This is a genomic window from Vibrio ponticus, from assembly GCF_009938225.1.
Lineage (GTDB): Bacteria > Pseudomonadota > Gammaproteobacteria > Enterobacterales > Vibrionaceae > Vibrio > Vibrio ponticus.
The window spans coordinates 518,873-576,543 of sequence record NZ_AP019658.1; the positions used below are offsets into that span (position 1 = coordinate 518,873).

49 protein-coding genes and 1 pseudogene (2 of these 50 running past the window's edge) are annotated in these 57,671 nt (G+C 43.8%); 23 read left to right on the forward strand and 27 right to left on the reverse strand.

Translation table 11 applies throughout. The annotated features are described in order from the left end of the window. The 14 genes from GZN30_RS16790 to GZN30_RS16855 form a co-directional block, all read right to left on the reverse strand. On the reverse strand, nt 1–129 hold the start of the coding sequence (locus tag GZN30_RS16790) for a LuxR C-terminal-related transcriptional regulator (RefSeq protein WP_075652397.1). It extends 504 nt beyond the left edge of the window; the window shows 129 of its 633 coding nt (coding positions 1–129); its start codon is at nt 127–129; its stop codon lies beyond the left edge, outside the window. 94 nt (nt 130–223) lie between these two features. Continuing rightward, nucleotides 224–1,591: a phosphohexomutase domain-containing protein gene (locus tag GZN30_RS16795; RefSeq protein WP_075652396.1), complete on the reverse strand. Its 1,368-nt coding sequence runs from the start codon at nt 1,589–1,591 to the stop codon at nt 224–226. Between the two features lie 14 nt (nt 1,592–1,605). Next, a complete protein-coding gene (locus tag GZN30_RS16800; protein ID WP_269472810.1) occupies nt 1,606–3,087 on the reverse strand; it encodes a mannose-1-phosphate guanylyltransferase/mannose-6-phosphate isomerase in 1,482 nt (493 codons plus the stop codon). Then, nucleotides 3,087–4,190: an alginate lyase family protein gene (locus GZN30_RS16805; protein WP_075652394.1), complete on the reverse strand. Its 1,104-nt coding sequence runs from the start codon at nt 4,188–4,190 to the stop codon at nt 3,087–3,089. Before GZN30_RS16805 ends, GZN30_RS16800 begins: the two co-directional genes overlap by 1 nt. 2 nt (nt 4,191–4,192) lie before the next feature. Next, nucleotides 4,193–5,551 (reverse strand): alginate O-acetyltransferase AlgX-related protein, encoded by a 1,359-nt coding sequence (locus GZN30_RS16810; protein ID WP_075652393.1) that lies wholly within the window; start codon nt 5,549–5,551, stop codon nt 4,193–4,195. Between the two features lie 2 nt (nt 5,552–5,553). Next, nucleotides 5,554–6,168 (reverse strand): alginate O-acetyltransferase AlgF, encoded by a 615-nt coding sequence (locus GZN30_RS16815; RefSeq protein ID WP_075652392.1) that lies wholly within the window; start codon nt 6,166–6,168, stop codon nt 5,554–5,556. Continuing rightward, entirely contained in the window at nt 6,165–7,217 is a 1,053-nt protein-coding gene (locus tag GZN30_RS16820) for an alginate O-acetyltransferase AlgX-related protein (protein ID WP_075652391.1), read from the reverse strand. The genes GZN30_RS16815 and GZN30_RS16820 overlap by 4 nt, the downstream gene beginning before the upstream one ends. 8 nt (nt 7,218–7,225) lie before the next feature. Beyond that, nucleotides 7,226–8,629 (reverse strand): MBOAT family O-acyltransferase, encoded by a 1,404-nt coding sequence (locus tag GZN30_RS16825; protein ID WP_075652390.1) that lies wholly within the window; start codon nt 8,627–8,629, stop codon nt 7,226–7,228. A 3-nt stretch (nt 8,630–8,632) separates the two neighbouring features. Next, a complete protein-coding gene (locus tag GZN30_RS16830; protein ID WP_075652389.1) occupies nt 8,633–10,135 on the reverse strand; it encodes a right-handed parallel beta-helix repeat-containing protein in 1,503 nt (500 codons plus the stop codon). An 8-nt stretch (nt 10,136–10,143) separates the two neighbouring features. Further along, on the reverse strand, nt 10,144–11,478 hold the full coding sequence (locus GZN30_RS16835; RefSeq protein WP_075652388.1) for an alginate export family protein: 1,335 nt from the start codon (nt 11,476–11,478) through the stop codon (nt 10,144–10,146). After that, nucleotides 11,475–12,806: a tetratricopeptide repeat protein gene (locus tag GZN30_RS16840; protein WP_075652387.1), complete on the reverse strand. Its 1,332-nt coding sequence runs from the start codon at nt 12,804–12,806 to the stop codon at nt 11,475–11,477. Before GZN30_RS16840 ends, GZN30_RS16835 begins: the two co-directional genes overlap by 4 nt. 2 nt (nt 12,807–12,808) lie before the next feature. Continuing rightward, nucleotides 12,809–13,960, reverse strand: a complete 1,152-nt coding sequence (locus GZN30_RS16845; protein ID WP_075652386.1) for an HlyD family efflux transporter periplasmic adaptor subunit — start codon at nt 13,958–13,960, stop codon at nt 12,809–12,811. A gap of 47 nt (nt 13,961–14,007) precedes the next feature. Further along, nucleotides 14,008–15,480: a glycosyltransferase family 2 protein gene (locus GZN30_RS16850; protein WP_075652385.1), complete on the reverse strand. Its 1,473-nt coding sequence runs from the start codon at nt 15,478–15,480 to the stop codon at nt 14,008–14,010. 7 nt (nt 15,481–15,487) lie between these two features. Next, nucleotides 15,488–16,798, reverse strand: coding sequence for a nucleotide sugar dehydrogenase (locus GZN30_RS16855; protein ID WP_075652384.1), 1,311 nt, complete (start codon nt 16,796–16,798; stop codon nt 15,488–15,490). A 634-nt stretch (nt 16,799–17,432) separates the two neighbouring features. Here GZN30_RS16855 and GZN30_RS16860 point away from each other — a divergent pair. Together GZN30_RS16860 and GZN30_RS16865 are read left to right on the forward strand one after the other, a co-directional pair. Continuing rightward, a complete protein-coding gene (locus tag GZN30_RS16860) occupies nt 17,433–18,107 on the forward strand; it encodes a hypothetical protein (protein WP_075652383.1) in 675 nt (224 codons plus the stop codon). 306 nt (nt 18,108–18,413) lie between these two features. Then, nucleotides 18,414–18,812, forward strand: a complete 399-nt coding sequence (locus GZN30_RS16865) for an NUDIX hydrolase (protein WP_075652382.1) — start codon at nt 18,414–18,416, stop codon at nt 18,810–18,812. 399 nt (nt 18,813–19,211) lie between these two features. Here GZN30_RS16865 and GZN30_RS16870 read toward each other — a convergent pair whose 3' ends face one another. After that, nucleotides 19,212–19,646, reverse strand: a complete 435-nt coding sequence (locus GZN30_RS16870) for a DUF4174 domain-containing protein (RefSeq protein ID WP_075652381.1) — start codon at nt 19,644–19,646, stop codon at nt 19,212–19,214. Between the two features lie 161 nt (nt 19,647–19,807). Between GZN30_RS16870 and GZN30_RS16875 the strand changes: the two genes are divergently transcribed. After that, nucleotides 19,808–20,209: a nitrous oxide-stimulated promoter family protein gene (locus GZN30_RS16875; RefSeq protein ID WP_075652419.1), complete on the forward strand. Its 402-nt coding sequence runs from the start codon at nt 19,808–19,810 to the stop codon at nt 20,207–20,209. Between the two features lie 39 nt (nt 20,210–20,248). On the opposite strand, the gene GZN30_RS16880 is transcribed toward GZN30_RS16875, so the two are convergent. From GZN30_RS16880 to GZN30_RS16890, 3 genes are all read right to left on the reverse strand, one after another. Then, nucleotides 20,249–21,409, reverse strand: a complete 1,161-nt coding sequence (locus GZN30_RS16880; RefSeq protein WP_075652380.1) for an MFS transporter — start codon at nt 21,407–21,409, stop codon at nt 20,249–20,251. A gap of 188 nt (nt 21,410–21,597) precedes the next feature. After that, nucleotides 21,598–22,032, reverse strand: a complete 435-nt coding sequence (trxC, locus tag GZN30_RS16885; RefSeq protein ID WP_075652379.1) for a thioredoxin TrxC — start codon at nt 22,030–22,032, stop codon at nt 21,598–21,600. Between the two features lie 269 nt (nt 22,033–22,301). Beyond that, complete coding sequence (locus GZN30_RS16890) at nt 22,302–22,808, reverse strand: general stress protein (protein WP_075652378.1); 507 nt, start codon at nt 22,806–22,808, stop codon at nt 22,302–22,304. 544 nt (nt 22,809–23,352) lie between these two features. Here GZN30_RS16890 and GZN30_RS16895 point away from each other — a divergent pair. From GZN30_RS16895 to GZN30_RS16910, 4 genes are all read left to right on the forward strand, one after another. Beyond that, complete coding sequence (locus GZN30_RS16895; protein ID WP_075652377.1) at nt 23,353–24,438, forward strand: ketoacyl-ACP synthase III; 1,086 nt, start codon at nt 23,353–23,355, stop codon at nt 24,436–24,438. Between the two features lie 97 nt (nt 24,439–24,535). After that, nucleotides 24,536–25,675 (forward strand): exonuclease SbcCD subunit D, encoded by a 1,140-nt coding sequence (locus GZN30_RS16900; RefSeq protein ID WP_075652376.1) that lies wholly within the window; start codon nt 24,536–24,538, stop codon nt 25,673–25,675. A gap of 3 nt (nt 25,676–25,678) precedes the next feature. Then, nucleotides 25,679–28,729: an AAA family ATPase gene (locus tag GZN30_RS16905; RefSeq protein ID WP_075652375.1), complete on the forward strand. Its 3,051-nt coding sequence runs from the start codon at nt 25,679–25,681 to the stop codon at nt 28,727–28,729. 127 nt (nt 28,730–28,856) lie between these two features. Beyond that, nucleotides 28,857–30,914, forward strand: coding sequence for a hybrid sensor histidine kinase/response regulator (locus GZN30_RS16910; protein ID WP_075652374.1), 2,058 nt, complete (start codon nt 28,857–28,859; stop codon nt 30,912–30,914). An 18-nt stretch (nt 30,915–30,932) separates the two neighbouring features. Here GZN30_RS16910 and GZN30_RS16915 read toward each other — a convergent pair whose 3' ends face one another. Together GZN30_RS16915 and clcA are read right to left on the reverse strand one after the other, a co-directional pair. Next, complete coding sequence (locus GZN30_RS16915) at nt 30,933–31,904, reverse strand: TDT family transporter (RefSeq protein ID WP_075652373.1); 972 nt, start codon at nt 31,902–31,904, stop codon at nt 30,933–30,935. 155 nt (nt 31,905–32,059) lie between these two features. After that, complete coding sequence (gene clcA / locus GZN30_RS16920; protein WP_075652372.1) at nt 32,060–33,472, reverse strand: H(+)/Cl(-) exchange transporter ClcA; 1,413 nt, start codon at nt 33,470–33,472, stop codon at nt 32,060–32,062. Nucleotides 33,473–33,973: 501 nt separating this feature from the next. Between clcA and GZN30_RS16925 the strand changes: the two genes are divergently transcribed. Continuing rightward, on the forward strand, nt 33,974–34,957 hold the full coding sequence (locus GZN30_RS16925) for a CobW family GTP-binding protein (RefSeq protein WP_075652371.1): 984 nt from the start codon (nt 33,974–33,976) through the stop codon (nt 34,955–34,957). 73 nt (nt 34,958–35,030) lie between these two features. On the opposite strand, the gene ylqF is transcribed toward GZN30_RS16925, so the two are convergent. After that, nucleotides 35,031–35,975, reverse strand: coding sequence for a ribosome biogenesis GTPase YlqF (gene ylqF / locus GZN30_RS16930; protein WP_075652370.1), 945 nt, complete (start codon nt 35,973–35,975; stop codon nt 35,031–35,033). Between the two features lie 50 nt (nt 35,976–36,025). Continuing rightward, nucleotides 36,026–36,151 carry a hypothetical protein gene (locus GZN30_RS21470; protein WP_269472808.1) on the reverse strand — a complete coding sequence of 42 codons (126 nt, stop codon included), beginning with the start codon at nt 36,149–36,151 and terminating at the stop codon, nt 36,026–36,028. Between the two features lie 15 nt (nt 36,152–36,166). Between GZN30_RS21470 and GZN30_RS16935 the strand changes: the two genes are divergently transcribed. The 4 genes from GZN30_RS16935 (at nt 36,167) to GZN30_RS16950 (ending at nt 37,853) form a co-directional block, all read left to right on the forward strand. Then, a complete protein-coding gene (locus GZN30_RS16935; protein WP_161987087.1) occupies nt 36,167–36,316 on the forward strand; it encodes a hypothetical protein in 150 nt (49 codons plus the stop codon). 313 nt (nt 36,317–36,629) lie between these two features. Then, the gene (locus GZN30_RS16940; RefSeq protein WP_139312283.1) at nt 36,630–36,842 is read left to right on the forward strand and encodes a hypothetical protein; all 213 of its coding nucleotides are present in this window, start codon (nt 36,630–36,632) and stop codon (nt 36,840–36,842) included. 60 nt (nt 36,843–36,902) lie between these two features. Further along, on the forward strand, nt 36,903–37,328 hold the full coding sequence (locus GZN30_RS16945) for a hypothetical protein (RefSeq protein WP_075652369.1): 426 nt from the start codon (nt 36,903–36,905) through the stop codon (nt 37,326–37,328). Nucleotides 37,329–37,379: 51 nt separating this feature from the next. Next, entirely contained in the window at nt 37,380–37,853 is a 474-nt protein-coding gene (locus tag GZN30_RS16950; RefSeq protein ID WP_075652368.1) for a GNAT family N-acetyltransferase, read from the forward strand. A gap of 81 nt (nt 37,854–37,934) precedes the next feature. Here GZN30_RS16950 and GZN30_RS16955 read toward each other — a convergent pair whose 3' ends face one another. Further along, a complete protein-coding gene (locus GZN30_RS16955) occupies nt 37,935–38,558 on the reverse strand; it encodes an esterase/lipase family protein (protein ID WP_075652418.1) in 624 nt (207 codons plus the stop codon). Between the two features lie 257 nt (nt 38,559–38,815). After that, nucleotides 38,816–40,507 (reverse strand): L-lactate permease, encoded by a 1,692-nt coding sequence (locus GZN30_RS16960; protein WP_075652367.1) that lies wholly within the window; start codon nt 40,505–40,507, stop codon nt 38,816–38,818. Between the two features lie 160 nt (nt 40,508–40,667). Here GZN30_RS16960 and GZN30_RS16965 point away from each other — a divergent pair, with 160 nt between their 5' ends. Further along, on the forward strand, nt 40,668–41,567 hold the full coding sequence (locus tag GZN30_RS16965; RefSeq protein WP_075652366.1) for a LysR family transcriptional regulator: 900 nt from the start codon (nt 40,668–40,670) through the stop codon (nt 41,565–41,567). A gap of 35 nt (nt 41,568–41,602) precedes the next feature. Here the strand turns inward: GZN30_RS16965 and GZN30_RS16970 are convergent, their stop codons facing one another. Next, nucleotides 41,603–42,097: a hypothetical protein gene (locus tag GZN30_RS16970; protein WP_075652365.1), complete on the reverse strand. Its 495-nt coding sequence runs from the start codon at nt 42,095–42,097 to the stop codon at nt 41,603–41,605. Nucleotides 42,098–42,380: 283 nt separating this feature from the next. Here GZN30_RS16970 and GZN30_RS16975 point away from each other — a divergent pair, with 283 nt between their 5' ends. Next, entirely contained in the window at nt 42,381–44,741 is a 2,361-nt protein-coding gene (locus GZN30_RS16975) for a Lon protease family protein (RefSeq protein ID WP_075652364.1), read from the forward strand. 49 nt (nt 44,742–44,790) lie between these two features. On the opposite strand, the gene GZN30_RS16980 is transcribed toward GZN30_RS16975, so the two are convergent. After that, entirely contained in the window at nt 44,791–45,795 is a 1,005-nt protein-coding gene (locus tag GZN30_RS16980; protein WP_075652363.1) for a 2-hydroxyacid dehydrogenase, read from the reverse strand. A 325-nt stretch (nt 45,796–46,120) separates the two neighbouring features. Between GZN30_RS16980 and GZN30_RS16985 the strand changes: the two genes are divergently transcribed. The 5 genes and pseudogenes from GZN30_RS16985 to GZN30_RS17005 all read left to right on the forward strand — a co-directional run bounded on the left by GZN30_RS16985 (nt 46,121) and on the right by GZN30_RS17005 (nt 52,376). Next, a complete protein-coding gene (locus GZN30_RS16985; protein WP_075652362.1) occupies nt 46,121–46,639 on the forward strand; it encodes an NUDIX hydrolase in 519 nt (172 codons plus the stop codon). Between the two features lie 254 nt (nt 46,640–46,893). Further along, nucleotides 46,894–48,648 (forward strand): annotated as a pseudogene (locus GZN30_RS16990) (extracellular solute-binding protein); the annotation flags it as partial. 10 nt (nt 48,649–48,658) lie between these two features. Continuing rightward, on the forward strand, nt 48,659–49,747 hold the full coding sequence (locus tag GZN30_RS16995; RefSeq protein WP_075652360.1) for a microcin C ABC transporter permease YejB: 1,089 nt from the start codon (nt 48,659–48,661) through the stop codon (nt 49,745–49,747). Continuing rightward, nucleotides 49,747–50,787, forward strand: coding sequence for an ABC transporter permease (locus GZN30_RS17000; protein WP_075652359.1), 1,041 nt, complete (start codon nt 49,747–49,749; stop codon nt 50,785–50,787). The genes GZN30_RS16995 and GZN30_RS17000 overlap by 1 nt, the downstream gene beginning before the upstream one ends. Nucleotides 50,788–50,789: 2 nt before the next feature. Continuing rightward, nucleotides 50,790–52,376, forward strand: a complete 1,587-nt coding sequence (locus tag GZN30_RS17005) for an ABC transporter ATP-binding protein (protein ID WP_075652358.1) — start codon at nt 50,790–50,792, stop codon at nt 52,374–52,376. On the opposite strand, the gene GZN30_RS17010 is transcribed toward GZN30_RS17005, so the two are convergent. After that, on the reverse strand, nt 52,377–54,155 hold the full coding sequence (locus GZN30_RS17010) for a bifunctional diguanylate cyclase/phosphodiesterase (protein WP_075652357.1): 1,779 nt from the start codon (nt 54,153–54,155) through the stop codon (nt 52,377–52,379). It lies immediately after the preceding gene. Between the two features lie 237 nt (nt 54,156–54,392). On the opposite strand from GZN30_RS17010, the gene GZN30_RS17015 reads away from it, so the two are divergent. From GZN30_RS17015 to GZN30_RS17030, 4 genes are all read left to right on the forward strand, one after another. Beyond that, entirely contained in the window at nt 54,393–54,896 is a 504-nt protein-coding gene (locus tag GZN30_RS17015) for an RNA-binding S4 domain-containing protein (protein ID WP_075652356.1), read from the forward strand. A gap of 437 nt (nt 54,897–55,333) precedes the next feature. Continuing rightward, the gene (locus tag GZN30_RS17020; protein WP_075652355.1) at nt 55,334–56,215 is read left to right on the forward strand and encodes an ABC transporter six-transmembrane domain-containing protein; all 882 of its coding nucleotides are present in this window, start codon (nt 55,334–55,336) and stop codon (nt 56,213–56,215) included. Nucleotides 56,216–56,358: 143 nt separating this feature from the next. Then, nucleotides 56,359–57,261, forward strand: coding sequence for a helix-turn-helix domain-containing protein (locus GZN30_RS17025; protein ID WP_075652417.1), 903 nt, complete (start codon nt 56,359–56,361; stop codon nt 57,259–57,261). 198 nt (nt 57,262–57,459) lie between these two features. Continuing rightward, a protein-coding gene (locus tag GZN30_RS17030) for an AAA family ATPase (protein WP_075652354.1) crosses the window boundary here: on the forward strand, nt 57,460–57,671 show its beginning. It continues 262 nt past the right edge of the window; 212 of the gene's 474 nt are visible here — the first part of the coding sequence; its start codon is at nt 57,460–57,462; its stop codon lies off the right edge, out of view.

The following is a 57,671-nucleotide window of genomic DNA, read 5'->3' on the forward strand; positions in this document are numbered from 1 at the left end:
ATTAGTGATAAATTCAACATTATCAATTTTCTCTAAATTTAGTTCATCACAAATGACTCTTGTTAAAGCCGCACTTTGCAGAGATTCATTTCCGAAATAAAGTATTTTTTGTTTTGGTTCAAGATTCATTGAGGCTAATTTTTTATTTGCTAGTGGAAGTTAGTGGGTGTTGTTGGCTCACCCACTAACCATACTGCCAAAATTAGTTTCTCAGCATTGAGATTTAATTAGCCAAAATCATTTCTTTAAGCATTTCAGTTTTTTCTCTCATTAGTTGAACATCATTTCGACTTTCGACATTGAGTCTAACGAGTGGCTCGGTATTTGACATTCTTAAGTTAAACCTCCAAATACCTAAATCGACACTGATACCGTCGGTGTAGTCAATTTCAAAGCCGTCACGAGCAAAATGTTCAGCGATGAATTGGAGCACTTGTTTGGGTTGCTCTAACGTTAGATTGATTTCCCCTGATGCAGGATAAAGTTCCATACGTTCAGTGACTAAGCTAGACAGGCTGCATTTTTTTCGATTTAACAGGTTGAGAACGAGGATCCAAGGGATCATACCGCTATCACAGTAGTTGAAATCACGGAAGTAGTGATGCGCACTCATTTCACCACCATAAATAGCGTCCTCTGCGCGCATCCGCTCCTTGATGAACGCATGACCAGTCTTTGATTGTATGGCATCACCACCATTTTTATCGACAACATCTACGGTATTCCAAGTTAACCTAGGGTCGTGGATGATCTTACTATTTGGATGTGAATTTAAGAAAGCCTCTGCCAATAGTCCAACAATATAATAGCCTTCAATAAACTCACCATTTTCATCAAATAGGAAGCAGCGATCGAAATCACCATCCCAAGCAATACCCAAATCGGCGCTATGAGCAAGCACCGCTTCTGCGGTTGATGAACGATTTTCTTCAAGCAGTGGATTGGGAATGCCATTAGGGAATGTGCCATCCGGTGTGTAGTTTACTTTGATAAACTCGATTGGTGCCCCAAGTTGTGTCAGTGCATCTTCTATAGCATCCAATAGCGGCGCCGCAGCACCATTACCAGGGTTAATTACAACTTTCTTCGCTGACATACAACTATGGTCAAAATAGTTGACTAAGTATTTGGCGAAATCGGGTTTAATCTCCTTGAATTCAATATTCCCTTTGCGCTTCGGGTCTTTGAATATGCCAGCATAGACCAGTTGCTTGATACGATTTAACCCAGTATCACCACTAATTGGCTTACTATTGCGACCAACCAGTTTCATTCCATTGTAATCAATAGGATTGTGTGACGCGGTTACTTCGATTCCCCCACATGCATCATAATAGGGTGTCGCAAAATAAACTTCCTCAGTCCCCGCAAGACCAAGGTCGATGACATCGGCACCACTATCGGTGAGCCCTGCCATTAACGCTGCCTTAAGCGCTTCAGTTGACTCACGTATATCGCCTCCCACCACCACTTTTTTGGCACTCAGGTGCTCGGCAAATGCGCGACCAATGCGGTAAGCGATCTCTTCGTTGAGGGTTTCCCCTAACTTGCCTCGAATATCGTAGGCTTTAAAACAGGTTACTTGTTCCATGTTATTTGCCTACCTTATGAGTTTCTGACCATGTGTAAAAACGGAGCTGGTTGCATCAGTCCTGCATCATGCTTCTCGGTGGTCGAGCGACCATAGTTATCTTCGACACGCTCGATATCATCATCACCTAGATATGAACCGGTTTGAATCTCGATAAGTTCGAGTGGTATTTGACCATTGTTGGTCAGTCGATGGTACGTGGCTGGTGGAATGTAAGTTGATTGGTTTTCTGTTATGACAAAAGAGTTGTCATCCACAGTGACAATGGCGCTGCCTTTGACCACAATCCAGTGTTCTGCGCGATGATAATGGCGATGTAAAGAAAGAGAGTCTCCTGGATTAATGGTCAACTTAACCACTTTATAGCGACTGCCGTTATCGATACTGTCATTAAAGCCCCAAGGTCGATAGCTCTTAGTATGGTGAGAGCCTTCATTACGGCTTTGATGTTTGAGAGACTCAACAACTTGTTTAATGTCTTGCACGTGGTCTTTATGTGACACCATCACCGCATCTTTGGTTTCTATGACAATTGTGTCTTTAAGCCCGTTAACATTGACTAAACGGTGGTTGGCTTTGACTAGGCAGTCTTGATTGCTTTCACCAATAACGTCCCCTTGATAGACATTACCTTTATCATCTCGGATGTCATCTCGCTCTTCCCATAGGGCAGACCAACTGCCAACATCATTCCAGCCAGCGCTGAGCGGCACGATTACCGCATCTTGGGTATTCTCCATGACGGCATAATCAATTGAGATATCAGGGCAGCGACTAAAGACAGTTTTGTCAATACGGAAGAAGTCGAGATCTTTGTACTTAGAGTTGATAGCGGTACGACAGTAATCCAATACATCAGGTGTGTGTTTTTTCAGTTCATCGAGTACGACGCTTGCTTTGAATAAAAACATGCCGCTGTTCCAGTAGTATTGACCCGATTTCAAGTATTCGATGGCGGTATTAAGATCTGGTTTTTCCACGAAACGATCGACGGCGTAGGTATTATCAACCACACTTTCCCCTGACTTAACGTAACCATAACCTGTTTCAGGACCGGTCGGCTCGATACCGAATAGCACCAACTTACCCGCTTGGGCTGCATCACATGCTTGGCTTAAGGCTTGGTGGAATTTTTGCTTATCTTTGATGACGTGATCAGCAGGAAGCACGAGCATCAGTTCATCACTGAGTCCTTGATGTTCAAGTTCGAGGGCTGCCAGGGCAACAGCTGGAGCGGTATTTCTGCCCATTGGCTCAAGTAGTACTGAACGAGGATGGCATTTGATTTCAGCCAGTTGATCTTTAACAATAAATCTGTGGTCTTCACTACAAATAAAAATTGGATTCTCATCGCTACCACTCGGGAGCCTTAAAACCGTGTCTTGAAGCAGCGAGAAATCGCTAACTAAACTAATAAATTGCTTTGGGAAATCCTTACGTGAAAGAGGCCACATCCTAGAGCCACTGCCGCCTGACAGAATTACGGGAACCATAATTATTCCTTATTTTGGTAATATGTTGAATGATAAAAAAGAAAACCTAAATCTCCGCCTAAGCGTGTTGAGCGTAGATTGTCTGATAGGTTTATAACGTCATGAATTTGTCTCTCTTGCGCTGAAGAGTATGTAAGGTAGGGTGCGAGCCAAGCGCTACGACCATTTATTGTTATATTTGCATCAATCTGTTCGACACCAGTTTGATGTTCGAAAACGGGGTTACTCATTGCATGGTTGAAGAGATTCGTGGTTAATCGCTCAATCTGATGCCTATGAGCATCATAGACAGCGGGGCTGTTTTGTTTAATGAACAGTCCGAGCATCGCCAGTGGTTGCATTGCAAAATTATGATAGTTGGCAGCCCGTTGTTTCCTTTTGATTTCGTTAGGCAAAAAGCCATTGGCATCTATCTGTTTAGCTGCGTAAACAAAACCCGCTAGTGCCCAATGATAGAGTTCAGAGTCATTTAAAACGGCTGCGGAAGCCATTACAGCCCAAGCCGCCCAATAATCGTGATTATTGATCTGTGTGGGTTTGCGATTTGAATAGTCCTCGACAACTTGCCACGCCAGTTTTGATAACCAACTTTTTATCTGTTCATCTTGCGGTGACGGAATTTGGGCTGCGTAATTGGTTCGTACTTTCAGGTAGTTACTTGCGACGGTCGCTAGCGTCCATTTTTTGATGGCTTTGCCAACATAATTGACTTGTTCGCTTGAAGCAATCGAACTGGATTTCGCCCAATTTTCTAAGTTAGCTAAATAACAACTTAGATCGTTTTCTGCGGGTGATGCAATTAGCCTATCGGCTAGTTTAGTTGTATAAGAACTGAACTTATTTATACCGAGAGTTTCTTGTCTATATTTTTTGTCTAAGCTGGCGACAACTTGGCTCTTGTTTGGATCATTTTTGCGATATTTACTATTAAATATCAATGTTCCTTGATAGGGCGGAATCATGATGCACGGCACTGGTTTCGGGCTCATCGGTGCCATTTGGATAATGTAGCCTGGCGGAACATCAACATGCACCACGCTCGCATCAGTGCTGCAAGCAGTAACGAAAAAAGTCACAAGAGCCAATGTGCTGTGTCGCCAGGTCATTATTAGGCTCCCCTTGAGGTATCTAAGCAGACAGAACCCGAGATTTGGGTTATTGCAGACGATGTCGAATTGATATCAATTAAATCGACAGCAAGAATTTTTCCCAATTTGTCAGTTTGCTTCTCTGCCAGATCGAAGACGAAGCGCCCATTTTTGTGTCGATTGCGCGTTGAGCTTAAGTAGACTTTTGTTTTGCGACCGGATGCGTGCCATATCAGCAATCTCAGCGACTTAGTGTCTGCTACTCCAGTATCTAGATCAATGACGAGTTGAGATGGATAGTAATTGAGCAGGCTTGGTGCAAAAATCAGTTCTTTCTTTTGCTTCCCTTCCAACGTTGAGTTGAATGTCGTTAGCTTAGGTTTGTTTTGGCAACCATTATCCGCCATTGGGAGCATGTGTTGTAAACGTTCAGGGCTAGTAGGGTCGTAGTGAGATAGTAACTCCCAAATGATGATTCTGTGGGTATCACTACCGTCATCATCTGTTTGTAGAAATTGCAACCAAGCGCCATACTCAGCCCCCCCACTGACTGCAAAGTTCGCAACATCTCTTTCAAGTGCTTCTTTTAGGAAACCTTCAAAATTGTAAGCTAAGCCATTCGAATAACTTGTACCAATAAGGTAAATCTGGGGCTCTGCGGTTGCGAATAGATCAACTTCTTCGTCTGGTACTGTTTCATAACGTGTCGTTGTCTCATTAACAAACGAGTAACCACAAATGCTCTTGAGTACAGTATTGAACGTTGAGCTTGAAAGTTGGTAGTCCCCGGTCTCACGTGTTTCATATTTGCTTTGAGACTTAGGAATGTGCTGTATTAGATTATGTTCCTCGAGATAATTGGCAATGACATTAGCGGCATGCATCGCGCCTTCAGGTCGCCAGTGGATATCACGATGGAAATAATAGTTAGGCTCTACAGAGTCCATATCCTGAGAAAGGTCAGGAGCATGAATGCCTTCCTGTTTATACAGGTTTAATATCGCATGATATTGATCTCGAAGATCTTGTTTTGATGAATACTCACCATTGAACCAGCGATTTTTTTCCAAGGTCCTCGGTGGTGTATGAGCAATGACAATGGTTGCATTTAAACGTTGCTCTACGGTATCAATAAAGCGTTTAAGTTGTTTGATACTTTGGCGGTCAATTCGTTTTGATAACTCTCGTTGACCACCAGCGATCCAGTTTCCTGAGTCGAGTACTAAGGGAAACATGTTTCTAGTGTACTCAGTATTGTAGTTGTCTTTATCCGCAGCGGCGTCGCAGAGTCCTCTCGCTACTTCAACATCGTAGGTTGGATTGGCGGCGGCTTTAAAGCTGACCACTAGTAAAAAAATGAACATGTAAAACGTTTTCATGATTACCACTCAGAATCAGCACTGATAGCTTTGGTACCCCAAGCTGTTTGAAATGCGACAATGTCACTGGCATAGCCGCGTTTTAGTGATACGCGGTTAATCTCTGCAACCGGCGTTTGGGCACTGTCTTTGATTAGGAAATTTAGCTTCATCGGATTGACTTCCCGTTCGATGGCTTGGTGTTTTCCAAGGTTCTCAAACACAGGTTTATTGCTTTGGGTTGTGAGGGATAGAGATTGATCGGAAATATTAATAAAGGCGATTCGCGCCGCTTTTTTACTGGCATTTTTAGCTTGTTCTACAAAACGAAGCTCATTGTTGAGAATGAAGAAGGTGAACTTTCGATTACTAGGGATAGTGAGTGTTTTTTCAATGCCACCAACGGTGAGTAAGTAACTACCTGCATCAAGCGCGATATAAGGAGAAGCCGAATAGGCTGGGGTTGGTTTGGTTTTTTTGCCGTTAACTTTCAGGGTCTGACTATCGTTATCAGTATTGACAAGACGAACAAAACTCGAGTCCTTACTTGGTTTAGGATCATAAAGGGCAGCATCATCCGCTGATACTTGGAAGGCGAAGAATAAGCTCAACGTAAAAAGAGCGTTGATGAATTTCATGAGTGGTCTCCTTGCATACTCATATAGAATTGTTGGGATTCGAAATAACGGATGGGTATTTCCCAAATAATGGTCTTAACGCCCCCTTCGAGTAGTGAAGTATCGTTAAGAACATGAAGCATTGGTTTAAAAGGACCTTCTCCTGCAACGGACATGTTAATTAAGTCCTGACTGGCGGCTTCACGTAAAAAGCCAGGGAAATTCCAATTAGGATTCGCACTGTAGCTAGTGCCAACTAAAACAAGTTCAGGAGGAGGTTGGTCACCAAATAGCGCATCTTCATTATTTGCCTCTGGTGCGGTGCGATAGATAGACAAACTATCAGGAGAAGGTCCCAAAGATTTGAAATAGGGATAGACCGGAATAAAGTTGAGTAAGTCACCTCGGAACTCTTGAGTTTCAATTAACTGCGAAAGATAGGGTGTCTCCCCTTTACTTAATTGCTGGTTCGCTAAAGCAGTCGCGGCGACTTTTGCTCCGACCGGGCTCCAGTGCGTGTCGGTTTTCAAATAGAGTTCTGAATGGTCACTATGGTTGCTAAATATAGAAAATAGGTCGAGGTACTCAACTTGAATGGCATCCAATGAGTGAGTGACTCGCAATCTTAATTGCTCGCCTCTTAGCTGTTGCTTTGGGGATAGGTGAGAGTAAATTTCGGCTTTCTCGGGGATAAGCATTATCTTTAATGTGACATTAAGCCGTTGAAGCGTTTCTGCTGTATCCTGGATAAAAGCGATGTTTCCCGCCAATCGTGACTCAACAGGTAGCTCATACTCCTCTTGGCTGAATAACCAACCATCAGTTCCTATGACTACTCCTGTCATTCCCTCATCTAGCAACACGTAGTCAAGCATTGCCCAAAGATTTTTTGACCATTCGGATAGAATGGAATGATCATCGTAGAGAGTCTCTATGGCTCTTGTACGCTCTCCATTAAGGATATTGCCTTGAATAGGTTGCTTAGGTATCTGATATAAGTTGCCAATGCAAACCAAGCTGATAAACAGCATAAAGATGAGCGAGGAAGTTTTGAGATAGATATCTTTCATCATTAGCCTCAGAACTGGAAATAGAGGAATGGCGAGTAAGCTGAAGCGATAAGCTTGCTCACGGATAATGCAAACAAACCTAATACTAATGCGGGCTTCATAAGATTCGGCATACTCATTGAAATGTGATTAAAACGGGTCGCTAAGTTTTCAATCAATATGTAACCGATACCGACGGCTAAAAAGCAGGTTGCACGATAAGAGGGGTTAAGTTGCACGGCTAGATCATCGATGGCTGAAAAATCGAACATAACCACGTAGTATTCGAATGCCTGCTGCACATCATTAGCACGAAAGGCTACCCAGCCTATAATGACGATTAACATGGTTAGACTAAAACGAACCAACTTAAGCTTTTCCCCTTTTGACCAACCCGTTACTCTTTCTAGTGCGAGGATCGAGCCATGTAGCGTCCCCCAAAGAATGAATGTCCAGTTAGCGCCATGCCAAAGTCCTCCTAGTAACATAGTGAGAAGAAGGTTGCGATAAGTCAGCAGGTTACTGCCTCGGCTTCCGCCAAGTGGAATGTAGAGATAATCTCTTAACCATGTCGAAAGGCTGATGTGCCAGCGGCGCCAAAATTCGGTGATACTTAAACTGACATAGGGGCGGTTAAAGTTCTGAATAAAGCGAAACCCCATCATTAGCCCTAAGCCACATGCCATATCGCTGTAACCGGAAAAATCAAAGTAGAGCTGAATAGAGTAGGCTATCGCTCCTAGCCAGGCATCGGCAAATGAAGGTTCGGAGAGCAAGAAGCTTTCATCGGCAATCGCTGCCACAGAGTCAGCTATCAATACTTTCTTGATGAAGCCAATCATAAATAGCAGCACGCCCTCACCGAAAAGCGCAAAGCTATGTGTGCGCGAGGCAAATTGTTCTGCGACGTCTTTATAACGTAGCACCGGTCCAGCGATAAGCTGTGGGAATAGGGCGATGAATGCCGCAAAGTCGATTAGCCGAGTGGTGACTGGAACATCTTTTCTATATACGTCTACAACATAGCTTATTGCTTGGAAAATATAGAACGAAATTCCGATGGGTAGAATGATATTCGCCAGTGGAAGAGGAGATGCGCCTAGCGATGTGAGTACGCTGTTGAGGCTTTCAACGCCGAAGTTGGCATACTTAAAATAAGCCAATGTTGATAAGTTACCCGCAATAGCCAGTGTTAACCACTGCTTCGCTTTTTTCCTATTCGTCCCAATATGTTGTGACACTTTGAGCGCTAAGCAGTAGTTCCATAGTGTCACGGCAATGAATAAGGCTAGAAAATCAACTCGCCACCAAGCATAAAAACTGTAGCTACCTACCAAGATCACCCAGGACTTGAGTCGAAAAGGAACAACATAGTAGATCGCCAAGAATATAGGTAAAAACAGAAATAGAAATACAGACGAAGAAAAGACCATAAATCAATCCTTATTTTTTTGAATTTGCAATGCGGTGGCGTCATTGACGTTTTGTGCAAAGACTTCAAAAAATGGTTTTAGGTCACCGAGAAAGTTCGCATTGTAACTATTGCCATTTTCGCCGAAGGAGATGTTGCCAAGCGTGGTAAACTCGAAGTCACTAACGTTTATTGCCGCGCTTTTGTTGGCAACTATGCTTCCACCAGATGCGGTGAATGACACTTTGGCAGTGAAAGGATCCAGGGTTAGGTCACGGTGAGTGTGCTCAGACAGGTTATTGGTATGCCCATAAATTCCAGCCCCCCCATTGGCAATTAACTTATTGTCGTACAAAGAGATATTTTGACTATTGCGGATATTAATGCCGTGCTCTTGATTGTTATAGACAAGATTATTGATGACAAAATTGTTGTCGCTTTCTTGTAGGGTAATGCCATCACCACCGTTGTCGAATGCGCGATTATTCACGATAAGGTTGTTTACTGACGAGCGGTCCAGCATTATGCCCGAGCGTTTGTTATTGAAGCTGATGTTGTCAAAGATAAAGCTATTATTCACTTCGCGAGAGATAATGATGCCATGCTTTTGCAGCGTACCATGTGTGATATTTTTTGCGATGATAAGTCGCTCTGAGTAGTCATGGGGGTCAATACCATAGACTACATTGGCGATATATTCGTTGCCCAAAATGACGACGTCTTCCGCCTTGTAACAGTAAAATCCATAGTAAACATCAATGAAATCGTTATTGACTAGATAACCAGTTGCCTTGGTATTACTGATCCAAGGTCTCTGCTTGAGTTCTTGCTCGCTGAGATATTGTGTCGTGAGGGATATGCCATAGGCTTTAGAACTGAAATAGCCCAAGCTTTCAAAACTGGAATTGTAGAAGAAGGTTTTTGAGCCATTCCACACGCTATAAAATGCACGGTAGTCGCTTTTATTTCCGGACCAATATGAAGGGCTATTGGTGGATTCGCGCCATGAGTTGATTGTTGCATCAAGAACAAAAAACTCTCCGCCACCGACTAAGAAGGTGCGTCGTTCTTCTGACAGCCTAAGTTCTTCTCCGTCATCTATAAGGATTGCAGCATCACCTCTTACCAAAATAGGGAATCGAGCAAGGTAGGTGTTTGGCTTGCTTTCATCTGGGATCAGTGCATGCGGAAATTTCGCTGCAATATCTTCTAAGCTGGCTAAGCCATTTTCAATTACAAGGATTTGCGGTACCGCTCCTTGATCTTGAGCTTGCTGAGTCATATCGGTAATTAATTGAAAACGCCTTAATAACCCTTGCTCGGGTAATCGTTGTAATGTGATTTCTGCTTGATGCGACCATGAAGACAATTGTTCATGGAAAAAAGCTTGGTTGTAGCGGGAAATATCTGGCAATTCCGGTGAAACCTTAGGAGGTGTGTCAACTGGTTGGCTTGAATAGGGGGTTTGTTGCCCCGCGATCACGCAAAAGGGTAGTAAGCTTGAGAGTAAGAGTGTCGATTTTAACATTGTGTCACCTACAACTTGACTGTGATATCGAAACGCAGACGAGTTTCGTCTTGAAAATGCTTAAGAGCATCATCTGTCACGAAATGAGAGGCACGAATTTGCATCACACTGCTAAGAGAGGTACCGAGTAAGTTATCACTGCGATAAGACGCTTCTATATCAAAGCCTGTGCCAAGTGTTTTTTGTCTATTATTAATAAGCAGTCGGTGCTGTCGACGAGATATAGGTGCGGCTCTATCTGCCTTTTGATAGCTTGAAATGGCACCAGTGATTGACCAGTCACGGTCAAAAGCGTAAGAAGCGAATATGGACCCGGTGACTAAGTTAGACAGATCTGGATCAAAGGCGTAGTTAAACTGGTAGAGTGAGTTACGGTTACCTGCATACTTGCCCTTATTTGAGGCTAGAGCAGTTTGAATAAAAGTACTTTCTGCATTTTTTCCGCCCTCACTATAAGCGAAGGTTCCACCTAAATAGAAAGGTGCTGATGATATTTGCGTTCGAACTCCACCCAGAAATGCGTTGGCGGAAATGGAGCTCTGGCGAAGAGTCTGACCATTAAAGTCGAAAAACTGACCGTTACCAAGTAGCTGAATTGCTTGTAAATTATAGGCAAAGGTACTAGTAGGATCATCCTTGGCTAGCCAGTTATGACTTAAACCTGCACCTAACCACCACAATTCGCCTTCCAGTGCCGAAGAATACGCGCTAGATACTTTGTCTTCATCGATGTCTTTGTACTGCGTCGTTACGAGACCTTTTAAGCTCCAGTGATGGTAGGGCATCCAGTCGCTTTCGATTTCAGCCCAGCCATAGAGTTTCGACTTTTCTTCCTCTTTTAGGGAAGTGCTGGAATTGAACGTGGAGAACTTTTGTCCAAAACCAAGCTGCCAATCGACGCGGGTGCTGCTTACTTGCCATGAGAGTGATTCAATTTCATCATCAAGCCAGTAAGGGGAGAGTCGATGTCGCTTAAGCCCAATAAATAGGCTATTTTGCTGAGATGGTTGTGCAAAATTGTATTGCCACCAAAGCTGATTCAACTTGAATACCAAGTGATCGTTATCTTCAGTATTTGCGGTTGCATTACTACCATCGAATGCGTTGTAGTTAACCGCGTCATTGGTAAGTAGGGCTCTTGCGTCAGCATAGATGAACTGATTGCTACTTAACGCGCGGCTATACTTAGCGATGTATTCTGCACTGATGACATCGCGGTCTTTTTCCATTGAATTGGTGTTAGTAGACTGAGTTTCCACTGTTGTCTTAATCGATTGAACGAAATCAGCGTTCGCTTGCATCGACAAACCCGCGACTATGATTGCGATTACCGTCAGTCTCATGGTGTATTGTCCTTTAAATTGTTGCTTTTAATGGCATTCCTAGCCATCATCTCTTGTTTGATTAGTTGTTTTACTCGCGCGTCTTGACGAACGTCTTCACTGGAAGTAGCGGGCTGTTCGTTGGCAGAAAGTTGGTTGTATACGCTAAGGAAAGCATGTGAATAAGCCGAATTAGGAATGACGCCATTTCCCTGTTCGAACACTTTAGATAGTGTTAAGTAAGCTTTGTCTTGCTTGTTTCTCGCGGCTTTGAGTAACCAATTAACGCCAGTTTGGAGATGCTGATCGCCTAGTTTTCCAGAGATATACGTTTCGCCTAGTAACCGCTGGGCTTCTGGAATTTCCGATGCTTGATGCCAATGCTCTACGGCGTTGCGGTAGTTTTGTTGAACACCTTTACCTTTGAGATATGCGTTACCAATTAAGACGTGCGCAGGAGTGTAACCTTGAGCCGCGAGTACCTTTGCTTGAGTAATTATTTCACCCGCTCGAAGCGAGTGCTTCGGTAAATATCGGTACTCGGTGCTCATCGCCTGGAACCATAATTGAGGCTTTTCTGCGCCGACGATTTGTGCCAGTGAAACATACAGTGTCGCGTTGGGTCCTCCGATTCGGCGACTTTTAGCCAAGTGAGCGATTGCCGCGATATCGTCACTGCTCACATCACCTCGAGAATGCGCTTGTTCAAGTTGACTGATGAGGTCGAGTTTCTGTTGATCATTTTGATTCGATGTCTGATTTATAACGGCGAGTTTGTAGCAATTTATCTGATCGTTTCGAGGGGCGCTTTGACAGTATTGTTTGAGCTCCTTGTTGATATTCTCAATAGGTGCAAAGTCACTGGCGTATTTTAGTGCCAGAGAGTGGCGACCTGAGATGATGAGCTTATTTAACTCAGGTGCAAGTTCATTGACGTCAAAGCTGGTGTAGTAACGCTTGTAAAAGGACACCAAAAGGGGGAGGGCATCGTGAGAAGTGTTCTGGCGATGCCAAATTTTGCTATACAGTTCACCAGCCTCTTCTTCTGTGATACGTGTCATTTCAAGTTTGAGTAGCCCTAACTCGGCTTTTGGATAAATGTCTAACAGCGAACGATAAAGCTCAGTCGCATTTTCCGGCGAATATGAACCTTTTTTAGGGTCGGCGTACATAGCCGCTAAGGCAAGCTTTGCTTCCCAGTAACCTTCATTTGCCAAACGGTTGAGGGTCATTTCAGCTTCATTACTACTTCCCTGTTTATCGAGTTGTTTAGCGTTATTGACATCGTCAATAACGCATCCAGAAAGTAAGCCTAAAATCAGTAAAGAGACTGGTAGACGCAAAGACATACTTACTCTCCAGTATTTGGAGTGGTTGAACTAAAAAGCGCACTGACGCTAAGCTGACTGGTACTCACCTTTACCGGTTGATTCAGCCTCAGATCGTCAATCGGAGAGTTTGGTGTTACATCGACTTGGACGTAGCCAGAACCGTTTTCATTGGTAAACATTGTGATGTTAGACACCGTCCCTTGCTCGACCTTATCACTGCCCGCTAACGAGAAATCTAAAGTATTACCAAGGTCGACTGACGACAGACTGCTATAAGGGAAGCTCGCCGAAATCAGTGGTTTGGATGTAAGCGAGGCTAAGCTGAAAATCGCGCTAGATTTAGTCACGAATTGCCCTTCAGTAAAATTACGTTCAAAGACTCGGCAATCACAAGGACTCTTAACGACCAGTTTTAGATTTTGATCCAAGATGGCTTGCAAGCTTTCGATATTGAAGTCTTTGTTGAGCAGTGTTGGCTCCATCAATTCGTAGAGAGGTGATTCGATGGTTGCTAATACGTCGCCAGTTTTTACGGTATCTCCGGGTTCAACGTGGCTAAATATGCGTCCTTCACGGGGTACGTAGAGTTTGTTATGTGGTAGCGTTACCTTGGCGGAGAGTGAAGACTCAACCCAATAAACGTTATAGATGTTGGTGAGAAGGTAAGCGAAAGCGCAAAGACCAAGAACAAAGAAAAGAGAGGTGCCAACGATGCCTTTGAATTTAGCAAAACCGGCTAGTGGCGCTTGAACGTCTTTTTTACGTGGCTTGGCGTAGTTATCTCTATTGATAGTCGATAGCACATCACCCGCTTGGATAACTTCACCAGACAGATATTTTGTAATGATCAAACGGATGGTTGAGATTTCCTGCTTGCTCAACTCCTGAAATTCACAGCCAATTTTGCCTTCGACTGGGCTGTTAATTTGTGTAAATCGAACCGGGACACTAAAACCAAAATCTAAAAACTCAAAACGTAATTGCCCTGAATAGAGTGTATTGGGTTGAATTATGTTATCGGTATTATCAATGCCAAATCCACTGGCTGAAATATTATCGAGTTTTAGTAGTTTTGCGCCATTGTCTAGAGCAATGGTTGCTGGAATTTTTACCCTTGCATGCCTACGTTGAACTTCTGTTTCGTGGACGAGAGAAGGTTGGTTTACTGCCATGTTACATTCCTAGTAAAAAGTTGTTCTGAATTGTTGAATAGAGCGCTTTAGACAAGCGTGACGACGATGGCTAAAAACAAGCTAACAGCTGAAAAAGTGGCAGCTCGGGTTGACCATTTGTTAAATCGCCCCTGAAAAGAGGTATCGACTTGAGCTAAAGTGGTTTTCTGTCTTGTCCAAGATTGGCGATTAAGTCTAAAAACGACATAGATCTTCACCAATGAGCCAAATATCTGATTGAAATAAAGCATTGCTGGATAGCTTGGTCCAATCTTGTGCCCGGAGCTGATAAGCAGCAGCGTGATGAAAGTTCGGGTAATCGAAATCCAAAGTAGATAGACGACCAAATAACCCACATGGTATTTGAAGCCGGCATAAATCGCGGCGGTCAGCCCTAATATACTGGTCCACATTGAAATGCGTTGGTCCCACACTACGTAGTAGGTAAACCAACCTAGTCGATTCGCCCCTAAAGAGGTGGCACGAGTATTTTGTCTTAAATTATTGCCATACCAGCGGAACATCAGTTGTTTAGCTGACTTGATAAAGCTCTTGTTGGGCGGGTGTTCGACTGTTTCGATAATCGCATCAGCGACATAGAAGGTATCCCAACCTTGCTGCATCATGCTAAACCAACTCGATTTGTCGTCGCCGGTCAGAAATTTGAAGGTACCTAAACGCCAATGCTTTAAGTGGTCATTCTCGACATCATCAATAAAGTGATGAGAGGTTACGACGCTGGCTCTAAACATTGACATGCGCCCAGTCATAGTGAGAACGCGTTTAGATAACGCCATGGAACACATTGAAATATGTCGCTGTGCAAAACGTAGTTTGTGCCATTGGCTCATCCAGTATGAGCCTTCTACTTCACACACTTCGTTGGTCGTGAGTGCACCGACGTTTGGATATAGCGAGAAATAGCCAATAGATTTATCAACGCAGCCTGGTTGAAGAATGGTGTCTCCATCCACGACGGCGACGAGCGCTGTTTCATCGGGGATATCACGCGATATGGCACGAAAACCGTGAGCCAAACCATCGCGTTTACCGGTGCCTGGAATGCGCACTAAGCGAAGTGAAACACGCTCTTGAGGAGGCGACAGCTCTTCCCATAGAGCGGTCATGATTTGCTCATCTGATTGCTCTACGATTGACGCCACTACAGTTGTTGAGTATTTAGAATCAATCGCTTCCTCAATGATTGATTTATATACTTTAGCGGTTGTAAGGGCGTCAATACGAAAGCTTGTCACCATCAAATAGATATGTGATGGCGGGCTCTGTTCAATTGCTTGAGCCGCTTTTTTTCGTTGGCGAGGGAAAACAATGAACAAAAATATCCATCCACGAATAAAATGAATGAAGCCAATGCTGTAACGCCAAATACCAATCGCACCGATAATGAACAGAAAATCATGATGTTCAGAGTCAAATACAGACGTAGGCATTAGGCTGGCTAAGCCTAATATAAAGCAAGCGAGAAATAGCCAGCCGGTTATGTCTTTGAAAACCCTCATATTGAAATTACCAACAGATACCTTGTTTGTTATCTTCTGATTGGTTTGCGGTTAGACCGTGTAAATCAATCACTTTGGTGGTTGCTGGTAAGTCTTGAAGGATAGACTGGTAGCTTTCATCGCCATTACAAACAAGAACTAATTCAGCACTTTGAATGTTTTCGTCAGGTGTATCGACCAATAATGACGAAATATGCGGAATGTGGTTGTTGATATACTCTTTGTTTGAGCCATGAACCGATGCGTACTTAACATTGCGGTCAAGAATCGAGAGGTCGTAGCCTTTACCGATGAGCTTCTCGGCCAAAATAACAAACGGACTCTCACGCAGATCATCTGTGCCAGCTTTAAAGCTTAGCCCCAACATCGCAACTTTCTTCACGCCTGCATCTTTCACCATAGTGAATGCGCGTTCGATGTGCGCGTCATTACTGTTCATGATTGCAGAAATCACCGGTGTTGATAGATCGAGTTGATTGGCTCGGTAACTTAGTGCGCGAACGTCTTTTGGTAGGCAAGAACCACCAAATGCAAAACCAGGTTTCATGTAGTAACTGGATAGGTTAAGTTTTTTGTCCTCGCAGACCACGTTCATGACTTTGCGTCCATCAACGTTGACTGATTTAGCAATGCTGCCGATTTCATTAGCAAAGCTTACTTTGAGTGCGTGCCATACGTTACAGCTGTACTTGATCATTTCGGCAACGGCGATCTCTTCGCAAATAAAAGGAGCGTCTAAATCACTATATAGCTGTTGTAATTGTTCACCTGTTTTCTCTTCGAGGACACCAACGACAGTCATAGGTGGGTTGTCATAGTCATAGATCGCCGTGCTTTCACGTAGGAATTCAGGGTTGACGCCGACACCAAAGTCTTTTCCTGCCGTTTTGCCAGAGTACTTTTCTAAAGTAGGAATAACGATTTCAGCAACGGTGCCCGGCAGAACGGTACTGCGGATGATAACCGTATGGCGACTGCTCTTCTCTTTGATAACAGAGCCAATTTCTTTACAAACCTCTCGGATATAGTCGGTATTCAGGTTGCCATTTTTTAAGCTAGGTGTTGGAACACAAATCATTGAAATATCGCTGTTTAACACCGCGTATTGGTAGTCAGAAGTGGCGGTAATAAATTGATTCTGAACGCCTTCTGTTAGTAATTCATCAAGACCATTTTCGACAATTGGTGATTTTCCACTGCCAATCATAGATACTTTTTCTTTCGAAATATCTACACCAATAATGTTGTTTCCACGTTTTGCTAGACAAGCTGTACAAACAGCGCCTACGTAGCCCATACCAAAGATACTGATTTCCATTCTTAATCCCCAAAAGCAGTGAAACCTGCTGAAAATAAAAGTTAGAGTGATTTTTCGCAGTGAGTTTATCCAAGTGAGGATGGTGAGGTAATACGAAATAGATAAGCTTTAAAGTGCGCATTTCACGCTTAATACAGGCGTGAATGAATACGATTTTCTTGAGCAGTAAGCGAGGTTAATCGTTATAGATATTGAATTGCTGTTGCTTAAAACAAGCCATACAAATAACCTTGATGAACTGATTTTAAATGGATTTGAACACATGATAGGTATTATAAAGTTCGTATTCGGCTTGTGGTTTCACCTCAATTGATGAGATGAAGATCAAAAAGATAAATGAAAAATTGGTGTGTGAATTGCAAAGCGAGATTGTTAGGTGTCCAGTCAATACTTGGTGCTATAGGTTGTGTGTCTGTGGTGCTTAAGTATTTGTATTTGAGGGAAAATAAAGTCTCTTTTGTGATATAAATGGCTATGGTCATGTAGCATATTACAAAGAGTGATTGTCATAGAAAGACACAATGCTGCGAGCTTTACAGCAGCAAAGCTACCTAACCTGTACTAGCATTAGTTAATACTCACAAAGTCGTTGTTGTGAGGTGTTTTTTTTGGCTGTCGATGTTGGGTGGGTTTAATGAATTCAAAATCTGATCAGAAAGGCAAAAATATAATATTAAAGAATTCAAAGCTATTATCTGGAAAAGCTAGAAGAGCTTTTGTTGATGGGGGATGGTTAGTCGCAACAATTGTTCTTATTAGTGTGCTGGTTAATGTCTCATTAAGGTTAGATGTGCAGTTTTTTGAAACCAACCTAAGTGAAACTTCACTGACCGAACTGTTGCAGATTTTATTGCTTGTTATGATAGTCTCGGTGTTTATTAATCTATCAAAAAAAGTAGGCCAATTATATCACGCTTCAGTTTTGATTGCGGGTTTTTTCTCTGCATTAGCTATTCGCGAGTTAGATCATTGGTTTGATAAAATAAGTCATGGGTTTTGGTTGTATCCCGCTTTGCTGGTCAGTGGTGTAGCGATATATATAGCAAGTAAAGGACGTAAAGAGACGCTGGAGGAATTGGCTGAAATCATCGACTGCCTATATGGTAAGTTATTGATTATAAGTGTCATGCTGCTTCTTGTTTTTTCACGGTTATACGGGATGGGTAGCTTCTGGCGTAGTGTGATGGGTGCGGATTTTTCCCGTGACGTTAAGAACATTTCAGAAGAGGGTATTGAGTTATTGTGTTATTTTCTGATCTGTTTTAGTGCCATTAAAATCTATCAATATTTTTCGGTGAATAATAAGTAACAATGCTCGGTTGTCATTAATTTTGCTTGTAATGTTAAAATAATTAACTTTGGGCGACTATTTATTTAATTTACTAATCTAAATAAATAATAAGGCTGAAATTTTTTAGGGTATGCGTATTTTCTAGCTCGTTTGGATTAAAATATTTCCTTATTTTTGTAAAGTTGGTACTCAAGCATCAGTATTATTTTGCCTTCTTTCCTATTATATGTAGTGGTAGTTTTAATGACTGTGTTAGCTATCCTCAAACTTTAAGTATGAGCTAATTGGTTCTAGCATGGTGAAGATAAATCAAAGGAGAAATACGTGAAACATTTGGCAATGGCAGTGGTAGTAAAGCAGGATAAGGTGTTGATACAAAAACGCTACCGCGCTGATCGAGGGATGGTGTTTGAATTCCCTGGTGGGAAAGTTCGTTTAGATGAAACGGGAACAGATGCAGCAATTCGAGAATTAGCCGAAGAAACGGGTATCAAGGGACTTGAACATACAGCTACTTATACCAAGGTAAATGAATTAGGTGGTCGAATTTACTTTGTGATTTTAAGAGCTCGTCAAGAAGTACAACCAACAGTTTTGAATGAATCTATCAAACAGGAACTCGTTTGGTTTGATGCTGACGATATTCCGCATGGCGAGTTTTTCAGTGCCGATCGCGAATTCATTAGCCAGTACTTACATCAATACATCGCAACTCCTGCCTAAGTTAGTCTATTTTACCTCCTCTTAATAAAAGAAAAGCCAATCACAACGGTGTGATTGGCTACATTACGTGTGAACAAATTTGGTTCACTAACAACGTCAGTTGGCTAGGTGACCCTCGGCTTAATAAGGGTCATGTATATATTAGCATTTTATGTGCCATCTTTTTCATGTGCAAAAATGTGCCTAACTAGCTCATTTATCGTACTATGCTCACTGTGTTGTTGCATTATGCAAGTGCAATTTGCAATCACCACTAATTTGCTAATGAGTAAAATGTAATTAATAGCGGTGGGAAAGGTAAAAGTTCCCCATTGCTGGAGACTTGCTTCCTTAAGGTTGCTTGTATGAAGGGCTGTTTTGGGCGCTTGAGAAGAAGCACTTCCCAGAATTGCAATGTGATTAGATCGAACAGGGATCTTGTCTGTCTCGCATTTCAGTTTTGCGTATTGGCATGCTGTCAATCGCTTGTTTGACTTCTAACCAATCAGTCGATTTACCCCAACGTAGTTTCTCTGTTCCGTCTTTGCCTATTAATATAGCGGTGTGTTCATCGGGGTTCACTCTGTACAAGTTGTAGAGCATACCTAGGTCGAACTGTTGATCGACCCATTCTGGTCTTGTATAACCGTCTAACGTGATTATTATGGTTACAACGTCACGCTCACTGAGCGCGCAGTCGTTGAGCAGGGTCTCTAGTTCAAATTGCTCGACGTGCTTGTCTTGTGATGGCGCGAAAAAAATGACACTACGATGAGGCCAATATTGACCATAGCTGGGATAGGCTTGCGTTGAAAAGGATACAATCAACGCGAACATTACTAGGAGTCGATACATATATATTTCCTACATCATTGTGTTAGCCATTCGTTCTCCTTATATACGGTAAGTATAGTGTCAAAGCTCAAACAATGTATTCACTAGAATTGATGCTAAAGAGCCAACTAAGTGCCATTGATGGTATGATTAACCGATTATTGATAAAAAACGTGACTAGTATGGGAAAGCCGAAATCTGACATCTTGTCAGGTGAGCTATTGAAAGAGTACCAAACGGTAGCTTATATGATGGAAATCTATTGTAAGGCTCATCATAGACCGCGAGGCAAAGCGTTATGCGAGCAATGTGAAGCTTTGCTGGATTATGCCGAGGTGCGTCTAGACCGTTGCCCCTATGGTCAGAGCAAGCCCACTTGTAATCGTTGTCCGATTCACTGCTACAAACCAGAGCCAAAAGCTGAGATGAAAGCGGTAATGCGTTATTCGGGGCCAAGAATGCTGCTGCCGCATCCGATTTTAGCGATTCGCCATCTGTTGCATGAAAGGCGAGCACAGCCAACCACTAAGCCCGCTGCTAACCAATCAAATCGGCATTTGCGAAGCAAAACAAAGGGAGCATAGTGCTCCCTTATTGATCGTTTGATTTAATCTTCTGCGCGACTATTCGCCAGCCATTGCTTGGCGTTTGGTTTTGATACTTGCCAGTAGCATGTAAATGCAAGTCGCAAGCAGTGCTGCGAATAGGTAGCCAAGCAAACCTTGTTCACCCATCATAAAGCTGTCTGCTAGGACAGGACCTGCTACAGAGCCAACGCTGTAGCTGAATAGCATTACTTGAGTTACCGATACAATGTATGCAGGGTCTAGTTTGTCACAGCCTAGATTGATTGCTACAGGGTATAGTGCAAATGTTGCCATACCTAGAATAAACAAGCTTACACCAAGAACATGAAGACCATCATTCATCGCTGCCAAGCTGATTGATGCTACGCCCAGTAAGCAGAACATTGCCATCAGCAGAGTGCGACCTAGGTATTTAGAGAACCAAGGTACCAGTGGTTGTATAGCCATACCACCGAGGATCACAAGTGCCATTAGACTACCTAGGTTATCATTAGCAATACCACGGTTATGAAGCTCTACAGGCATTAAGCCGTAAATCGCACCCAACGTTAAACCAGATACAATGCAACCGATGATCGCTGCGTGGTTAAGCTTGCTGATCTGCTTCAGAGATAAAGCACTGCTTTGACCTTCTTCTGGTTGATCGCTACGCCCAAACATTAATACTAAAATCGCTAATGTTAGTAGAGCAAAAATTGCGATAAACGGAATGCTGCCAGTGATGCCAAGGAAACCGATACCGAGTTGACCTAGTGAGCTACCACCGTATAGCGAGCCCATGTACAAACCTAGTCGTTTAGCGCGCGCACTTTCATCCCCATGTAGTAGCCATGATTCTACAATCACGAATACGCCAGCTACAGCTACACCAGCGACAAAGCGAGATACAAGCCATGCAGACGAGTAAACCATGGTTGGTAGTACAATGATGGTCGCGATAAACGCAATTAAGCACCAAATAAACGCTTTACGGTGACCCACTTTATTTACGATCGGCTCAAATACCATTGCACCAGCTAAAAGACCGGCATAAAACACACTCGCTAGCCAACTCGCCAGTGAACTTTCCAAACCGTAGTGTGGAAGCATTAGCGGAATTAAGCTCATTAAATAGCCAGAAGCAACCGCATATAGAGCAAGCGCAATCACAGGGACTGAAATGCGAGCTTTTGGCGCAGTAGCAAGAGTGTTTTCCAATGTCGTACCCTCGAAAAATGAGTGAGAAAATAGGTGGTTTATGGGCGCGACTATGGGGATTTTTTGAACAACGGTAAAATGAAATGTTTTACTCTTTACGATAAAAGAAATTTATCAAGAATTGTGGCGTATAATTATATGCAAAAAGCCGGAAAATCATGCAATTTTCCGACTTAAACTGCATAAAATTATTTTTTAATGGCTTCGTTTAACCATTGTGAGAACTGGCTTTTCGGTAATGCTCCGTTTATGACATCTACTCTTTTGCCATTCTTAAACACCATGATGGTTGGAATGCTTCTAATCTGGTATTGGGCTGCGAGGTTTTGTTGTGATTCTGTATCAATTTTAACGAAGCGAAGTGCCCCATTTTGCTCTTCAGCAACCTGTTCGAAAACCGGTGCAAAGCCGACACATGGATTACACCAAGGAGCCCAAAAATCAACAACGACTGGCTGGTCACTATTAAGTAAGGTGGCGAAGTTTAATTCGGTGCCTTCAATTGGTTTTCCGTCAAGTAATGGTTGTTGGCATTTACCACATTTTGGGCTCTCAGCAACTCGCTCACTAGGAACACGATTGACACCCTGGCAAGAAGGGCAACGAGTATTGAATGTTGACATGATTATTTCTCTCTTTGTTTTTATTTTTTACCTTAACACATCAATTAACCGCTTAGATTTATATCGATGTGAGATAGGAGGTATAGTTATACTATCGAAGTTGAAATAAGAAAACATAACGACTGGCTATTAGATAGAAATTAGTGATGGGGGCAAGAGGCAGAAAAGCTTATCTAACGATAACGTTGACAAACGAAACCTCAAATATGAAAAAGGCAGCCGAGGCTGCCTGGATGCTTAAGCATTTAGGTAGGGTAACTTAAGCAAAATTAAGCGTTAATGTGTTCTGCCTGATAGTCAGCTAAGATAGCTCGAGCTTTTACAATGTCTTCGGCATCGCCATGCACAATCACTAAGAACTTATCAGCTTTAATGGCAGATTCGTATTTTACAATGCTGTCTTTTGGAATGCCGATACTGGCAAGTGCACCACCAATGGCACCAGCGCCGCCAGTGACTACCCCACCTTCAATTGCGCCAACCACCGTGGCGACAATTGGACCTGCAACCATCAGAGCACCAACACCAGGTAGCCAAAACATACCGGCACCAACGAGAGCACCCCATACACCACCCCAAAATGCGCCAGTTTTACCCCAGTTTTTTACGCGATCGCCGGTATTGTAGAAACCAGCAACATGTTCTTCACTATGGTAGCCTTTACCTAAAATCGAGATTTTTGACACGTCGTATTGCTCTTTTTTAAGCATTTTTACGATCGTTTCTGCTTCACTGTGAGTGTTTACGATGGTGATGACTTTATCTTGTGTTTTCATAACATCTCTCCCTTTCGGAATTCGCTGAATATTGTTTTAGTTAATCGCTATGGCTGGATACTCCCACCAACGAATGTAGAAAGAAACGCTTATTCTTGAGCATTAAGATTGTATTAATCGTCGCTCGGTATGAAAATAAATCAATGATTTTTAAAGGGAAAATTTTATGCCAATTATAGTCACGCTAATGGAATTAGATTGTTTCCATATTCCATTTAATCCTGCTGTTTTGTTATGCCGAATAAGCAACCAGTGGCTTTTGGGTTCATAGTGCAAATATGACTAGCAGTGGATGTTAAGCTCAGAGATATGATTTGGTAGGCGAGTGTATTGGGGTGTTTGTTGTTTGGAAACCGGCGTGTTTGTCGGGTGAATAACTTTCACCGCTGATTGCAACCAAGAGCTTAATGCAGAAATGACAGATTCAAGGTGTGTTTTTATTTGCCTAATCACACTAATCAACATGTTAGATTCAGGTCGACTTGAGGTGGGGTGGGTATAGTTATACTATCGAAGGTAAAATAAGAACACACAAAGGCGAAGAATGACCAACTATTACGCAGAAATTAGCGGTTGGGGTAAGTGCCTACCGCCCGCGACACTTTCTAATGACGACTTAAGTACCTTTATCGATACGTCTGATGAATGGATTCGTACTCGAACTGGGATTGAGAACCGCCGCATAAGCCATGTAGAAACATCAGACATGTCCACAGTGGCTGCTCAGCACGCGATTGCTTGTGCTGGCATTGAAGCCAAAGATATTGATGTGATTATTGTGGCGACATGTTCTCCTGATTCACTGATTCCTAATATAGCCTCTAAGGTTTCACAAAACCTAGGTATTAGAGGGGCGGCAGCCTTCGACCTAAATGCAGCTTGTACTGGCTTCGTGTATGGTCTAGAAACCGCAACGCGCTTGATTCAAGCGGGTAACTATCAACATGCATTAGTCATTGGCGCAGAACGTTTGTCGTTCTACATTGATTGGACACAACGTGATACTGCGGTGTTGTTTGGCGACGGTGCAGGTGCGGTGGTGCTGAGCAAAACCGAGCAGCAAGTTGGTTTGCAACAAGCGCAACTTGGCTGTGACTCGAAAGGTCGTGATATTTTGGCTGTGCCAAAGTTTGGTACTTCGATGGACCGTTTTGCTGCCGACAATGGACATTGGGACTTTAACTTCGTTGGTAAAGAGATCTTTAAGCGAGCGGTTAAAGGAATGGGTGCAGCAGCGCATACAGTATTGGCGCGCAGTGAACTCTCAACGGATCAAGTGGACGTAGTGATTCCGCACCAAGCGAATATCCGTATTATCCAGACGCTATGTGATATGGCAGGCATTAGCCAAGACAAAGCATTTGTGAATATCCAAAATTACGGTAACACTTCAGCAGCGACTGTACCGATTGCACTGTGTGAAGCGCTAGAACAAGGTAAAGTGAAGCCAGGCGATAACTTACTTTTGGCAGCGTTTGGTGCAGGCTTAACCTGGGGGGCAGGTCATATCAAGTGGGGAGAACGTGTGACTCCGATTGATAGTAATGACGCACAGCTGGTTGAATGTCACTTAACTGCTCTTGAGTTATTACAGAATGCGATTGAGCAGTGTAAAAACAAACCTGCCTAACAGCCTGTTAACTTGAATATAGTTACAAGCCACGTAGAGTGATAAACTTGCGCCCTAGAAGACAAACAATTAGTCAGTAGACAACACTAGGGCGCAAATGAAGTTCCTTCATACCTCAGATTGGCACTTAGGTCGCCAATTTCACAACGTATCCTTGCTTGAAGATCAACAAGCAGTACTTGCACAAATTATTACCTATCTTGAATCCAACCCAGTCGATGCATTCGTTATCGCCGGGGATATATACGATCGTAGTGTCCCGCCAACCGCGGCGATTGAGGTGATGAGTCAATTTGTTGAAAAGGTATGTGGCGAACTTTTTGTACCGGTGATTATCATCCCGGGCAACCACGATGGGGCTCAGCGTTTAGGGTTTGCCGCCAATCAGATGAAGTCATCCGGTTTACACATCATCGCTAATTTTGATGAGATGCTAAAACCGGTCATCATTCCAAGTGATATCGGTGAAGTCGCCTTTTATGGCATGCCTTACAACGATCCTGAACTGGTACGCCACTACAGTAAAGAGCCGGTAAAAGATCATGATCAAGCACATCAACTGTTGGCAGAACTTATCCATCAGCAATTTGTGCCTGAGCAAAAAAACGTACTAATTAGCCATTGTTTCGTTGATGGTGCCATGGAGTCTGACTCTGAGCGTCCACTGGCTATCGGCGGTTCTGATCGTGTTAGCCACGACCATTTCACTCAGTTTGACTACGTCGCATTAGGGCATTTGCACCAACCACAGAAGAAAGGCGAAGAGTACATCCGCTATTCAGGCTCGTTGATGAAGTACAGCTTCTCGGAGCAGCATCAAGCGAAAGGAATGACCTTGGTTGAGCTCGATCAAAGCGGGTTTAAATCTGCTACACATATTGCGCTGACGGCACCTCATCAAATGCGCATTATTGAAGGTGAGTTACAAACTTTACTGGAATTGGGTAAAACCGATCCAAACAATCATGATTATATTTTGGCGCGCCTAACCGATAAGCATGCGATTCTTGACCCAATGGAAAAGTTGCGCAAAGTCTATCCCAACGTCTTACACCTAGAAAAACCGGGCATGTTAATGGGTGTCGAGCAACAAATGGGTAAAGCTCGTTTAGCTCGTGGAGAATTAGACATGTTTAAAGATTTCTTCCTAGAAGCGAAGCAAGAGCCTTTGACTGCCGACCAAGAAAGTGCGGTGAGTGAAATCATTACTCAATTAACACGCCAGCAAGAGGCATAATCGATGACGCCATTAAAACTCACTATCCAAGCATTTGGTCCCTTTGCTGATAAGCAAGTTATCGATTTCACACAACTCGGTCAATCTCCACTGTTTTTAATCAATGGACCGACGGGCTCAGGTAAAAGCTCTATTTTAGATGCGATTTGCTTTGCGCTGTACGGAGAAACAACCGGAAGCGAACGTACTGGCGAACAGATGCGTTGTGATCACGCAGCTCCAGATTTTGCAACAGAAGTGATTTTTGAGTTCGCTCTTGGTAGTAAGCAGTACCGAATTGAACGAACGCCTACGCAGATGTTGCCGAAAAAACGTGGCGATGGCTTAACCAAAAAAGATCACACAGCGGTGCTATTTCGCATTGATGGTGATGAAGAAGCGTTGTTAGCCAACAAACCTAGCCCAGTGGCAAAAGCGATCAGTGAGCTTATTGGTTTAGATGTAAAACAGTTTCGTCAGGTAATGGTGTTACCACAAGGTAAATTCCGTGAGCTATTGATTGCCAACTCTAAAGAGCGTGAACAGATCTTTGGTCAACTATTCCAAACTCATGTGTATGTCGCGATAGAAAAAGCGCTATTGGATAAAGCTGCGCATATTCGTCGAGCTAAAGATGAGTTTGATAACCAGATCAAAGGCGCACTCGATGTTGCCGGAGTATCGAGCGAAGAGGAGCTAAACCAGCAGATTGATGCCGTTAAGCCTCTTATTGGTGATGCGAACCTGCAGCTAACTAATGCTCAAAGTGTGTTGGAAAACGCTCAGGCGCAATATAAAGCTGCCAATGAGTTACAGGCTAAAATGATCAAGCGTGATCAACTGGTGGCAAGTCGCAATGAACATTTGGCGCAACAACCAGCTATGGATCAGTTAGCGGCAAAAAGAAAACATGCTCAGCAAGCTCAAGATCTGCACTTACCTCACAACCAATGGCAGCAAGCGCAACAAAGACAAGTAAGCGCAAAGAGCGCGTGTGAGCAAGGTGCCAGACAACTTGAACAAGTGACGATTGAGTATGGTGAAGCAAAAGCGCAAGCAGATAAAGCTAGCTCAGATGCTCAGGCAATTCCTGCACTGACTCAGCAATTGTTCAATTTAAATGAGATCGCGAAACGTCTAAATCAGCGTGATCAAGAACACGCGAAACTCAAACAAGCGCAAAACTCGCAACAGCAATTGCAACAAACGCATCAGCAAAACGTTCAACAAATCGTAATGCTTGAAGATGCGGCTAAAAATCAGCAGCAGCAGCAACTGCAACTAGCAAAAGACAGCTTAGCGGCGCTACCAGCGCAGCAAGCGGAACTAAAACAGCTACAGACACAATTAAAGAACTACCAAGAGCTTGCGAATACTCAACAAGCTGCGGAGCAATTTAGGGCTATCTACCAAGTTAAATTGTCTGAGTTTGAACAAGCAAAAGCCCAGTTTGAGCAAGCAAAACGCTTTGCCGATCAGCAAGAATATTATTGGCACACCTCGCAAGCTGCGCAACTGGCAAAAACACTGCAACTTGGTGAACCATGCCCAGTTTGCGGTAGTAAAGAGCATCCACAACCGGCGCAGTTTACCGAGCAAGAGGTGAGCAAAGCGCAAGTTGATCAAGCCCGAGCAAAACAGCAGCAAAGTTTCAATTTGCAAGAGGCGGCATCGAGTGCTTTACAGGCAGCACAACGAGACGTCGATAGAGTGGAGCAGGCTGTAAAAGGTTGGCAGGGGCAATTGGGTGATAATCCGCAACCTCAGCCAGAAATCCAACACCTAGCACAACAGCTTGAGATGCAGATTGGTGCGGTTAACCTCAACGCAGTTGAGCAAATCTCGCAACAGTTGCAAACCACGGAGCAATTGTTGTTGCAACATAAGCAGCAGGATGAATTGACTCATCAGCAGCTCACGGAAGCGACGCAACTGGTAGCGAAGTTAGAAGGCAGTTTGGCGAACTTATTGCAAGATTTGACTGAGCAAGATCAAGACTTGGCTTACGTGCAGCAAACTATCACGCAAACAGATAATCAAGTTAAGCAGTTGCAACAAGCAGAGCTGCAAGCAAAGCAGAAGCTGGAAACCCTTCATACCCAACTGGTTACGGTAAAGACACAGCAGCTAGAAAACGACAGGCAGCTTAAAGAGGCGTTAGAGCAACTTGAAAGCAATGAGTCTAATTGGATTAAGCAGCTGCAACAGAGCCAATTTGAGACTGAATCCGCGTATCTTGAAGCTCGTTTAGAACCGATGCAAATAGAGCAGATAGAACGGCAGTTGGCGCAATTTGCTGAGCGAACATCGAGCCTAAATGGGGCGCTAGAAACATTAGAGCAAGAACTAGCAGAGCAAAGTTTGCCGGATATAGAGCTGTTACAGCAGTCACTTAATCAGGCGCAAGCGGCGCATCAAATTCAATTGGATGCGCTGACTAAGTTGCAGTCACAACTTGATAACTTGAATAAAGTGGCGAAAATTTTGACTCAGCTTTATCAGCAAAACAAAGCTCTTGAAGCTGAATATCAAGTCATTGGTACATTGAGTGATATTGCCAATGGGCGAACCGGTGCGCGTGTCAGCCTGCATCGCTTTGTATTGGGCGTTTTGCTTGATGATGTACTAATTCAAGCGTCACAACGACTGCGCGTAATGAGTAAAGGGCGCTATGAGTTACGTCGTAAAGAAGAACGAGCGAAAGGTCTAGCAGGCTCCGGTTTGGACTTGATGGTTGAAGATGGCTACTCGGGTAAGCTGCGCGATGTGGCGACTTTATCAGGTGGTGAATCCTTCATGGCGGCGCTTGCGCTAGCCCTTGGTCTCTCTGATGTGGTGCAATCTTATAGTGGTGGCATTCGTTTAGATACGCTGTTTATTGATGAAGGCTTTGGTAGCCTCGATCCTGAATCGCTCGATTTGGCTATTCAAACCTTAATTGATCTGCAACAAGGTGGACGAACAATTGGTTTGATATCACACGTCAGCGAACTCAAAGAACAAATGCCACTAAGAATTGATGTGAAAAGCGACCGAAGCGGAAGCCATATCCAATTACAGGGTACGATCTTCTAGAAGCGATTGCAGCCTCAAAGTAAAACAATGTTGAAAACTGAGGCTGCACAAAACTGAGTGTGCAACATAATCTATATTTACCGTATGGCACAGCAACGGGTTGCGCCAGTCTATGATGAGAAGTGAAATGGAATCGGTTCGTAAGGTCTATCAGTATGCGGAGCCTAACCTAACCGTAATTGGTTGGATGGGTTTTCTAGGCTATCCGGCATACTACTATGTGTGGCAATACCTGTTCCCACAACCATACGAATCTCTCTCATTGCGCATCGTTTGTTCGCTTTTGTTTGCCGTCATCGCGTTAAGACAGTACTTGCCAGCTTACTTACAACGCTACCTACCAGGCTATTTTGCCTTCAGTGTGCCAATTTGTTTGCCATTTTTCTTCTCCTACATGATGTTCAAGAACGACTGGTCTGAAGTGTGGGTGATGTCATTTATGGCTTCGATTATTATTCATGTCTTGGTGGTTTATCGGACCGGGTTACTGCTGCTCCAGACTACATTAGCCTTTATCGCATCGATATTTTTAGCCTATGGCTCGAGTTGGAATACGATTCAAGAGCACATGGTTTGGTCGTATGTCGCTATTTTTGCTTTTACCTACGTGTTTGGTAATTTATTTCATCTGCGTAGCCAAATAGAGCATGAATCCCGAGTTTCGCTTGCCAAATCTTTTGGGGCTGGTATTGCTCACGAGATGCGAAATCCTTTGAGTGCGCTTAAGGCGTCACTCGATGTGTTAGAGAGCTTGCTTCCATTGTCACAAGCAAAGCAGAGCAAACAGAAAGTCGGCGTCTATGAATTGGATGATACGTCGCTCAAGTTAGCTCATGAAGTGATTTTGCAAGCCAATGAAGCGATACGCAGTGGTACAGAAACCATCGATCTGTTGCTTACTTCCATCGATCAAAACCGAATCACCAATGCGACCTATCGTAAGCACTCAATGCAGCTGGTGACTCAGCAAGCATTAGCGAGTTTCTCTTATCCAAGCCCTGCTGACCGATTAGCGATACAGCCTAATTTAAAAGAAGATTTCTTCTTTTTGGGTAGCGATACACTAATCAAATACGCTTTGTACAATTTACTTAAAAATGCATTTTTTCATGGCAAACGCGATAAGTTCAATATTACTGTTGAGTTGCGTCGATTTAACGGCTTCAACCAACTGATCTTACGTGATAACGGCGTCGGGATGAGCTCTGAAGTGAGTAAACAGATCTTTGACGATTTTTATACTCAAGGTAAGGCGGGTGGTTATGGGCTAGGATTGCCATTTTGTCTCAAAGTAATGCGAGCGATTGGTGGTGAGATACGCTGTCGTTCAGAGGTCAATGAGTTTACCGAATTCACCTTAACCTTTCCGCCGTATGAATCTCCTGCGGTGAATAAAATTAAGCTCGACATGCTTAAGAACAAGAGTGTGCTTTACATTGGGGAATCAATTGGTCTTTTGACTGCCCTTGATGAAAGTTCGTTTTATCTTGGTTTTAATTTTAAATCCAAGCGTTTGTCCAAGGCGTTGAAGAAGGCGGAATATGAATTTGAGTACGACATCATATTTGTCGATCTCGATGAAAAGCTGGCTGATCAACAAGTCCTTGCTGAGCTAGAAAGTAAACTCAGTTTTACCCAAGGTCGATTGGTATATCTCTACGATAAAAAGTCTGAGTATCGTTATGACTTAGAGTCTAGCATTGAATTTTGTCCGGTTGAAAAAGCGCACTGTATTACTCAGTGTTCAAGCATTATTGATGAGTTGATTTTTGACTCGCCGCCAACCAGCCGTAAGCTCGATTTAGGACAAAAGAGCTACCATGGTAAAACATTACTATTGGCTGATGATAACCATTCTATGCGTGCTTATACCGCTATTTTAATGCAGAAGTACGGTTTCACGGTTATCGAAGCGCAAAATGGGCAAGAGGCGTTAGAGCGCCTACAGCAGTCGAAAGTCGATTTGATTGTGATGGATATAGAAATGCCCATTATGGATGGCTTAACGGCGGCTAAGGAGATTCGCCGAATGAACTCGCCCCTAATATCGATACCGATTATCGGTTATACCGGCGACTCTTCTGCTGAAATGGCGCGTAAGATTCATCGCTCCGGAATCAATGATTACCTCATTAAACCAGCCAATAGTGAAAACTTGATGCTAAAAGTGAGTAAGTGGTTGTAAGCGATAAAAGTGAGCCAATTACCCTTCACTGTGATTTGTTGAACGAGTAAATCCCTCAGGGAAATACATCTTCACATAGCCAGCCGAAACCCAAACCACCAAGATAGTGGCAATCGACAATTCAAAGAAGCCAAAGTCATGCAGCCAATGCCAACGCGGGTGATATTGTTCAAAGAAGGTGGTAAGACGATGCATCGCAATGGCGCTGATTACCGAAGGAAAGGTAACCGCAGCAATCGATGGCTGAAACTTCAAACGCATTAACCGGAAGTAACACAGATAGATCATCAGTGTCATGGTAATCGCGATACCGGCTAAAGCGCCCGTCAGAATCGGGTCTGGGTTCTTAAAGTTAACTAAGTAGGTCGCTAACGTTAGGTTAATGGGCGCTGCCATGATTGCCAGTGTTGGACGTGCTCGACGCGGTAACATCCCTTCAAATACTAATCGATAGAGTACCAGCGGCAACATAAAGAAATAGATGGTGATACAGGTGTTAACTAGGGTTTCTGAGAACACAGTATGACCAAACTGAGTGCCTGCCAACGAGCTGCTAATTAAGCCTACAGGATAGAGAAACCAACTCGGTACGATGTTTGAAATCTTAAAGTTGGTTAACTGAAAGGTAAAAAACAGCACCATCATGGTGATGTGTAGCCAAACTGCAGCAAACCAAATTGGGTAAGCAATGATTGGAGAAATAACCGCAAGATAATCGCACAAAATCAGTAGCGCCATGCTCATTGGTGCCATTAAGCTGCCGCTAAGAGGATGACGGAGATCGGCGATAAAGATTTTAGGGTGCGTAAAGTACTTGATGAGAACAGGAGCGAGCATAAGCGCCCCCAAGCCAGCCATAAAAGGGCGAATTGCTTCACCAATGGTTGGGACATATAGCGCCCATGCTTGACCTAAGCCAATAATGCCGAGAGCAAGAGCTGCTTGTGACGGTGGTACACCTTGAAATTGTGTCAGCCTTCTCCAGTTCAAGCCGAGCTCCTAACCTTAAATCTATTGAATTGCGTGAGGCTGTCCATTGCCTCATTGAGTGGCGCGAATGATATCAAGCTCAATACCGTTGTGCCAATTATCAATTGGTCTATCTCAGCCTTGATTCTCAATCGATGGGATTGATGGTCTTAATATTAAGGCTGATTTTGATTGGTATCGCGTGGAAAATCCTCTTGTCTCAGTTTCTCATTTTTCAAGGTACGATGTAGCAACTGGCTGTAAATAGGTTGCCCGCCCAATAATTGAGCAAAGATAACGGCACCTAAGCTGGTGATGATAAGCGGCAAGATTAAATAGTAGTTATTGGTCATTTCAATCACTAACAATATCCCCGTGATTGGCGCACGTACAGTACCTGCAAACAACGCTCCCATGCCTGCAATTGCAAACATTCCCGGTGTGATTGGCAATTCTGGGAAGAGCTGCTGGGCAATTAAGCCAAAGGCATAACCAAATAGTGTACCTAACGCGAGCATCGGGGCAAAAATACCACCAGGGGCGCCGGATGCAAAACAGAGTAGGGTAGTAAAAATGCGACCAAGGAACAGTAACAGTAGAAATGCTGCACCATACCCGCCATTAGTAATGTTCGGAATAAGCCAAATACCACCACCAGTGAGTTCCGGCATGTATAAAAGCATTAAGCCAAAGCAGCCACCAATCATAGAGCCAGTAATTAAGTAGCGTTTACGGTCATTTTTGTGGAGGCGAATAAATAGATCTTGCGCAATTGTGACTAAGCGATTGAATACCACACCAAACATGCCGAACAGTGCACCCAGTACCAGAAATAGCCATAATGCTGATAATTCAGGGGCTTGGTATTGTGGCATGGTAATAACGGCTGCCTGTCCATTGATATAACGAAAGACAATGTTGGCAGAGACTGCCGAAATAATCACAGCTTTAATCGAAATCAAAGAGTAGCGGAATTGAGGACGCATCTCTTCAACGACAAACATAATACCAGCTAGTGGTGCGTTGAAGGCGGCAGCCAAACCGCCAGCAGCACCAGAGGCGAGCAGCGAGTGTTTGGTATCACTGTTTTTAACGCGGAAAATATCGGTCACCATACGACCGATTGCGCCGCCCATTTGTACAGTTGGACCTTCGCGACCAAGCACCATGCCAGAGCCAAGTGCTCCCATACCGCCAAAGAATTTAACCGGAAGTACGCGCCACCAGCGCACAGGGCGGATACCATCCATTGCCCCTTCAATTTCAGGGATACCAGAGCCAGCGGCTTCAGGTGCAAAACGGTGAACAAGGTAGTAACCAACAAAGGCTAAGCCAGCACTTATCACAAAGGCTGCGAGCCATAGTGGTAAAGCACTACCAATTTCAGATTTGAGCCAAACGGTGCGAGTTTCGGAAACAAATTGGACGGCGTGTTCAAAGTAGGTACCGACAAAACCGGCAAGTACCCCAACTAACAGTGACATCAGCAGCACGGAAACAGGGGTTTTATCTTTAGAGAGAAACTGATTAATCGCATCTTTTGGCACTTTTGCGAGTAAAGACTGTTTGATTTTCTCTCTATTGGTCATTCCGGTTATTACCTCTGCGAATATGGCTGTTTAGCCAGTAGTTTGAAAGGAAATAAAATTATACGCCTCTACTGATATAACTATAGCGATAAGAATGAAATATTGAATTCCAAAATTGGTTTTATTCACTGACCAAGAACTTTTTAAATGAAATAGTAGGGAATGTGAGCTGTTGCTTAATCGTGAGTTTTATTAACTGCTTATGATGAAAAAAATCTTGAACTTTTGCTGTTTTGAGCCATATTTAAAGCGTAAGGCAATCTGAATCAAAACTCGCATGGAGGAATGGCGCCTTACCTACAATTTGGATGGAATCAACATAATCATTTCGAAATCCTCGTAATATATCGGAATGCATCAATAGACATTCTGATTCGCAGACTCACGATTGAGTAACGAGGGAGAAGGCGCGCTTTAATAGTGCGCCTTTTGTCATCTAGGCTCTCGACGTTGCTCGCTTTTCAACGATATACTCACCGATATATCATTTGGAGAAATATCATGACATCGAGAGTCCCAACCAACATCATTACTGGTTTTTTAGGTGTTGGTAAAACCACCACGATTCTTAACTTATTAAAGAATAAGCCGCAGAACGAAAACTGGGCTGTACTAGTGAATGAGTTTGGTGAGATTGGCATTGATGGTGCCATGATGACCGAGCAAGGGGCGATGATTAAGGAAGTGCCTGGTGGTTGCATGTGTTGCACTGCGGGTGTGCCAATGTCGGTGGGTATTAATGCTCTGCTTCGTCAAAAGCCGGATCGTTTGATCATCGAACCAACAGGTTTAGGGCATCCAAAGCAAGTGATTGCGACCTTGACTTCAGAACAGTATGAAAACTACGTCGATTTGAAAGCGACGATTGCGCTGGTAGACCCGCGTAATCTATCGAATGAAAAATATACCTCAAATCAGAACTTCAATGACCAGCTTGATAGTGCCGATGTAGTGATTGGTAATAAAGTTGATTTGTGCCATAGCAACGACATCGATGTATTCAGCAGTTGGGTGACTGAACAGCAGCCGCCGAAGGTCTTTAGTAAGTTGGTGCAAAATGGCGAACTGCCTTTAGAAATCTTGGATATCGAGCGAGTATTCGGTGGTGCATCAAGCCATATCGAGCACCATCACCATCATCACGCAAGTTTAGAGCCGCAATTTGAACTGCCACCGGGTGAAGCTTTCATTCGTCGCGAGAACAAAGGGCAGGGTTATTTTAGTTGTGGTTGGCTATTCGGTGCAGAGTATGAGTTTAATTTTGATGAATTATTCTCAATGCTTTCAGCTTTAACGGCTGAGCGCGTAAAAGCAGTCGTGAATACTGACCAAGGTTGTTATGCATTTAACGTTGCAAATGGTGTGGTTTCCGTTAACCAAATGAGCCTAGCAGGTTTTGAGTCTCGTCTAGAAGTGATCGACTCTCAGTTAATGCCTTGGGATCAACTAGAACAAATTTTAGTGAAATTAGCAGGCATTCAATAAAGTGTGCAGATAAAAAAGGGGACTTAACGTCCCCTTACTATACTCAAACACTTTGAGATTACTTGAGCATATATTAGCGCTTGTTGCGCAGGTAACGCTTACGGCGTTCTTCTTTGCGCTTAGCCTTTTCTTCTGCACGACGAGTTGCTTCAATTTCAACTTGAACTAACTCTTCCGTGATCATTTCAGGGCGCTCTAATGTCACCTGACCTAAAGTACCGCCACGCAGTTCGTGCAGCAGGATCTCTGACACTTTGTGCAGGTCAACACGTCCACCAGAACGAAGTGCACCGCGACGACGACCGATCTCTTCCATAATTTCTACGTCAGATTCTGGCAGCTCATCAATTTGGTAACGTTCTTTAAGTAGATCTGGATACGCTTGGGCTAAGTACTCTACCGTGTAGAATGCCACTTCATCGTACTCCATCGCCGTATCTTTTACCGCACCAGTTGCGGCAAGGCGGAAACCACTGTGCGGGTTCTCCACTTTTGGCCACAAAATCCCAGGAGTATCTGAAAGTACAATACCATTTTGTAGGTTGATACGTTGTTGGCGACGCGTTACTGCTGGTTGGTTACCTGTTACTGCGATAGTACGACCAGCGAGAGTATTGATGATGGTGGATTTACCTACGTTAGGAATGCCCATGATCATGGTGCGAATGTTTTTACCAATCTCTTCGCGGTGCGGTGCCAGTTTGCGGCAAAGTTCGAGAATTTTTTGCACTTCTTGAGGTTGAGAGGTGGTAATAGCCATCGCTTTAACGTTGCTTTCCTTCTCCAGATGGTCAATCCAAAGTTGAGTCATCTCAGGATCCGCAAGATCGCGTTTGTTCAGTACTTTTACTACTGGCTTGTCGCCACGCAGCTCTGAAATCATTGGGTTTTCACTACTGAATGGAATACGAGCATCAAGCACTTCGATAATCACATCGATCTGAGGGATCGCTTCTGCAATCTCCTTTTGTGCTTTGTGCATGTGGCCCGGAAACCATTGGATAGAGTTATTAACCATTTGTATCTAATACCTTTATTTTGTCTATTCTAACCGTTTTTACCTAGATACTAACCGCCATGTATGCAGCCATTGTAATCAATCAGGTTAAACTGGTTGAGGTCTTTCGATATTGTACCACTTTTCATCGCAGGATCGTCTTTTGTCTGCAAGTAACTAAATTTTGGTGTTTTCATTTATCAGATCTCTCATTGTCCGATAGCGATTTTACTCGCCTGAGTGCACGCCTCGACGAGATTCGTGGTGAAAGATCAACGGGTAAAAATGAGGATGAGCACAGTCTAGGTATTACGATTGTTGAAGGCTGCGTGCGTAACCAAAGCAGTTATCTGGTGTTCTGATAGCCGTAATGATCAGCAATATGCAAAACCTCAACTTCCCGAGTGTTGAGGTGTGGCATAGCGTTTCCCCGAAATCAGGCAGCAAAAATAGTAGTCATAAGTTACATATTTCAGATTAAATTTGATATTTGTCGCAACTATGGGGCTTTGCCAATTGGACAAGCAATTAAGTTTGCTGAGATTTATTGATTTGTTGCTATTGATGGTAGGTTAAAAGCGTGAGGAATAGTGCTAATACAGCAATGAAGCATTCTCATTACTGGTTAGATACCAATTCCTTTTAGAAGTTGGAGCGTCAATAAGGATTGTTAACTTGAAACAGAGTAAAAGTGAATTCTGGTCGGGTGAAGAGTACGATGTTCAGTATGCAGATCGTTATTCACATGAAATAGCACTATTGCAGAAAATTGCGATTGAACAAAACGCCAAGAGTCATTTACGTATCAAATACTGTTATTCCAATTGGCAGAGGTCGCCATATGAAGACGGGGTGAATAATTGTGTTTGTGTTATTCAGCCAATTTAGATCTGGCGTATTTTAATGCTGAATTATGGTATAGCGAGATGCAAAGTAGGTAATTATTTCATGAATCGTAATTTAATTATGGCAGCAATTAGCTGTTTTTTGGCTGCCCTAGCACATATTGGTTGTATCTTTTTTGGAGCGGACTGGTACCGTTTTTTTGGTGCAGGAGAGGAGATGGCGCAAATGGCAGAGCAAGGTCTTTGGTATCCTACTGTTGTGACTTTGACCATATCTCTAGCTCTGACAACTTGGGGGATATTCGCCCTATCTGGTGCTGGAGTGATTAGAAAGCTTCCTTTTACACAGTATGTATTAGTAATAATCGCCAGTGTGTTTATTGTCCGAGCAGTTGCGTTTGTGGCTTTAATGCCGCGGTTTCCAGAAAACTCGCTTGTGTTTTGGCTAGTCAGTTCAAGTATTTGCTTGGTAATTGGGCTGTTGTTTGCCATCGGCGTAGGACAGCAATGGCGCACCTTGAATAATTAACCCCCATTGCATTAGATACGTCGGTCAGTATCACTATTTTAAGGATTATTCATGGAAACGACACTATTAACGGATCATCAAGCTGACATTAATAAAATAGCGCGTTGGTACTACAAAGAGTGGTCTCACATTGCCCCCAATATTACAGAGGAAATGGTCCGAGACTCGGTTGCGAGTAAAGCAAATAAGTTAAATGGGATGCCATTAGCATTAGTTGTTCGTTGCGATAATCAACTGGTGGGTGTTGCTGAGTTAAAATTTCACGAAAACAAAAATTACCCACAATATGAGCATTGGCTTGGTGGTGTTTATGTTGACCAAGCATACCGAGGTCGCGGTATTGCCACTCAATTAGTCACTGCAGCCAAAGAGAAAGCAGTCAGTCTGGGTGTTGAAGAGCTCTATTTACAGTGCGAAAGTCATAATATAGGTCTGTATAAAAATCAGGGCTTTGTAGAGCTTCATGCAGCAGAGCATCATCTCGTTACTACGACTATTATGGTGTGGCAGCCGAGTCAATCATAAGTGAGCTCCACAATAGGTTGGCTGTTGTGCTTGATCAGTAGACAACAGCCCATTTGGTAGGATTGAGTTTTGTTACCTCACTCAATCTAAATGTTCAAAGCAGTCATGCTTAATAAAGTAATCAATTTGCTTGGGCACGAACGAATTGTATATCAAGCTGGTATGGGTACTTGGGCTAAGGATATGGTCTGTCATGCCTTCGATTTTGGTCTCTTCTACCGTCACTGTTCCATCAGAAAGCATGGATTGATCCATTCCAAACAGTGCTCGAGCACCGAGTGGAATTGTGCCAGCAATGCAGCCTAGCTTTTGCTTAAAATCCCAAAGATCATCATGCAGGTTTAGACCATGTAGCGGAGAGTTACCAAGCATACCGCCAATACCTAACTGCTGCATGCGCTCGACAATTGAAGCCCCTCTTATCGGGCTACCGATAGCGACGACGTGGCTAATGCTTTTAAGGTTTGGTTGCCTATCATTTAAGTAAGCTTTGATGATGAGTCCACCTAAACTGTGTCCGACTAAAACATTGGTTTGGTCAGCGTCGAGTGCACAGTCGATTTTCTCAAAAACGCGTTGTTTGTCGATCGCAACCGTGTTGTAGGTCAGAACTTGAGTTTGATAGCCTAATTTACGCAGTTTATGACTCAATGGCTGCATGACTAATCCATGCATATACAAACCGTGCAAAATAATGATTTTCATCGCCACCTCAACTACTTCCGTACAACATCAACCAGAAATTATAAAGATTGCCAAGCACTAACGCTAGGGGCGGTGTCGCGAATATTAGCTCGAAAATACAGTGGTGAGATAACGGGATAAGTATCGATGAAAAGTTGGCACTGATGTTCGTGAGGGAGCGAAAGTAGAGAGCACAATCGCAGTCTTGTCGGACGTAATGAACACCAGTGCCAATTTGGTAGGTCAAGCGCTGCGGCTTAAAACAGCGCCTTTACAAATTACTTCATTAGTACATCAGTAAATTGGAAACCATAGATAATGATTAAGCCAATGATGCCCGTCATCACCAAGTAGTAGAATGTTGGGAGAACTGTCTTACGTAAGGTGGCACCTTCACGACCCAGTAGCCCCACGGTTGCAGAGGCTGCGACCACATTGTGAATCGCAATCATATTACCCGCCGCAGCGCCTACAGCTTGTAATGCAACAACCACAACACTAGAGATAGTAAGCGTTTGTGCTACCTCAAATTGGAATTGGCTAAACATCATGTTTGAGACCGTGTTAGAGCCCGCAATAAACGCACCCAGCGCGCCAACGGTCGCACTTAAGGCTGGGAAAGCAGAGCCAACAATGCCAGCGGCAAAGTTCGCCGTTGTTACCGGCATACTGGCGAGATCTGCACCATTAACGCCTGAATTGATGAAGATACGCACCATAGGGATAGTAAACAGCAGTACGAAACCAGCACCAATCAAAGTTTTACTTGATTCAGTAAATGCCGCGCCCAGTGGTTTTAAGCTTTTCGCTTGCATTAATACCGCGACTAGAGCAACGAATACCAGGATACCACCAGGCAGGTAAAGCGGTTGAATTGCCGTGCTAATCCCTGTTTCACCGAGGATATTAGTGAACGACACACTGACACTGGTTAACATGGTTTTAAATTCAGTGCTGACACGGCTTGCCACTAGAACAACCGCTAACAAAACGTAAGGCGCCCATGCCATCACTAAGCTCATTGGCTTACTTTGGTTATCTTTTAAATCAATTTTCAGTGAGCCTAACCATTCTGCTGGCCATCTATCTTCAGATTCGAAATCCCATTTGGTTTTTGGTACTAAAAAGCCCTTTTTCGCTGCTGAAACGACAATAGCGAGACCAAATAGACCGCCAATCAGTGATGGAAACTCTGCGCCTAAAAATACGCCCGTTAACGCGTAAGGAACGGTAAATGCTATGCCAGCAAATAGCGCAAACGGCAGAATATCCAGACCTTCACGCCAGCTTTTATTTTTACCGAAAAAGCGGGTCAGCATCATAGCCATGAGGACAGGGATTAAGGTACCAACAATCGCATGAATAATTGCCACGCTAGAGGTGATTTGCTGTAGGTAGGCATTCCAAGTGGAGCCATTTTCAATCAGAGCATTACCAATACCGTGAGTATCCAGACCTTTATTCACCCCGACGATGATAGGTGTGCCGACCGCGCCAAACGAAACTGGCGTGGACTGAATCATCATGCCCATTAAAACCGCTGCAAGCGCAGGGAAGCCAATCGCGACTAATAGTGGGGCGGCGATGGCTGCAGGAGTACCAAAGCCAGAAGCACCTTCGATAAATGAGCCAAAACACCAAGCGATGATGATGGCTTGGACACGGCGATCTTCTGAGATGTCGGTAAAGCCGTTACGAATAGTGGTGATCGCACCGGTGTGTTTAAGAGTGTTAAGTAAGAAGATAGCGCCAAACACAATCCACAGCACCGATACGGTAATACCGAGTCCTTGGAAAATCGAGGCAAACACACGGGTTGGTGACATATCCCAGAGGAGTATTGCAATGAATACGGTTAAAGCAAATGCAATCGGCATGGCTCTTTTCGCTGGCCAGTTAAGGCCAACCAATAGTATTGCCGCCACCACAATCGGTGAGAATGCGGCTAGGGCAAGTAGGGTTTCATTCATAGGGAAATTCCTTTCTCGGGCAGAATAATCAAATGCTGACGAATGGTTTTTAGTTATATTTATTGTGATTTTGGTGTTAATTGGATGTGAATGTTACGCTTTATTTTTTGTTAATATAGGGAGATAATGAAAATTATTAGTTCCAAAAATGGTGTAATAAATGCGAGCGGACGATTTAATTTTGTTTTCCCAAGTTTTCGAGCTGGGAAGTTTTAGCAAAGCAGCTGAGCAAAATAATCTTACAAATTCAGTAGTTAGCAAGAGAGTTGCGCGATTAGAAGAGCAAGCTGGCGTTCAATTACTTTACCGTACGACGCGCAAGCTCACACTTACGGAAGCAGGCCGCGCTTTGTTACAAGGTGCTAAAAATGTGAAGCAAGCCACGCAAGAAGCGGCTGACTCTGTCTCTGGATTTGGTGAGAAAGTAACCGGTCACATCAAAATGTCTGTGCCAACCATTTCTGGTGATCTTCTTTTGGCTGATGCGGTGGCGGAATTTTGCAACACTCACCCAGGTTTAACCGTCGATATGTCGCTCGATAATCGCTTTGTTGACTTAGTTGATGGTGGCTATGATTTGGTGATCCGTACCGGTTATCTAGAAGACTCCAGTTTGATTGCACGACATATGCTCGACTCACAATGGGTAGTGTGTGCGTCTCCCGCATATATCACTAAGTTTGGCCGCCCGGCTAAACCGCATGATTTGCTTAACCATAACTGCCTGCAATACGCCTATCAAACAACTGGGGCGAGTGAGTGGGAGTTTAAAGACCTAAAGCGCAACCAAATCATCAGGGTTTCCGGTAATTTTTCCACCGATAATGCCACTGCGCTACGCAAAGCGGCGATGGGGGGCCATGGTATCGCTTATGTACCGCGCTGCTTGGTTTACCATGATCTTAATAACGGTGAGCTGATTGATCTATTTCCTGAGCAGGTCGGTAAGCGATTGGGGATTTATGCGGTGTATCCGTTTACACGTCAGCCGCCTAAAAAAGTAAAAATGTTGATTGAACACATCAAGAATCGTTATCTAGAAATCGCCCACTATTTCTAGTGGGCGTCTAATGGATGCTGACACTGCTAATCCTATCAATTGATTACATAGCTGCGCGGTGTGTTGTATTGCGCGAACTTTAGATTGTCAAAGTAGTGTTGAGCTTTTTGTAGTAGCTCATATTCAAACATCCAACTGGCATTCCGCTGCGATGAACAAAAAGCGCCAATATGGTGCATTAAGTCATCACTCGCTTTGGTAATTAAGTGTTCTGTCGAACGGATTAAGTCCCCTTGTTCAATCGAGAGGAATTGAAGCAGAGCATGGGCTTGATTTAGGCAATCGAAAGCAGCTTGATATTGTCCCATTCTATTGAGTATTTGTGATTGCGAGACGGTAGCATCACGATAGCCAGTAATCAGGCAAACAAACTGACACGGTTTAGTTTGTGAACATTCCGCCGCATTTTGAATATGTGTTGGCATATGAGAGAGCACTTGGTCGTATAAATACTGAGCTTCAGGCCAATGGCCTTGCTCTAACAGTTGCTCTGCTTTTTGATAGTGACTCCAGCACTGATTGAGATCCATATCAGTGAACTCCTTAAAAACGGTAATGCATGCAATTTGAGATAACTGTCATCATTTAAATGCAATTGAATATCAATTGCAAATAATTATCATTGTATTCTTATTGGTTAATGTTTGAGCTGTTAGGCGTGATTCCAGCCTAAGTCACTAAAAGCTAAATAAAATTAAACTAAACTTGCTGTATCCACGTTGCTTAGTAGGCTGGATTTAGATTCTCAAAGTAGACCCAATATGATGGTTGAATAGGTGAGAAGGTTTAAGGCGCAGTATTGAGGGAATATAAATGGCGATTGAAAAGCTATTGGCAAGTCAGCTGTACCATTCTACAGAGTTAGAGCAGCTGCCGAGCAAGTCGACAAAGGATTTACCGCCGATTGATGAGATAGTCGGTCAGGAACGCGCGCAAAAAGCGGTTGAATTCGCGATGTCTATCAAAGAGAAGGGTTATAACATCTATGCCATTGGTCAAAATGGCTTAGGTAAGCGCACCATGATTTTACGTTACCTCAATAGACATAAAAATGATGTCGCTGAGCTTTATGACTGGTGTTATGTTTCGGATTTTTCAAACAACCGAACGCCTAAGGTACTTAAGCTACCTTGCGGAGTGGGTAAAAAGTTCAAACAAGATATTGAGAAGATGATTGCCAAGCTGGTGGTTGCGATGCCGCTTGCGTTTGATAACGAGCTCTATATTACCCGCGCAGAGAAATTAAAAGCGCAGTTGGCGCAAAAGCAAGCGGTAGAGCTTGAATCGATCAGTAAAGAAGCAAAAGAAAAAAGCATCAGTCTAACTGTTACCACTCAGGGTGATTATCAGTTTGTCGCGATGGATGGGGAAGAGCTGCATACCGAAGAGAGCTTCGACCAATTATCTGATAAAGAGCAGGAGATCTTCAGTACCTCGATTGATGAGCTTGAAGTTAAGCTTCGTACAATGGTTAGAGAGCTGACTGAGTGGGAAGAAACATTCAGCGAAAAGATTAAAAAGCTCAATGATGATGTCACGCTGGACGTAATCGCACACTTTATCAAACGTTTGAAAGAGGATTACTCTCAGTATCCTGAAATTAAAACCTACCTGTCTGAATTGAAGAAAGATATTGTTGAAAACGCAGATATTTTCTTAGAGCAGGGCAATGAGCAAGCAGAGATAGCGGCAGCGTCTTTAGACAAAAAGTTGCCTCGTCGCTACAAAGTGAACATTTTAGTCAATCGCTGTGGTTGCGAATTCCCCGTGATTGTTGAAGAAAATCCAAACTATCACAGCCTGTTTGGTTACATTGAAACAGCGACCTATAAAGGTACGGTATTTACTGATTTCTCATTAATCCGCGCCGGTAGTTTACATAAAGCCAATGGCGGTGTGCTGCTGATGGATGCTCAAAAGGTACTAGAGCAACCTTATGTGTGGGATGGTCTAAAACGAGCGTTGCGCTCACGACAGCTTAGTTTTACTTCGCTTGAAAAAGAGCTCACTTTAACAGGCGCGGTATCACTGGATCCTGAACCGATTCCATTAGACGTTAAGATCATTTTGTTCGGCGACTATCGGACTTATCAGTTGTTGCAACATTACGATCCAGAGTTCAGCGAGTTGTTCCGTGTGACGGCTGATTTTGAAGACGAAATGAAGCGTACCCCGGATTCAGAAAACCATTACGCGCGCTTTATCTCCAGCGTGGTGCATGACAATGGTATGTTGCATTGCGACCGTAAAGCGATTGCGCGCATTATCGAGCACAGCTCGCGTTTGGCTGGCGATCAAAACAAACTCTCATTACATTCGGCGAACATTGCTAACTTATTGCGAGAATCAAATTACGTGGCTAAGCAAGCCAATGCCAATATGATTCGTTCCAGCCACGTTGAAGAGGCGTTGGCGAATCAAGAGCTGCGCGTTAGCCGATTAAAAGATGCGGTGATGGAAGGCTTTATCAATGGAACCACTTTGATTCATACCGAAGGTACAGCAGTGGGGCAGGTGAATGCGCTATCAGTATTAAGTACGAGTGAGTATATGTTTGGTGCGCCAAACCGTATAACCGCGACGACTTGCTATGGTGATGGTGATGTGATTGATATTGAGCGAAGTGTCGACCTAGGAGGCAGTATCCACTCCAAAGGGGTCATGATTCTCACTGCTTACTTATCTTCTGTCTTTGGCAAAACCGCCAAAGTGCCGTTGACCACAACTATTACTTTTGAACAATCCTATGGTGGTGTCGATGGTGATAGTGCCAGCATGGCTGAATTTTGTGCGGTGGTGTCGGCGTTTTCCAAACAACCAAATCGACAAGATATTGCTATAACCGGTTCGATGAACCAGTTTGGTGAGTCTCAGCCGATCGGTGGGGTTAACGAGAAAATAGAAGGCTTCTTTGATGTGTGTGGCATCAAGGGGCGCTCTAATCAACAAGGGGTGATCATTCCTCGTTCGAACATGCACAACTTAATGCTGCGCCCGGATGTGGTCAAGGCAGTGGAACGTGGGGAGTTCAATATTTGGGCGATTGACCATGTAACCGAAGCGATTGAAATATTTACCGGTAAACCTGCCGGCACGCCAAGTGATGAGGGCAGCTATCCGATTGATACTATCTACGGTATCGCCCAAGCCAAACTCAACGCATTACGCAAGTAATCGACAAACAAGGCTCTGAAATTTCAGAGCCTTGTGCTTTATGCTCGGATTAACTTTGGCGAGTAATCAGCTCGTTGCCACTGGCTTGATTGCTGCTAAAGGCTTGTACGTTACTCAGTGTGGTATGAGCGATGTTTGATAGGGCTTCGTTAGTTAAGAACGCTTGGTGACCCGTAAACAGCACATTGTGGCAAGCGGAGAGACGGCGGAAAACGTCATCGACAATGATGTCGTTGGACTTGTCTTGGAAAAACAGCTCTTTTTCGTTGTCATAAACATCCAATCCCAACGAGCCAATTCTGCCTCTTTTGAGTGCTTCGATAGCTGCCGCTGAATCCAGTAGTTCACCGCGGCTGGTATTGACGATCATTACACCATCTTTCATTTGGTCAAACGCTTGTTGATTGAGCAGGTGATGGTTTTCAGGCGTCATCGGACAATGGAGCGTTATGATATCACTGGATTTAAGCAGTGTTTCTTTGTCGCAGTAAGTAACCCCGAGCTCAACCGCAAGAGGATTCTCGTAAGGGTCAACGCACAGGATATTCATGCCTAAGCCCTTAAGAATTCGCATCGTTGCTAAGCCTATTTTACCGCTGCCAAATACGCCGACCGTTTTACCGTGAAAATTAAAGCCAACTAACCCTTCTAGAGAGAAATTGGCATCGCGCGTTCTTTGATAAGCTTTGTGAAAACGTCGATTGAGGCACATCATCATCCCAACCGTGTGTTCTGCCACCGCTTCTGGAGAGTAGGCTGGCACGCGAACCACTTGTAAACCGAGGCGCTCGGCAGCGTCGAGATCGACTCTGTCAAACCCCGCGCAGCGCATTGCGATGAGTTTGACACCATGGCGCGCTAACTCTTCAAGTACCGGGGCGGAAAGGTCGTCGTTCACAAACGCACATACCACACTACAACCTTGCGCCATACGAGCAGTCTTCGTTGTCAGTCTAAAGTCATGGTAATGAAGTTTGAAGCCAAATGCCTGATTGACCTCTGCGAATGATTTTTCATCGTAAGATTTACTACTAAACAAGGCGATATTTGTCATAGATACCTCTGCTACACAGGAATCTCGATAAGGGAATGTAACAAGGACATTCCGAAACCAGAGTCGAACCCATTTTTCAATCTTAAGTCATGAGCAATAAAGTTCGTTAAGTTAGAAAATAATTCTTTGCCACTAATTTGAGTGAGTTAATATCATTAATAGCGCTGTTTGCTAGCGAAATAAACCATAAATTTTGTGTTGGATTAGATGGAATCCCCACAACTGTAGCGAATGGTCAGTGGGAAACTTGGCAAAATTTGAGTTTTCGATGCGATCGCCACTATGGTAGCATCCCAGCCTAAATCTATAAGCAGTAAGACAAACGATGCGACACCTACAAACCACAATTCATCCTGAGATTGACCACCTAGACGATAAAACCGTATTTCAACGCAAAGCCGCTCGCGCGATTGTTGTCGACGGCGAAGATATTCTGTTGCTTTATACTGAGCGTTATCACGATTACACCATTCCTGGTGGTGGTATTGACGAGAATGAAGATGTGATTGCCGGGCTAGTACGTGAGCTGCAAGAAGAGACAGGCGCGCAGAACATTCACAGCATTAAACCATTTGGTATCTATGAAGAATTTCGTCCTTGGTACAAAGATGATGCTGATGTGATGCATATGACCTCATATTGCTATACCTGTAAGATTGATCGTGAGCTTGGTGAAACCGCTTATGAAGATTATGAAATCAAAAATGGCATGAAACCGGTCTGGTTGAACATTCATGCAGCGATCGCTCATAATGAGAAAACCATGGCGGAAAGCCCGAAAAAAGGCATGAGTATTGAACGTGAAACTTTCTTGCTGCAGTTAGTGGCTAAAGAAATGCTGTAAGCCAGTACAGACTTTATGAACATCAGTAGACCCGCTTAATGCGGGTTTATTTTTATGTACATGAATCGAGAGAGGTGGATGAAAAATAACAAATTCTCACCGTTTGACTTATACCTGAAGGCAAAATACGGTATATACTTACCTCAAGTAATTGAAATATAAAAACAGTATAAAATGCTAAGGGAGTAGCCATGGGGAAGTTTCAACGCCTAGTTATAGGAAGCGTATTCACGCTTGTTAGTACAACCGCGCTTTCAGCCGTGATCGAAAGTACCTCTTTAGTCGGTTTTGGCGAAGCCAAGTATCCAGACACTTTTACTCATTTTGACTATGTAAACCCTGATGCGCCAAAGTTTGGCAAGATCACCTATGGGGTTGTCGGTACGTACGATAACTTCAACCGCTTTGCTTCTCGCGGTGTTGCGGCTCGTGGCTCTGGTGAGCTCTACGATACGCTGATGTTTAGCCCGAGTGATGAAATTGATGCATTCTATCCTTTGATTGCACAGAAGGTTCGCTACTCAGACGATTTCACTTGGATGGAAATCGACATCAACCCCAAAGCGCGTTTCCATGATGGTCAGCCGATTACCGCACACGACGTGGCGTTTAGCTTTGATAAGTTTATGACTGAAGGGGTACCTCAATACCGCGTTTACTACGAAGACATTAAGTCAGTAACGGCAAAAAGTGACTTGTTAGTGCGAGTTGAGATGGCGAAACCAAACCGTGAGAAGCTGTTCAGCTTTGCTCAATCAACCCGCGTGTTACCCAAGCATTTTTGGCAAGATAAAAACTTCTCCGAGCCACTTTCCGAGCCACCAGTTGGCAGTTCTGCTTACAAAGTCAGTGACTACAAAGTAGGGCAAAGCGTGACTTATTCGCTCGTTGAAGATTACTGGGCTAAAGATTTGCCTGTGAATGTCGGTCGCTACAACTTTGAACAAACCCAATATGATTACTACCGCGATGATACGGTAATGCTTGAAGCGTTTAAGGCGGGCGAGTTTGATTTTCGCTTGGAAACGTCAGCCAAGTTTTGGGCTAACTCATATACAGGACAGAACTTCGATAAAGGTTTTATCGTTAAACAAGAGATCCCTCATCAGAAGCCGGAGTCTACCCAAGCGTTTGTATTTAACACCCAGCGTGAATTTTTCAAAGATCCAAAAGTGCGTGAAGCGATTAACTACGCGATGGACTTTGAATGGATGAACGCCAACATGTTCTATGGTCAGTATTCTCGTACTCGTAGCTTCTTCCAAAATACAGATTATGAAGCAAGCGGTTTACCTTCTGAAGAAGAAGTGAAGATACTGACGCCGTTTAAACAGCAAATTCCACCGCGCGTATTTACTCAGGAGTATCAACCACCGGTTACTGATGGTTCAGGGCGCATTCGTTCTCAAATGCGTACCGCATTTAAGTTGCTTAAAGAAGCGGGTTGGGAGCTGCGCAACAAAGTGATGACTAATGTCGAAACCGGTCAACCTTTGGCATTCGAGTTCTTGGTGTATAGTCCAACCACAGAGCGTATTGCGATCCCATTGCAAAAGAACCTCAAACGTATGGGGATCGATATGAAGATCCGTACGGTCGATACCACCCAATACATAAAACGCTTGCGTGACCGCGATTTTGATATGTTGTCGTCGCCATATTCGGCTAATCCGTACCCGAGTCCAAACTTGATGATCATTTGGAACTCGAACTACATGGATTCAACCTACAACACGGCGGGCGTCAACGACCCAGTTGTGGATGCGCTTACCGAAGAGATAGTCAAAAACCAGCAACATCCAGATAAGTTATTGCCACTTGGTCGCGCGTTAGACCGAGTTCTACAGTGGAATTTCTACATTATTCCTCAGTGGCACATCAGTACGTATCGCGTCGCGATGTGGGATAAATTTGAGCGTCCTGATGTGATGCCAAAATACGATTTAGGGATTGATACTTGGTGGATATCACAAGATAAAAGCCAACTTCTACCAGAAAAACGCCGTTAAAGAGGGATAAATGGCTGCCTATATTTTTCGACGCTTGTTGTTGGTGATCCCTACGCTGTGGGCGATCATCACCATCAACTTCTTTATCATCCAAATCGCACCGGGTGGACCGGTGGAGCAGGCGATCGCACAGATTGAAGGTCAATCTTCAGGCATTATGGAGCGTTTTGCTGGTGGCGGTACGGAAGTTGAACTCGATATTTCTAATGAAGCGACAGCGACGGGTTATAAAGGCTCGCGTGGCCTTGACCCAGAAGTCGTTGAAGAGATCAAAAAGCAATTTGGTTTTGATAAGCCGCTGCATGAACGCTATTTCGACATGTTGAAAAACTACGCCACGTTTAATTTTGGTGAGAGTTTGTTCAAAGGTGGCAATGTCATCGATTTGATTGTCGAGCGTTTACCAGTGTCGATATCGCTAGGTTTGTGGAGTACGTTGATTATCTATCTGATATCTATTCCGCTTGGGATCATGAAGGCGATACACCACGGGTCGCGTTTTGATATCTGGTCGAGTGCGCTGGTGATTGTTGGCTATGCCATTCCCGGTTTCTTATTTGCGATTATCCTAATCATTATCTTTGCGAGTGGTAACTATTTCAGTTGGTTCCCGCTGCGAGGGTTGGTTTCAAGTAACTTTGACCAATTGAGTTGGTATCAGCAGATCATTGACTACTTTTGGCATTTAGCTCTACCTATTTTAGCCATGGTAATCGGTGGCTTTGCCACGCTGAGTATGTTAACCAAAAACTCGTTTCTCGACGAGATTAACAAGCAGTATGTAGTGACTGCGCGTGCCAAAGGCTTAGATGAGCGTAGTATTTTGTATCGCCATGTGTTTCGTAACGCCATGTTGATCATCATCGCTGGTTTCCCGAGTGCGTTCATTAGTATCTTCTTTACCGGTTCGATGCTGATTGAGGTGATGTTCTCTCTTGAAGGGATTGGGTTACTTGGGTTTGAGTCGACGATTCAACGTGATTACCCAGTGGTATTTAGCTCCTTGTATATTATGACGTTATTGGGGTTAATCCTCAGTATCATCTCCGATTTGACCTATACCTGGGTCGATCCTCGCATTGATTTTGAGGCGCGCTAATGACTAAAAAGACTAAGATGCGCAATCCTCTTAATGAAGCGCGCTGGAATAGATTTAAAGCCAACAAGCGAGGTTTAATCTCGATGTGGGTGTTTGGTATTTTGTTTTTTTTAAGCCTTTTTGCTGAGTTTATTGCCAATGATAAGCCGCTATTAGTTCACTACGATCAGCAGTGGTATATGCCGATCTTTAATCAATATGCGGAAACCGAATTTGGTGGTGAATTTGAAAGTGAAGCTGACTATACCGATCCATATGTAATTGAACTGATTGAAGAGAACGGCAGTATTGTGTGGCCGTTAATTCGTTTTAGCTATGACACCATCAACTACAACGTGGTTGGCGCCGTGCCATCAGCACCGGATGGTGTAAACTGGCTGGGGACCGATGATAAAGGGCGCGATGTGCTGGCGCGAATCATTTATGGCTTTCGTATCTCGGTGATCTTTGGTTTTGTATTAACCATCATATCCAGCATTATCGGTGTTGCCGTCGGTGCGACCCAAGGTTACTACGGCGGTTGGCTTGATCTGTTTGGTCAGCGTTTTATCGAAGTATGGTCGGGTATGCCGACACTATTCCTATTGATTATTTTATCCAGTTTCGTTGAGCCGAATTTTTGGTGGCTACTCGGGATCATGGTGCTGTTTAGTTGGATGAGTTTGGTCGGTATTGTACGCGCAGAGTTTTTGCGTTGTCGTAACTTCGATTATGTCCGTGCAGCTCAAGCGATGGGCGTTAACGATAGCCGTATTATGCTGCGCCATATGTTACCCAATGCGATGGTCGCGTCATTAACCATGATGCCGTTTATTCTTTCCGGCTCGGTGACAACTTTAACGTCATTGGATTTCCTCGGTTTTGGCTTACCTACGGGCTCGCCATCACTTGGTGAGTTATTGGCACAAGGCAAGGCGAACTTGCAAGCGCCATGGCTTGGTATTTCAGCATTTGTGGTGTTGTCACTGATGTTGACTTTGCTGGTCTTTATCGGTGAAGCCGTGCGTGATGCGTTTGACCCACACCAACAAGGTAGATAATCATGAGTGAGAAAATATTATCGATTGATTCGCTATCGGTGGGTTTCGGTAGAGCGAATAAAGTTGAGCAAGTGACTTTTGATGTATCGCTTGATATCAAACGCGGTGAAACTTTGGCTTTGGTTGGTGAGAGTGGTTCTGGCAAGTCGGTTACTGCGAACTCAATTCTAAAGTTGTTACCTAAAGGTTCTTCGCATTACTTGAATGGGAAAATCCAATTCGACGGCATTGATATGTTGGCGTGTACTGAGCGCCAATTGCGCGGTATTCGTGGTGCACGTATCGGGATGATTTTCCAAGAGCCGATGGTGTCGCTCAATCCACTGCATAAAGTGGGCAAACAACTGGTTGAAATTGTTGGTATTCACCGCGGTATTCGCCAGGGTAAAGCAGAAAAGCTAGCCATTGAATGGTTAGCTAAAGTGGGGATCCGCCAACCTGAAGCGAAGATTAACGCTTACCCTCATGAACTATCGGGTGGCGAAAGGCAGCGCGTAATGATCGCCATGGCACTCATCAATGAGCCGGAGCTGTTGATTGCCGATGAGCCGACGACAGCACTCGATGTATCAGTGCAAGCTCAGATATTGGATCTACTTAAATCTTTGCAGCAAGAGTTGGGTATGGCGATGCTGTTTATTACTCACGATTTAAGCATTGTGCGCCGTATTGCGGACCGCGTCGCGGTGATGCGTGATGGACAACTACTCGAGGTTGGTGAGTGCCAGCAAGTCTTTACTCAGCCGAAACATCCATATACTCAGCAGCTTATTGATTCAGATCCGCGTGGTTTGCCAGTCGAAGTGGCTGACAATGCACCTTCACTACTTAGTGTCGAGCAACTTAGAGTCTGGTTCCCAATTACCGGTGGTTTATTTAAGCGTGTGGTGTCCCATGTTAAAGCGGTCACCAATATGGGCTTTGAACTGAAGCGCGGTCATTCAATCGGTTTGGTGGGTGAGAGTGGTTCAGGTAAATCCACTACCGGTATGGCAATCTTACGTTTGGTTGGCTCTGATGGCTCAATTAGTTATCAAGGGCAAGAACTGCAAGGGTTAGACCGTAAGGCGATGCTACCTTATCGCAGTAAGATGCAAGTGGTGTTTCAAGACCCATTTTCTGCGCTTAATCCGCGTATGTCTGTGGCGCAAGTCATTGGTGAGGGCTTGTATGTACACACAGAGATGAGTGAGCAGGAAATTGATGCTGCAATCGTGAAAGCGATGCAGGAAGTGGACTTAGATCCTGAAACACGTTTTCGTTATCCCAATGAGTTCTCTGGTGGGCAGCGCCAACGTATTGCGATTGCGCGCGCGCTGGTATTAAAGCCGGAGTTTATTCTGTTGGATGAGCCGACATCATCGCTTGACCGTACCGTTCAAGCGCAAATTTTAGAGTTGCTCAAGTCACTCCAAGCGAAGTATGGCTTAACTTATCTGTTTATCAGTCATGATCTACACGTGGTGAAGTCGTTGTGCCATTACACTATCGTGATGCGTAACGGTGAGATCGTTGAGCAGGGGGAAACTCAGTCGTTGTTTACTCAGCCAAAACAGAGTTACACCCAAGAGCTGGTGGCACTGTCGTAGTTACATTTGAGTAATATAGCTCGCGCTGGCGACACACAGCGGTTTGCTAAACCAATAACCTTGAAGATAGTTCACGCCAATATCAGTGAATTGACGCTGCATATTGGCGTCTTCGATCCCTTCAATTACGATGTCTACTTGTTTAGAGTGGCATAGTCGGGTGATGAACTTTAAATACTCGAGAGTTGCCGGGTTTTTCAGTGCCTTCCAAGCCATGGCTTTGTCGACTTTTATCTGTTTAAGCGGCAGATCAAAGAAACTGTTGAGTGAACTGTAGCCAGAACCAAAGTCATCCAGAGAGAGCCTAAACCCAAACTTATTGAGCTGATTGAGTTGAGACACTGCGCTCTTGTTACCATCAAGAATAACCGTTTCGGTTAACTCTAAGACAATTTGTTGCGGGTCGATTTGATATTGCTCGGCAAGCTGCTTAGCTTGTTCTGGGAACTTACTATTGAGTAACTGTAATACTGAGACATTAATGTTCACTCGGATTTGCCGATTGTGGCGCTGTTGATATTGTTTGATAAACAAGCAAGCTTGATTAAACACCAGATAACCTAAATCAACAATCAGGCCTTTTTTTTCCGCTACGGGAATGAATTCATCCGGGAATAGTTGCCCAAGCTCAGGATCTTTCCAACGCACTAGTGCCTCGAAGCTAGCAATCTTGCATTTTGTCGCATCAATGATGGGTTGAAAACGGACGGTAAGTTTGTTGTTTTTGATCGCTTGTGCCAACTCTCGTTCGATGTAGAAATATCTATCGACATTTAGCAGCGTTTTATCGTGATAAATAGCGAGTTGGTTGTGATGTTTTTCTCGAGCAAACTGGCAAGTACGAGAGGCAACTTTAATAATATCTTCACTGCTTAATGCGCAGTTAAAGTTAGGGTAAATACCGACACTAATATCATTACCCCATAGAGAACCGTTGGCTTCAATTGAGCATTGGTAAGTCTCGAGGATTCGTTGTCCTAGTTGCTCAATTTCTGCAACCGAATAGTTACCAGAGACTAGGATGGCAAAATCATCGCTGCGTACCCGGTAAATATCGACAAACTCATCCGGTAGTTCACTCAGTGATGAGAGTAGATGAGCCATTAAATCACGCAGTGTCTGTGGACCGTAAACCGACAGGTAAGTGCGGATATCTTCGAGATGAATGTAGATCAAAGAATGTTCGAGCTTTTTGCCTAAACAGAGGGTGTCGATGTCCATGGCTAATTTTTGTGCATTAGCTAATCCCGAAGCACTGTCAAGAAATGCCGCTTGATGGACATAAGTTTCCATAAGTTTTGATTCGGAGATATCGCGATGACAACCAATTAAGAAACGTTCGCCATTGACCGTTTTGGTGATCGCTGTGCCTTCAATCCAGATAAACTGACCATCTCTGTTGCGCACGCGAAACTCTGAAGTGACAAGGCTATCTTCAGCGTTCATATGTACAACAATTTTTTGCTGTAGCTGAGTTCGATCGAATGGATGAATCTTGGCTAACCACTGCTCGATATCGATGTGACCGGTGTCTAGACCGAATTGGTGGTAAAAAGTCGGGTTATAGAAAAAGACTTGATCGTCGCGATTCATATAAAACAATCCATCACTCAATACATCAAAGACATACTTAAAATGATCATTCATAACTGAATCAAGCTGTTTACCCGATAAAGGATAACTCGTTTCTATTCGACGCACCGCGCTCCCCACAACGGTCTCATTGATACTGAGCTTGTTATTATGTTGGGTGTGAAGACTGCGTATGTTGTGTGTCATTTTCAAAACCTAATCCATTCTCTCATTTGCTATCAAGAGACTGGTTACTACTAATCCTTTAGGGTAGGTGTTTTACATGAATATTAACTAAGGCGCTATCATTGATTACTCCAATGAGATACTAATTGAACAATATTGGTTTAATTGCTGGAACAATGAGCGAGTTAGGTAGATGAAATAGCTTGAGACTATTGTAAATACAAGGCAGACTCGACGTTTTCCTTAAGAGATTAGAAGATGTCAGACTACAACCAACATGAAGAGTGGGAAGAGCAGGGCGAAGAGATTGAGATTGAAGCGATTGGTATTGATGTTTCCTCTCAGCCTATTGAACTGTACAAAGTTTTTAAAATTGCCAACTTAGTCGGTGGTGGTGGTGAAGCCAAACATCTAATTTCTGAAGGTTATGTTGCAGTAAATGGCGAGCTAGAAACTCGTAAGCGTCGTAAGATGTACGATGGTGATTTCTTCGAGTTTAACCAAGAATACTACGTAGTAGTTTGCGATGCGCCAGTCACTGAGCCTGAAATCGAAGCAGAAAAACCTGAACCGAAAGCAGCTAAACCGGCAAAGCAAAAGTCAGCAGAGAAAAAGGGCAAGCCGGCTAAAACAGCGAACAAGCAATCAAAGCCAGCAAAATCGAACAAAGCGGGCAAGGGCGTAAAATCCGCGAAAGCGCCAGCAGACAACAAGCCAAAGAAAAAGAATGAAAACGGTCGTGGTAGCATCGATTTCTTCTAATTCGGCGTTAGTCAATTCAAGTATTCAGAGAGGCACCAGCATATGGTGCCTTTTTTTGTCTAGCATCCTTATTGGGACAGACAAGCATCCTTATTGGAACAGACACGAATAGCCGCTAGTGAATCAGTTCGTTTGAACGCTATCGCGAGTTTCCTCGCGATTCCGTAAGCTTGCGCTTTAGCGCTAGCGTTCCCGCATCTGGAGCATCGCGTTCGCCCTTATAGGGACAGACGTGATTACCCAGTAGTGAGTCAGTACGTTTGATCGCTATCGCGAGTTCCCTCGCGATTCCGTGAGCTTGCGCGTTAGCGCGAGTGTTCCCGCATCCGGAGCATCGCGTTCCCATTTTTCGATAAGCAACTCAGCAATCTGGGACACTTTTTATCTTCCATAATTAGTAATACTAGCGCCATCTGTATTTGTGGAATGAATAGCTAGTGAACAAACCAATTAACCTTCGTACAATCGTATGGCTTAGTCCTACCAAAATTGCACTCACTTGGCTTATGGTACTGGCTGAAAATCTATTAATGATTTTATTACCCCTGTTTATCGGCTTTGCGATTGATGGCGTGCTGAGTAATAGCCTAAAGCCTTTGCTATATTTTGCTCTGATTATGTTTGCATTAGTGGTCGTTGCGGTTGTGCGTCGATTTTATGATACGCGAGTTTATGGTGGCATCAGAGTTAGGCTTGCCAAACGAGTAGAGCGTAACTTACGTAATGCTCCTGTGTCGGTTAAAGATGCGCGTTTAACTATGTCTCGTGAGCTGGTGGATTTCCTAGAAGATGATCTACCTAACTTGTTTACCTCGATTGTTCAGTTAGTTGCCGCGGTAATTATATTGGCAACTTTCCATATTAAACTGGCGTTGTGTGTCCTGAGCGCGGGTTTGGTGATGCTAGTCATTTATCTGTTTTTTCACCGGACATTTACGTCACTTAATGGCGCGCTAAATGACCAGTTGGAGCAGCAAGTACATGTGCTTAGTGGGCAGCCTTTCCCTGCAATTGCTTTGCACTTTGAACGTCTCAAGCGTTGCGAAATCAAATTGTCCGATACGGAAGCCCTAGTCTATGGGCTGATCTTTTTGGTTCTGTTTGCTGCCATTCTGACCAATTTGTGGATGGTCGGAAGCTTAATTGACCCAACGGTTGGGCAAGTTTTCTCCATTGTGACCTATTCCCTTGAGTTCGTTGAATCCGCAGTGATGTTGCCGCTGACTCTACAGACATTGGCAAGGTTGACGGAAATTAGCCAGAGGCTTAACCAACAAGGTGTTCAAATGGATGTCAAAGAGAGTGTGCATGAAGCATAGATTCAGATAAGTGGGGAGTGGTTATTTAGTGGTCAATGTTCTCAGCATCAATTCTAAGCATGACGAAGTTTTCTTTTCAGCTCGTTGATTTTATGTATTTAACAAGTGATAGTAGCTCTATTCATTCGTTGAGAGTGGCTCGTATGCCGGAACCTAAAAGTAGCGCATTTAATTTAGTGCCTGAATTGGCGCTAATCGAGCAATTGCCGCCTAATCTACAAAAACGCTTTAAGAAGGCGTTAAATACGATGCACAAAGAGCTGGCAGAGCAAAGTACGTGGCAAAAAGTGGCAGAGCAGAGTTCAATCTCGCGCTATCATTTCCACCGCCAGTTCAGTGATTTGTTTAATGAAACGCCGGGTCGCTACTTGAGTCGTGTTCGTCTGCAGATTGCACTGAACTTACTACTTAACGATGTACCTTGGAGTGTAATGGATATTGCTCACTATTGCGGGTTTTCATCCTCTCAGGCATTGGGTAAAGCTCTAAAACGCGAGCTGGGTGTGACTGCCAAGCAAGCACGCAAAATGGGTTATGAGTCTACACCCAATGAAACGGCTGCTCTTATTGCTAAGGTCGCTCATCCTGGGCGAGTACAAATATTGGAAGCAGAACTGGCTCAGTCAATGCCAATCGAGTTAAATTCTTACCCACTGCGGGGTGTAAAGAAGGTAGTGGTTGATGATCCTGATTGGGATACTGTGATTGAGATTTATGGCACTAAAACAAAGCGTATGCTTAGTGCAACACCGGTGGCACAACTTGATAAGTGCTGGCAACAGATCGAGACACTAATAGGCTATTGGCAGACAGACAGCTCTCTCTATGATCTTATTATCCCCGCCGGGCGATATCTGTGTGCTGAGGTATACCTTAATTCTGATGCTGCCTACATTGCTGCAATAGAAGCTTTGTTCTCAGCCGCTGAGAAGCAGCAGCTTACGGTAGATAATGATGGATTTCTTATAGAATTGGTGCGTGATTTTGAAATGGAGCCTAATGGTGGTTTAACGTTGTCGATTCAACTCCCCGTGTGTGATTTGTAAAACAACTATCATTGAATGTCGCACTTATTATCTGAAATCGGCAGTAAGCAAAATTACACCGTGTTAATTATTTTAGGGGCGTGCGAGATTACTTTTCAGAGTGGGTTAAGGCTAAGACTCTTAACTTATGTTCAGAGTCACACTGTGTCTTTTTAGGAAGGTGAGCTCATTCGAGTGGTGGGTAATGTAAGAGGGATTATGAGCAAAATTTATTTCATCTGCGGCTTTATTGGATCAGGGAAAACGACTTACTCGAAAGCGTTGGCAGACAAACAAGGTGCATTTCGTTTTTCTATTGATGAATGGATGATACCTTTGTTTGGTGAACATATGGAGCGTGACGTTTTCGAAAGCCGTTTAGCGACACTGCAAGATTTATTTAAAGAATCTGCATCGCAACTGTTATCGCT

Excerpts from the sequence above, each read along its gene's own strand:
- GZN30_RS16980 (WP_075652363.1), bottom strand. The coding sequence starts at position 45,795 with ATGACAAATATCGCCTTGTTTAGTAGTAAATCTTACGATGAAAAATCA.
- GZN30_RS16970 (WP_075652365.1), bottom strand. The coding sequence starts at position 42,097 with ATGGATCTCAATCAGTGCTGGAGTCACTATCAAAAAGCAGAGCAACTG.
- GZN30_RS16830 (WP_075652389.1), bottom strand. The coding sequence starts at position 10,135 with ATGTTAAAATCGACACTCTTACTCTCAAGCTTACTACCCTTTTGCGTG.
- GZN30_RS16835 (WP_075652388.1), bottom strand. The coding sequence starts at position 11,478 with ATGAGACTGACGGTAATCGCAATCATAGTCGCGGGTTTGTCGATGCAA.
- GZN30_RS16975 (WP_075652364.1), top strand. The coding sequence starts at position 42,381 with ATGGCGATTGAAAAGCTATTGGCAAGTCAGCTGTACCATTCTACAGAG.
- GZN30_RS16965 (WP_075652366.1), top strand. The coding sequence starts at position 40,668 with ATGCGAGCGGACGATTTAATTTTGTTTTCCCAAGTTTTCGAGCTGGGA.
- GZN30_RS16875 (WP_075652419.1), top strand. The coding sequence starts at position 19,808 with ATGGGAAAGCCGAAATCTGACATCTTGTCAGGTGAGCTATTGAAAGAG.
- GZN30_RS16805 (WP_075652394.1), bottom strand. The coding sequence starts at position 4,190 with ATGACCTGGCGACACAGCACATTGGCTCTTGTGACTTTTTTCGTTACT.
- GZN30_RS21470 (WP_269472808.1), bottom strand. The coding sequence starts at position 36,151 with ATGAAAACACCAAAATTTAGTTACTTGCAGACAAAAGACGATCCTGCG.
- GZN30_RS16895 (WP_075652377.1), top strand. The coding sequence starts at position 23,353 with ATGACCAACTATTACGCAGAAATTAGCGGTTGGGGTAAGTGCCTACCG.
- GZN30_RS17010 (WP_075652357.1), bottom strand. The coding sequence starts at position 54,155 with ATGACACACAACATACGCAGTCTTCACACCCAACATAATAACAAGCTC.
- GZN30_RS16820 (WP_075652391.1), bottom strand. The coding sequence starts at position 7,217 with ATGAAAGATATCTATCTCAAAACTTCCTCGCTCATCTTTATGCTGTTT.
- GZN30_RS16845 (WP_075652386.1), bottom strand. The coding sequence starts at position 13,960 with ATGGCAGTAAACCAACCTTCTCTCGTCCACGAAACAGAAGTTCAACGT.
- GZN30_RS16825 (WP_075652390.1), bottom strand. The coding sequence starts at position 8,629 with ATGGTCTTTTCTTCGTCTGTATTTCTATTTCTGTTTTTACCTATATTC.
- GZN30_RS16850 (WP_075652385.1), bottom strand. The coding sequence starts at position 15,480 with ATGAGGGTTTTCAAAGACATAACCGGCTGGCTATTTCTCGCTTGCTTT.
- GZN30_RS16860 (WP_075652383.1), top strand. The coding sequence starts at position 17,433 with ATGAATTCAAAATCTGATCAGAAAGGCAAAAATATAATATTAAAGAAT.
- GZN30_RS16960 (WP_075652367.1), bottom strand. The coding sequence starts at position 40,507 with ATGAATGAAACCCTACTTGCCCTAGCCGCATTCTCACCGATTGTGGTG.
- GZN30_RS16945 (WP_075652369.1), top strand. The coding sequence starts at position 36,903 with ATGAATCGTAATTTAATTATGGCAGCAATTAGCTGTTTTTTGGCTGCC.
- GZN30_RS16900 (WP_075652376.1), top strand. The coding sequence starts at position 24,536 with ATGAAGTTCCTTCATACCTCAGATTGGCACTTAGGTCGCCAATTTCAC.
- GZN30_RS16950 (WP_075652368.1), top strand. The coding sequence starts at position 37,380 with ATGGAAACGACACTATTAACGGATCATCAAGCTGACATTAATAAAATA.
- GZN30_RS16910 (WP_075652374.1), top strand. The coding sequence starts at position 28,857 with ATGGAATCGGTTCGTAAGGTCTATCAGTATGCGGAGCCTAACCTAACC.
- GZN30_RS16985 (WP_075652362.1), top strand. The coding sequence starts at position 46,121 with ATGCGACACCTACAAACCACAATTCATCCTGAGATTGACCACCTAGAC.
- GZN30_RS17025 (WP_075652417.1), top strand. The coding sequence starts at position 56,359 with ATGCCGGAACCTAAAAGTAGCGCATTTAATTTAGTGCCTGAATTGGCG.
- GZN30_RS16925 (WP_075652371.1), top strand. The coding sequence starts at position 33,974 with ATGACATCGAGAGTCCCAACCAACATCATTACTGGTTTTTTAGGTGTT.
- GZN30_RS16995 (WP_075652360.1), top strand. The coding sequence starts at position 48,659 with ATGGCTGCCTATATTTTTCGACGCTTGTTGTTGGTGATCCCTACGCTG.
- clcA (WP_075652372.1), bottom strand. The coding sequence starts at position 33,472 with ATGACCAATAGAGAGAAAATCAAACAGTCTTTACTCGCAAAAGTGCCA.
- GZN30_RS17005 (WP_075652358.1), top strand. The coding sequence starts at position 50,790 with ATGAGTGAGAAAATATTATCGATTGATTCGCTATCGGTGGGTTTCGGT.
- GZN30_RS16810 (WP_075652393.1), bottom strand. The coding sequence starts at position 5,551 with ATGAAAACGTTTTACATGTTCATTTTTTTACTAGTGGTCAGCTTTAAA.
- ylqF (WP_075652370.1), bottom strand. The coding sequence starts at position 35,975 with ATGGTTAATAACTCTATCCAATGGTTTCCGGGCCACATGCACAAAGCA.
- GZN30_RS16905 (WP_075652375.1), top strand. The coding sequence starts at position 25,679 with ATGACGCCATTAAAACTCACTATCCAAGCATTTGGTCCCTTTGCTGAT.
- GZN30_RS16795 (WP_075652396.1), bottom strand. The coding sequence starts at position 1,591 with ATGGAACAAGTAACCTGTTTTAAAGCCTACGATATTCGAGGCAAGTTA.
- GZN30_RS16855 (WP_075652384.1), bottom strand. The coding sequence starts at position 16,798 with ATGGAAATCAGTATCTTTGGTATGGGCTACGTAGGCGCTGTTTGTACA.
- GZN30_RS16890 (WP_075652378.1), bottom strand. The coding sequence starts at position 22,808 with ATGAAAACACAAGATAAAGTCATCACCATCGTAAACACTCACAGTGAA.
- GZN30_RS16815 (WP_075652392.1), bottom strand. The coding sequence starts at position 6,168 with ATGAAATTCATCAACGCTCTTTTTACGTTGAGCTTATTCTTCGCCTTC.
- GZN30_RS17000 (WP_075652359.1), top strand. The coding sequence starts at position 49,747 with ATGACTAAAAAGACTAAGATGCGCAATCCTCTTAATGAAGCGCGCTGG.
- GZN30_RS17015 (WP_075652356.1), top strand. The coding sequence starts at position 54,393 with ATGTCAGACTACAACCAACATGAAGAGTGGGAAGAGCAGGGCGAAGAG.
- trxC (WP_075652379.1), bottom strand. The coding sequence starts at position 22,032 with ATGTCAACATTCAATACTCGTTGCCCTTCTTGCCAGGGTGTCAATCGT.
- GZN30_RS16870 (WP_075652381.1), bottom strand. The coding sequence starts at position 19,646 with ATGTATCGACTCCTAGTAATGTTCGCGTTGATTGTATCCTTTTCAACG.
- GZN30_RS16955 (WP_075652418.1), bottom strand. The coding sequence starts at position 38,558 with ATGAAAATCATTATTTTGCACGGTTTGTATATGCATGGATTAGTCATG.
- GZN30_RS16840 (WP_075652387.1), bottom strand. The coding sequence starts at position 12,806 with ATGTCTTTGCGTCTACCAGTCTCTTTACTGATTTTAGGCTTACTTTCT.